Annotated in this window: 50 protein-coding genes (1 of these 50 only partly in view); 19 read left to right on the forward strand and 31 right to left on the reverse strand. The window is 64.1% G+C overall.

Annotated features, from left to right (window positions below; genetic code table 11):
* The 3 genes from J4D28_RS22815 to J4D28_RS22825 all read right to left on the reverse strand — a co-directional run.
* A partial coding sequence (locus J4D28_RS22815) for an SPOR domain-containing protein (protein ID WP_207246457.1) occupies nucleotides 1-719 on the reverse strand: 719 nt, incomplete at its 3' end.
* Between the two features lies 1 nt (nucleotide 720).
* Nucleotides 721-2457, reverse strand: a complete 1737-nt coding sequence (gene argS / locus J4D28_RS22820) for an arginine--tRNA ligase (RefSeq protein ID WP_038630412.1) — start codon at nucleotides 2455-2457, stop codon at nucleotides 721-723.
* A 181-nt stretch (nucleotides 2458-2638) separates the two neighbouring features.
* Complete coding sequence (locus tag J4D28_RS22825; RefSeq protein ID WP_103330912.1) at nucleotides 2639-4858, reverse strand: primosomal protein N'; 2220 nt, start codon at nucleotides 4856-4858, stop codon at nucleotides 2639-2641.
* 169 nt (nucleotides 4859-5027) lie between these two features.
* Here J4D28_RS22825 and rpmE point away from each other — a divergent pair, with 169 nt between their 5' ends.
* The 3 genes from rpmE to J4D28_RS22840 all read left to right on the forward strand — a co-directional run bounded on the left by rpmE (nucleotide 5028) and on the right by J4D28_RS22840 (nucleotide 7523).
* A complete protein-coding gene (gene rpmE, locus J4D28_RS22830; RefSeq protein ID WP_009046593.1) occupies nucleotides 5028-5246 on the forward strand; it encodes a 50S ribosomal protein L31 in 219 nt (72 codons plus the stop codon).
* Between the two features lie 41 nt (nucleotides 5247-5287).
* A complete protein-coding gene (locus J4D28_RS22835; RefSeq protein ID WP_009046594.1) occupies nucleotides 5288-6070 on the forward strand; it encodes a thermonuclease family protein in 783 nt (260 codons plus the stop codon).
* 184 nt (nucleotides 6071-6254) lie between these two features.
* Nucleotides 6255-7523, forward strand: coding sequence for a malic enzyme-like NAD(P)-binding protein (locus J4D28_RS22840; RefSeq protein ID WP_009046595.1), 1269 nt, complete (start codon nucleotides 6255-6257; stop codon nucleotides 7521-7523).
* A 127-nt stretch (nucleotides 7524-7650) separates the two neighbouring features.
* On the opposite strand, the gene J4D28_RS22845 is transcribed toward J4D28_RS22840, so the two are convergent.
* Nucleotides 7651-10086 carry a penicillin-binding protein 1A gene (locus tag J4D28_RS22845; protein ID WP_164485209.1) on the reverse strand — a complete coding sequence of 812 codons (2436 nt, stop codon included), beginning with the start codon at nucleotides 10084-10086 and terminating at the stop codon, nucleotides 7651-7653.
* A 216-nt stretch (nucleotides 10087-10302) separates the two neighbouring features.
* Here J4D28_RS22845 and J4D28_RS22850 point away from each other — a divergent pair, with 216 nt between their 5' ends.
* The 12 genes from J4D28_RS22850 (at nucleotide 10303) to J4D28_RS22905 (ending at nucleotide 26589) form a co-directional block, all read left to right on the forward strand.
* On the forward strand, nucleotides 10303-11355 hold the full coding sequence (locus J4D28_RS22850; RefSeq protein ID WP_009046597.1) for a pilus assembly protein PilM: 1053 nt from the start codon (nucleotides 10303-10305) through the stop codon (nucleotides 11353-11355).
* Nucleotides 11355-11921, forward strand: a complete 567-nt coding sequence (locus J4D28_RS22855; protein ID WP_009046598.1) for a PilN domain-containing protein — start codon at nucleotides 11355-11357, stop codon at nucleotides 11919-11921. Before J4D28_RS22850 ends, J4D28_RS22855 begins: the two co-directional genes overlap by 1 nt.
* Nucleotides 11918-12535: a type 4a pilus biogenesis protein PilO gene (locus J4D28_RS22860; protein WP_009046599.1), complete on the forward strand. Its 618-nt coding sequence runs from the start codon at nucleotides 11918-11920 to the stop codon at nucleotides 12533-12535. The genes J4D28_RS22855 and J4D28_RS22860 overlap by 4 nt, the downstream gene beginning before the upstream one ends.
* Nucleotides 12532-13059, forward strand: a complete 528-nt coding sequence (locus tag J4D28_RS22865; RefSeq protein ID WP_103330911.1) for a pilus assembly protein PilP — start codon at nucleotides 12532-12534, stop codon at nucleotides 13057-13059. The genes J4D28_RS22860 and J4D28_RS22865 overlap by 4 nt, the downstream gene beginning before the upstream one ends.
* 13 nt (nucleotides 13060-13072) lie before the next feature.
* A complete protein-coding gene (pilQ, locus tag J4D28_RS22870; protein ID WP_103330910.1) occupies nucleotides 13073-15145 on the forward strand; it encodes a type IV pilus secretin PilQ in 2073 nt (690 codons plus the stop codon).
* A 4-nt stretch (nucleotides 15146-15149) separates the two neighbouring features.
* Entirely contained in the window at nucleotides 15150-15668 is a 519-nt protein-coding gene (gene aroK, locus J4D28_RS22875) for a shikimate kinase AroK (protein WP_009041824.1), read from the forward strand.
* A gap of 147 nt (nucleotides 15669-15815) precedes the next feature.
* Nucleotides 15816-16916: a 3-dehydroquinate synthase gene (aroB, locus tag J4D28_RS22880; protein WP_016704447.1), complete on the forward strand. Its 1101-nt coding sequence runs from the start codon at nucleotides 15816-15818 to the stop codon at nucleotides 16914-16916.
* 10 nt (nucleotides 16917-16926) lie between these two features.
* Entirely contained in the window at nucleotides 16927-18516 is a 1590-nt protein-coding gene (locus J4D28_RS22885; RefSeq protein ID WP_016704448.1) for an SPOR domain-containing protein, read from the forward strand.
* Between the two features lie 350 nt (nucleotides 18517-18866).
* Nucleotides 18867-23312: a glutamate synthase large subunit gene (gltB, locus tag J4D28_RS22890; RefSeq protein ID WP_009046604.1), complete on the forward strand. Its 4446-nt coding sequence runs from the start codon at nucleotides 18867-18869 to the stop codon at nucleotides 23310-23312.
* 124 nt (nucleotides 23313-23436) lie between these two features.
* Nucleotides 23437-24855 (forward strand): FAD-dependent oxidoreductase, encoded by a 1419-nt coding sequence (locus J4D28_RS22895; RefSeq protein WP_007925837.1) that lies wholly within the window; start codon nucleotides 23437-23439, stop codon nucleotides 24853-24855.
* Between the two features lie 188 nt (nucleotides 24856-25043).
* Complete coding sequence (hemE, locus tag J4D28_RS22900; protein WP_009046605.1) at nucleotides 25044-26111, forward strand: uroporphyrinogen decarboxylase; 1068 nt, start codon at nucleotides 25044-25046, stop codon at nucleotides 26109-26111.
* Between the two features lie 130 nt (nucleotides 26112-26241).
* Nucleotides 26242-26589 (forward strand): YgiW/YdeI family stress tolerance OB fold protein, encoded by a 348-nt coding sequence (locus J4D28_RS22905; RefSeq protein ID WP_009046606.1) that lies wholly within the window; start codon nucleotides 26242-26244, stop codon nucleotides 26587-26589.
* An 85-nt stretch (nucleotides 26590-26674) separates the two neighbouring features.
* On the opposite strand, the gene J4D28_RS22910 is transcribed toward J4D28_RS22905, so the two are convergent.
* Nucleotides 26675-27943 carry an MFS transporter gene (locus J4D28_RS22910; RefSeq protein ID WP_009046607.1) on the reverse strand — a complete coding sequence of 423 codons (1269 nt, stop codon included), beginning with the start codon at nucleotides 27941-27943 and terminating at the stop codon, nucleotides 26675-26677.
* Nucleotides 27944-28062: 119 nt separating this feature from the next.
* Between J4D28_RS22910 and J4D28_RS22915 the strand changes: the two genes are divergently transcribed.
* Nucleotides 28063-28956 carry a LysR family transcriptional regulator gene (locus tag J4D28_RS22915; protein WP_009046608.1) on the forward strand — a complete coding sequence of 298 codons (894 nt, stop codon included), beginning with the start codon at nucleotides 28063-28065 and terminating at the stop codon, nucleotides 28954-28956.
* Nucleotides 28957-29375: 419 nt separating this feature from the next.
* Here the strand turns inward: J4D28_RS22915 and J4D28_RS22920 are convergent, their stop codons facing one another.
* The 22 genes from J4D28_RS22920 to J4D28_RS23025 form a co-directional block, all read right to left on the reverse strand.
* Nucleotides 29376-29822: a hypothetical protein gene (locus tag J4D28_RS22920; RefSeq protein WP_009046609.1), complete on the reverse strand. Its 447-nt coding sequence runs from the start codon at nucleotides 29820-29822 to the stop codon at nucleotides 29376-29378.
* Between the two features lie 40 nt (nucleotides 29823-29862).
* On the reverse strand, nucleotides 29863-30309 hold the full coding sequence (locus J4D28_RS22925) for a hypothetical protein (protein WP_009046610.1): 447 nt from the start codon (nucleotides 30307-30309) through the stop codon (nucleotides 29863-29865).
* Nucleotides 30310-30332: 23 nt separating this feature from the next.
* Entirely contained in the window at nucleotides 30333-31562 is a 1230-nt protein-coding gene (locus J4D28_RS22930) for a beta-ketoacyl-ACP synthase (protein WP_009046611.1), read from the reverse strand.
* Nucleotides 31562-32290 (reverse strand): 3-oxoacyl-ACP reductase FabG, encoded by a 729-nt coding sequence (gene fabG / locus J4D28_RS22935; protein WP_009046612.1) that lies wholly within the window; start codon nucleotides 32288-32290, stop codon nucleotides 31562-31564. The genes J4D28_RS22930 and fabG overlap by 1 nt, the downstream gene beginning before the upstream one ends.
* Nucleotides 32287-32760, reverse strand: coding sequence for a hotdog family protein (locus J4D28_RS22940; protein WP_009046613.1), 474 nt, complete (start codon nucleotides 32758-32760; stop codon nucleotides 32287-32289). Before J4D28_RS22940 ends, fabG begins: the two co-directional genes overlap by 4 nt.
* Entirely contained in the window at nucleotides 32757-33953 is a 1197-nt protein-coding gene (locus tag J4D28_RS22945) for a beta-ketoacyl-[acyl-carrier-protein] synthase family protein (RefSeq protein WP_009046614.1), read from the reverse strand. Before J4D28_RS22945 ends, J4D28_RS22940 begins: the two co-directional genes overlap by 4 nt.
* Nucleotides 33950-34435, reverse strand: coding sequence for a DUF3261 domain-containing protein (locus tag J4D28_RS22950; RefSeq protein WP_009046615.1), 486 nt, complete (start codon nucleotides 34433-34435; stop codon nucleotides 33950-33952). The genes J4D28_RS22945 and J4D28_RS22950 overlap by 4 nt, the downstream gene beginning before the upstream one ends.
* Nucleotides 34432-35178, reverse strand: coding sequence for a class I SAM-dependent methyltransferase (locus J4D28_RS22955; RefSeq protein WP_038630417.1), 747 nt, complete (start codon nucleotides 35176-35178; stop codon nucleotides 34432-34434). The genes J4D28_RS22950 and J4D28_RS22955 overlap by 4 nt, the downstream gene beginning before the upstream one ends.
* On the reverse strand, nucleotides 35175-36422 hold the full coding sequence (locus J4D28_RS22960) for an NAD(P)/FAD-dependent oxidoreductase (protein WP_103330909.1): 1248 nt from the start codon (nucleotides 36420-36422) through the stop codon (nucleotides 35175-35177). The genes J4D28_RS22955 and J4D28_RS22960 overlap by 4 nt, the downstream gene beginning before the upstream one ends.
* The gene (locus J4D28_RS22965; protein WP_103330908.1) at nucleotides 36409-37584 is read right to left on the reverse strand and encodes a sodium:proton antiporter; all 1176 of its coding nucleotides are present in this window, start codon (nucleotides 37582-37584) and stop codon (nucleotides 36409-36411) included. Before J4D28_RS22965 ends, J4D28_RS22960 begins: the two co-directional genes overlap by 14 nt.
* Nucleotides 37581-39920: an MMPL family transporter gene (locus J4D28_RS22970; RefSeq protein WP_103330907.1), complete on the reverse strand. Its 2340-nt coding sequence runs from the start codon at nucleotides 39918-39920 to the stop codon at nucleotides 37581-37583. The genes J4D28_RS22965 and J4D28_RS22970 overlap by 4 nt, the downstream gene beginning before the upstream one ends.
* A complete protein-coding gene (locus J4D28_RS22975) occupies nucleotides 39904-40596 on the reverse strand; it encodes an outer membrane lipoprotein carrier protein LolA (protein ID WP_103330906.1) in 693 nt (230 codons plus the stop codon). Before J4D28_RS22975 ends, J4D28_RS22970 begins: the two co-directional genes overlap by 17 nt.
* On the reverse strand, nucleotides 40593-41018 hold the full coding sequence (locus J4D28_RS22980; protein WP_016704462.1) for a thioesterase family protein: 426 nt from the start codon (nucleotides 41016-41018) through the stop codon (nucleotides 40593-40595). The genes J4D28_RS22975 and J4D28_RS22980 overlap by 4 nt, the downstream gene beginning before the upstream one ends.
* Nucleotides 41011-42555, reverse strand: coding sequence for a histidine ammonia-lyase (hutH, locus tag J4D28_RS22985; RefSeq protein ID WP_038630423.1), 1545 nt, complete (start codon nucleotides 42553-42555; stop codon nucleotides 41011-41013). The genes J4D28_RS22980 and hutH overlap by 8 nt, the downstream gene beginning before the upstream one ends.
* Complete coding sequence (locus tag J4D28_RS22990; protein WP_103330905.1) at nucleotides 42536-43501, reverse strand: glycosyl transferase; 966 nt, start codon at nucleotides 43499-43501, stop codon at nucleotides 42536-42538. Before J4D28_RS22990 ends, hutH begins: the two co-directional genes overlap by 20 nt.
* Nucleotides 43498-44232 carry a glycosyltransferase family 2 protein gene (locus J4D28_RS22995; protein ID WP_016704465.1) on the reverse strand — a complete coding sequence of 245 codons (735 nt, stop codon included), beginning with the start codon at nucleotides 44230-44232 and terminating at the stop codon, nucleotides 43498-43500. Before J4D28_RS22995 ends, J4D28_RS22990 begins: the two co-directional genes overlap by 4 nt.
* Nucleotides 44233-44345: 113 nt before the next feature.
* On the reverse strand, nucleotides 44346-46025 hold the full coding sequence (locus J4D28_RS23000; protein WP_103330904.1) for an acyl-CoA synthetase family protein: 1680 nt from the start codon (nucleotides 46023-46025) through the stop codon (nucleotides 44346-44348).
* Nucleotides 46022-46567, reverse strand: coding sequence for a hypothetical protein (locus tag J4D28_RS23005; RefSeq protein WP_103330903.1), 546 nt, complete (start codon nucleotides 46565-46567; stop codon nucleotides 46022-46024). Before J4D28_RS23005 ends, J4D28_RS23000 begins: the two co-directional genes overlap by 4 nt.
* On the reverse strand, nucleotides 46564-46818 hold the full coding sequence (locus tag J4D28_RS23010) for an acyl carrier protein (RefSeq protein WP_007926835.1): 255 nt from the start codon (nucleotides 46816-46818) through the stop codon (nucleotides 46564-46566). The genes J4D28_RS23005 and J4D28_RS23010 overlap by 4 nt, the downstream gene beginning before the upstream one ends.
* A gap of 9 nt (nucleotides 46819-46827) precedes the next feature.
* Nucleotides 46828-47088, reverse strand: coding sequence for a phosphopantetheine-binding protein (locus J4D28_RS23015; protein ID WP_007926834.1), 261 nt, complete (start codon nucleotides 47086-47088; stop codon nucleotides 46828-46830).
* Nucleotides 47063-47878 carry a 1-acyl-sn-glycerol-3-phosphate acyltransferase gene (locus J4D28_RS23020; RefSeq protein ID WP_016704468.1) on the reverse strand — a complete coding sequence of 272 codons (816 nt, stop codon included), beginning with the start codon at nucleotides 47876-47878 and terminating at the stop codon, nucleotides 47063-47065. Before J4D28_RS23020 ends, J4D28_RS23015 begins: the two co-directional genes overlap by 26 nt.
* Complete coding sequence (locus tag J4D28_RS23025) at nucleotides 47854-48585, reverse strand: beta-ketoacyl synthase chain length factor (RefSeq protein WP_041985527.1); 732 nt, start codon at nucleotides 48583-48585, stop codon at nucleotides 47854-47856. Before J4D28_RS23025 ends, J4D28_RS23020 begins: the two co-directional genes overlap by 25 nt.
* A gap of 333 nt (nucleotides 48586-48918) precedes the next feature.
* Here J4D28_RS23025 and J4D28_RS23030 point away from each other — a divergent pair, with 333 nt between their 5' ends.
* A complete protein-coding gene (locus J4D28_RS23030; RefSeq protein WP_007926828.1) occupies nucleotides 48919-49689 on the forward strand; it encodes a ParA family protein in 771 nt (256 codons plus the stop codon).
* Between the two features lie 125 nt (nucleotides 49690-49814).
* Here the strand turns inward: J4D28_RS23030 and trxC are convergent, their stop codons facing one another.
* The gene (gene trxC / locus J4D28_RS23035; RefSeq protein ID WP_016704469.1) at nucleotides 49815-50249 is read right to left on the reverse strand and encodes a thioredoxin TrxC; all 435 of its coding nucleotides are present in this window, start codon (nucleotides 50247-50249) and stop codon (nucleotides 49815-49817) included.
* Nucleotides 50250-50487: 238 nt separating this feature from the next.
* Between trxC and J4D28_RS23040 the strand changes: the two genes are divergently transcribed.
* Both J4D28_RS23040 and J4D28_RS23045 read left to right on the forward strand, forming a co-directional pair.
* Nucleotides 50488-50784 carry a type II toxin-antitoxin system HigB family toxin gene (locus tag J4D28_RS23040; RefSeq protein ID WP_103330902.1) on the forward strand — a complete coding sequence of 99 codons (297 nt, stop codon included), beginning with the start codon at nucleotides 50488-50490 and terminating at the stop codon, nucleotides 50782-50784.
* On the forward strand, nucleotides 50781-51182 hold the full coding sequence (locus tag J4D28_RS23045) for a type II toxin-antitoxin system HigA family antitoxin (RefSeq protein ID WP_009046631.1): 402 nt from the start codon (nucleotides 50781-50783) through the stop codon (nucleotides 51180-51182). Before J4D28_RS23040 ends, J4D28_RS23045 begins: the two co-directional genes overlap by 4 nt.
* Before the next feature lie 3 nt (nucleotides 51183-51185).
* Here J4D28_RS23045 and selO read toward each other — a convergent pair whose 3' ends face one another.
* The 3 genes in view from selO to J4D28_RS23060 are tightly spaced (at most 48 nt apart) and all read right to left on the reverse strand, a layout consistent with a single transcriptional unit that may run on beyond the window.
* Nucleotides 51186-52649, reverse strand: coding sequence for a protein adenylyltransferase SelO (selO, locus tag J4D28_RS23050; RefSeq protein ID WP_103330901.1), 1464 nt, complete (start codon nucleotides 52647-52649; stop codon nucleotides 51186-51188).
* 48 nt (nucleotides 52650-52697) lie between these two features.
* Nucleotides 52698-56048: a mechanosensitive channel MscK gene (gene mscK / locus J4D28_RS23055; protein ID WP_103330900.1), complete on the reverse strand. Its 3351-nt coding sequence runs from the start codon at nucleotides 56046-56048 to the stop codon at nucleotides 52698-52700.
* 35 nt (nucleotides 56049-56083) lie between these two features.
* Nucleotides 56084-57321, reverse strand: the 3' portion of a protein-coding gene (locus J4D28_RS23060; RefSeq protein ID WP_038630427.1) for a potassium/proton antiporter. 505 nt of this gene lie beyond the right edge of the window; only the last 1238 of its 1743 coding nucleotides appear in the window; the start codon falls outside the window, past its right edge; the stop codon is at nucleotides 56084-56086.

Genomic DNA, 57321 nt, shown 5'->3' on the forward strand with positions numbered 1-57321 from the left:
CTCTGGCGCTGTTGTAACAGCAGGTTGCTGAAGCCGGCGCCAGACAGTTGCTTCTGCGCGGTGGTCAGCTGTTCGCGGTTGCTGAACGGGCCCACCAGTACGCGGTACCAGGTCTCGTCCTTGACGGTGCCGGACTCGACGGACACCGATTGCCCCAGCAGGATGATCTGCGCGCGGACCTTGTCGGCATCGGTCTGCTTGCGGAACGAGCCGGCCTGCAGGAAGAACTTGGTCACCGGTGCGGCCTTCGCCACCTGTGGCTGTGCCACCGGTGGTGCGGGCGGCGGGGTGATGCCGGCCAAGGCGGCCTGGGCACGCGCGGTGTCGATCTTCGCCGCTTCCGCCGGGGTCACCGGGGTGGTCGGAACCACTGGCGCGGTCTGCGGCGTCGGCAGGGTTTTTTCCGGTACGGCTTCCGGCGGCACTATCACCTCCGATTCCGGCAGCAGGGTATAGAAGTCGTACTTCGGCTTCACCGGTTGCTGCGGGCTCGGCGGGGTCTTGTTGGCCTCGGCGATCTTGGTGGTTTTCTGTTGCTCCAGCCGCTCGCGCTTGACGCTGTCACCACCCTTGCCTGGCTCCAGCTTCATCAGGAACACGATGAAGGCGCCCACGGCCAGGCCGATGGCCATCCACAACCAGCCCGGGATCGGTTGCTTTGCAGGAGCTTGGTAACGGCTGGCGCCACGCTTGGGTGCAGGTTTTTTCTTGGCAGCCAACTTACATTTGCTCCAGAACTTTCAGGCCCAGCAACTCCAGGCCTTGCTTGAGGGTACGACGGGTCAGCTCGGTGAGGCGCAAGCGACTCTGCATCTGCGTCGGCGATTCGGCACTGAGGATAGGGCAGTTCTCGTAGAAGCTGGAGAACAGCCCGGCCACGTCGTACAGGTAGGTGCACAGGATGTGCGGCGTACCCTTGTCGGCCACGCCGTTCAGCACTTCGCCGAACTGTGCCAGCTTGGCCGCCAGCTCCAGTTCCTGGGCGGCTTCCAGGGTGATCTGGCCCTGTACTTCGCTGAAGTCCTTGCCCAGCTTGCGGAACACGCCGGCGGCGCGGGTGTAGGCGTACAGCAGGTAAGGCGCGGTGTTGCCTTCGAAGTTCAGCATCAGGTCGAAGTTGAAGCTGTAGTCGCTGGTGCGGTGCTTGGACAGGTCGGCGTATTTCACCGAGTCGATGCCGACCACCTTGGCGATATTGCGCAGATCGGCCTCGGCCAGCTCCGGGTTCTTTTCCTTGACCAGGCTGTAGGCGCGCTCTTCGGCTTCGGTCAGCAGGTCGATCAGCTTCACGGTGCCACCGTCGCGGGTCTTGAATGGACGGCCGTCAGCGCCGTTCATGGTGCCGAAGCCCATGTGCTCCATTTCCATCGGGTGGGTCACGAAGCCGGCCTTGCGGGCCACCGCGAACACTTGCTGGAAGTGCAGGGCCTGGCGCTGGTCGACGAAGTACAGCGCGCGGTCGGCCTTGAGCTTGCCGCTGCGGTAGCGCACGGCCGCCAGGTCGGTGGTGGCGTACAGGTAGCCGCCGTCGGCCTTGACGATGATCACCGGCAGCGGCTCGCCTTCGGCGTTCTTGAACTCGTCGAGGAACACGCACTGGGCGCCGTTGCTCTCGACCAGCATGCCCTTGGCCTTGAGATCGTTGACCACGTTGATCAGGTCGTCGTTGTAGGCGCTTTCGCCCATCACGTCGGCCATGGTCAGTTTGACGTTCAGCAGTTCGTAGATCTTCTGGCAGTGGGACAGGGAGATGTCCTTGAACTTGGTCCACAGCTCCAGGCAGTCCGCGTCACCGGCCTGCAGCTTGACCACCAGGCCGCGGGCACGGTCGGCGAACTCTTCGGATTCGTCGAAGCGCTGCTTGGCGGCGCGGTAGAAGTTCTCCAGGTCCGACAGCTCATCGCTGGTGATCGGGTTTTCCTGCAGGTAGGCCATCAGCATGCCGAACTGGGTGCCCCAGTCGCCCACGTGGTTCTGGCGGATCACGGTATCGCCGAGGAACTCCAGGACCCGTGCCACGCCATCGCCAATGATGGTCGAGCGCAGGTGGCCGACGTGCATCTCCTTGGCCAGGTTCGGGGCCGACAGGTCGACCACGGTGCGTTGCAACGCGCCGGCCTTGCGCACGCCAAGGTGGGCGTCGGCCAGGGCGGCGTCCAGGCGGGTAGCCAGGGCCTGGGTGTTCTGGAAAAAGTTGATGAAACCGGGGCCGGCGATCTCGGCCTTGCTGACCTGCTCGTCGGCGGGCAGGGCGGCGATGATCTTTTCCGCGAGGTCGCGTGGTTTCATGCCGGCCGGCTTGGCCAGCATCATGGCGATGTTGCTGGCGAAGTCGCCGTGGGTCTTGTCGCGGGAGTTTTCTACCTGGATCGCCGGCGTCAGGCCTTCTGGCAACACACCTTCGGTGACGAGTTGGGTGATGGCTTGCTGGATGAGCTGGCGAATGGTGTCTTTCATGGTCTTCTCTTTCAACCGCTGGCGCGGCGGCGCTTCGATGCGCAGGTGGAAAAACTGGGCATTATCCGTTGCGAAGACGGGCTTGCCAACTATAGCCGGCTGTGCGGTGGCTATTCGGGCCTTATCACGGGCAAGCCTCGCTCCTACAGAAGCGTGCTGGCCTGAGATGGCGGTTTTTCTATCAATACAGGTCTACAGGGTCAACATCCAGCGACCAGCGTACCTGGCGCCCGCTGGGCATCTGTTCCAGGACCAGCAGCCAGTGACTCAGCAGTTTGTGCAGTGGCGCCCGGGCATTGGCCTGTAATAACAGTTGCGCGCGATAACGCCCGGCCCGGCGCTCCATGGGCGCCGGTACCGGCCCCAGCAGCTCGATGCCGCCCAGGTTCATCTCTGCCAGCAAACGCTCGGCCTCGCTGCAGGCTTCGTCGAGGAAACCTTCGGCCTGCCCCGGCTTGTGGGCCTCGGCGCGCAGCAGCGCCAGATGGGCGAATGGTGGCAGGCCGGCGGCGCGGCGTTCGCTCAAGGCCTGTTCGGCAAAGGCGAAGTAACCCTGTTCGGTCAGTTGCACCAGCAGCGGGTGGTCGGCCAGGTGGGTCTGGATGATCACCTTGCCCGGCTCCTCGGCCCGGCCAGCCCGGCCGGCGACCTGGACGATCAGTTGCGCCATGCGTTCGCTGGCGCGGAAGTCGCCGGAGAACAGGCCGCCGTCGGCATCGAGGATCGAGACCAGGGTCACCCGCGGAAAATGGTGCCCCTTGGCGAGCATCTGGGTGCCGACGAGGATGCAGGGCTGGCCCTTCTGGATAGTGGCGAACAACTGGTTCATCGCGTCCTTGCGCGAGGTGCTGTCGCGGTCGACCCGCAGGACCGGGTAGTCCGGGAACAGGATCGCCAGCCGCTCTTCGGCGCGCTCGGTGCCGGCGCCGACCGGGCGCAGGTCGACCTTGCCGCATTTCGGGCAATGCCGCGGCACGCGCTCGGAGTGGCCGCAATGGTGGCAGCGCAGCTCGCCGTAGCGCTGGTGTACGGTCATTCGCGCGTCGCAGCGTTCGCACTCGGACATCCAGCCGCAGTCGTGGCACAGCAGGGTCGGCGCGAAGCCGCGGCGGTTGAGGAACACCAGCACCTGCTGGCCTGCTGCCAGGGTCTGGCCGATGGCTTGTTGCATGGGGCCGGAAATGCCGCTGTCCAGCGGCCGGCTCTTCACGTCCAGGCGCAGGAAGCGCGGCTGCTTAGCGCCGCCAGCCCGCTCGTTCAGGCGCAACAGGCCATAGCGGCCGGTGTAGGCGTTGTGCAGGCTTTCCATCGATGGAGTGGCGGAGCCCAGCACAATAGGGATGTTTTCCTGGCGGGCGCGGACCAGGGCCAGATCGCGGGCGTGGTAGCGCAGGCCTTCCTGCTGTTTATAGGAGCCGTCGTGCTCTTCATCGATGATGATCAGCCCGGGGTTCTTCATCGGCGTGAACAGCGCCGAGCGGGTGCCGATAATAATGTCGGCCTCTCCGTCGCGGGCCGCCAGCCAGGCGTCCAGGCGCTCGCGGTCGTTGACCGCCGAGTGCAGCAGGGCGATGCGCGCGTTGAAGCGTTGCTCGAAGCGCGCCAGGGTCTGTGGCCCGAGGTTGATTTCCGGGATCAGCACCAGCGCCTGCTTGCCGGCTTCCAGGGTTTCGCGGATCAGCTGCAGATAGACTTCGGTCTTGCCGCTGCCGGTGACCCCGGCCAGCAGGAAGGCGTGATAGCTGTCGAAACCGGAGCGGATGGCCTCACAGGCAGCGCGCTGTTCGCTGTTGAGCGGCAGTTCCAGCTGGGCCAGCCAATGTTCGTGGCGTTCGCCCGGGGCGTGCCGGCGGACTTCCACCTGCACCAGGTCCTTGGCCAGCAACAGGTCCAGGCTGTCCTTGCTCAGCATCAGCTTGCTCAGCAATTGGTGGGCGACGCCGTGCGGGTGCTGGGCCAGCGTTGCCAGGGCTTCGCGCTGGCGCGGGGCGCGGGCGATGCGTGGGTCGTCGAGGCTGGCGCCGGGGCTGACCGACCAGAAGCGTTCCTGCCGGGCCTCGGCCGGCTCGCCCTGGCGCAGCAGGACCGGCAGCGCCCAGCTCAGGGTGTCGCCGAGGCTGTGCTGGTAATACTGCGCGGTCCACAGGCACAGCTTGAACAGCGCGGGCGGCAGCGGTGGGGTGGCGTCCAGCAGGGCCAAGGCCGGCTTGAGTTTCTCGGCGGGGACTTCGCTACTGTCCGTGACCTCGACCAGGATGCCGATCATCTCCCGGCGACCGAACGGCACTCGCAGGCGCATGCCGGGATGCAACTGGGTACGCAGTACGCCGGCAGGGGCCCGGTAATCGAACAGGCGGCGCAGGGGCGAAGGCAGGGCGAGGCGCAAAATGGCGTCGGGCACGCGGGGAAATCTCAGTGAACGGGCGGTGAAGAAGGCCCGGAGCCTAGCAGACGGTCGGTGCGAGGGACAGCTTGCGTGATCGCAAAGGTCTGGTAGAATCCGCGGCCTAATTACGTGCGGTATTCAACAATAGTGTTGGGTGGCGGCACGCTAGCCTGAGGAAGACACCATGAAAGCCGATATCCATCCAGAATACCCAGCAGTTGCCGTGACCTGCAGCTGCGGCAACAAGTTCGAAACTCGTTCGACCTACGCTAAGCCGCTGGCGATCGACGTTTGCAACGAGTGCCACCCGTTCTACACCGGTAAGCAGAAGACTCTGGATACCGGCGGCCGCGTTCAGAAGTTCGCCGACCGTTTCGGCGCTTTCGGCGCGAAAAAGGCCTAAGGCTGATCGGTCTGGAAAGCTGTTTCAGCTTTTCCTCGCTGATGAAAAAGGCGTCCCTTGCGGGCGCCTTTTTTATGTCCGCGATTTGGCTCTCCAGCGCCCAGGCGTTCTGCCCGGCGCCGGTTGGGTTGGCCTCCGTGCAGGTCCAGCGGGTGGTCGATGGCGACACCTTGCGCCTCACCGATGGGCGCAGCGTGCGCATGATCGGCCTCAATGCGCCGGAGCTGGGCAAAAAAGGCCGCACCGACGAGCCCTTCGCGGTTGCCGCCCGCCAGCGCCTGCAGGCGTTGGTGAAGGCCAGCAACGGCCGGGTCGGCCTGCTTCCCGGTCGGGAAAGCAAAGATCACTATGGGCGGACCCTGGCCCATGTCTATGGCGCCGATGGCGCCAACCTTGAAGCGCAATTGCTTGCCGAAGGCCTGGGATACCAGGTGGCGGTAGCGCCGAACGTCGATTTGTTCGGCTGCCAGCAAGCCGCCGAGCGCAGTGCTCGCCAGTCCCGGCTGGGGCTGTGGCGGCAGTCGTCTGTACTGAAAGCGGATCAGATAAAGGCCCCCGGTTTTGCGCTGCTCAGTGGCCGGGTGAGCAAGGTGCAACGCAATCGGGGCGGCATCTGGATCGAATTGCAGGATTCGGTTGTATTGCGCATTGCACCCAATCTGCTTGGCCAATTCGATGTCGCGCAGTTGGATCGCCTGCCGGGACAGCGGATCGAGGCGCGCGGCTGGGTGCTTGACCGTTCGCGCAAGGGTGGCTTGAAATCGGGTCAGGCGCGCTGGATGTTACCGCTGACCCATCCCGGAATGTTCCAGCTGGTTCAATAAATAAAAAATTGTAGACATTTTTTATTTCGATTGTGAACAGTCTATCCCTTGTGTTCCGTGGCTCTTGGCCCAAAGTCGTAGCCTGCGGGCCTTGACAGGGGTGACTGACCAGTCTTGTAGGGACTTTGCGACACGCGTATCCTCGGCGGTCCGTCTGTCCAACAGTAAAAAGCGGAATGCCCACATGTCTGATCTGAAAACTGCCGCTCTCGAATATCACGCCAACCCCCGTCCAGGGAAACTGAGTGTCGAGCTCACCAAGGCCACCGCTACCGCCCGCGACCTGTCGCTGGCCTACAGCCCCGGCGTAGCCGAACCAGTACGCGAAATCGCCCGCGACCCTGAACTGGCCTACAAATACACCGGCAAGGGCAACCTGGTTGCAGTCATTTCCGATGGCACCGCGATTCTCGGCCTGGGTAACCTCGGCCCACTGGCTTCCAAGCCGGTGATGGAAGGCAAGGGCGTGCTGTTCAAGCGCTTCGCCGGCATCGACGTATTCGACATCGAAGTCGACTCCGAAAGCCCGCAAGCCTTCATCGACACCGTCAAGCGCATCTCCATCACCTTCGGTGGCATCAACCTGGAAGACATCAAGGCGCCAGAGTGCTTCGAGATCGAGCGCGCCCTGATCGAGCAGTGCGACATTCCGGTATTCCACGATGACCAGCACGGCACCGCTATCGTGACCGCGGCCGGCATGATCAACGCCCTGGAAATCGCTGGCAAAACCCTGCCGGACGCGAAGATCGTCTGCCTGGGCGCCGGTGCCGCCGCCATCTCCTGCATGAAGCTGCTGGTGAGCATGGGCGCCCAGATCGAAAACATCTTCATGGTCGACCGTACCGGCGTGATCCACTCCGAGCGCGACGACCTGAACCAGTACAAGGCGGTCTTCGCCCACACGACCGACAAGCGCACCCTGGCTGACGCCCTGAAAGGTGCCGACGTGTTCGTTGGCCTGTCCGGCCCGAACCTGCTGAGCGCCGAAGGCCTGAGCTCCATGGCTGCCAACCCGATCGTGTTCGCCTGCTCGAACCCTGATCCGGAAATCGCCCCGGAGCTGGCGCACGCCACCCGCAGCGACGTGATCATGGCCACTGGTCGTTCGGACTACCCGAACCAGGTCAACAACGTGCTGGGCTTCCCGTTCATCTTCCGCGGTGCCCTGGACGTTCGCGCCAAGCGCATCAACGAAGAAATGAAAGTGGCCGCGGCCAACGCCCTGCGCGAACTGGCCAAGCTGCCGGTGCCTCAGGAAGTGTGCGACGCCTACGGCGGCATCAAGCTGGAATTCGGTCGTGAGTACATCATTCCGAAGCCAATGGATGCCCGCCTGATCACCGTGATCTCCGACGCCGTGGCCAAGGCCGCGATCGAGACCGGCGTGGCGACCCTGCCGTATCCGAAGAACTACCCGCTGAAAAGCGTGGATGACGTGTTCAACGGTTAATAGCAGTCCATAAAAAACCCGGCCTTCGAGCCGGGTTTTTTTATGGGGAAGTTTCAAGCCTCAAGCTGCAAGAGGAGGCAGTGTCGCTCCTCCTTGCCGCTTGAAGCTCGCAGCTTGTAGCTGCTCTTTAGAACAGGTCGATCGGCGCCGACTCGTCCGCCGGCAGCGGGCTGCCAGGGGCGTAGCCATTGCCCAGTTCGTTGACCGAAGGCGGTGTGTCTTCGCTCTTGAACAGTTCGAAGTAGGCGTTCGGCGTGCCCGGTGTCGCGGCGCGGCCGCTGACCGGATCGACCCGCAGGCTGAGAATGCCTTCCGGCTCGGACTGGGTATGGGCCGGCTTGTCCTTGAGGGCGGCGCCCATGTAGTTCATCCAGATCGGCAGGGCCACGGTGCCGCCGTATTCGCGGCGGCCCAGGCTTTCCGGCTGGTCGAAACCGGTCCAGACCGTGGTCACGTAGTCGGCGTTGTAGCCGGAGAACCAGGCGTCCTTGGATTCGTTGGTGGTCCCGGTCTTGCCGGCCAGGTCGGTGCGGCCCAGGGCCAGGGCGCGTCGCCCGGTGCCGAGCTTGATCACGTCTTCCAGCATGCTGTTGAGGATGTAGGTGGTACGCCCGTCGATGATGCGTTCGGCCACCGCCGGCGCCTGTACAGGAGCCTGGCTCGGGGTTTCGCCCGGGACGTTGTTCACCGTGAAGCTCTGTTCTGTCGGTGCCGCGATCCCGCTGCTGGCCGTGTCGCCAGTCGGTACGCTCGGCGGGTTGGCGGTGAACAGGGTTTCGCCATTACGGCTTTCGATCTTGTCGATGATGTACGGCGTGACCTTGTAGCCGCCGTTGGCGAACACGCTCCAGCCGGTGGCGATTTCCATCGGGGTCAGGGTCGCGGTGCCCAGGGCCAGCGACAGGTTGCGCGGCAGGTCCTGTTTGTTGAAGCCGAACTTGCTGATGTAGTCGATGGTGCGGTCCACGCCCAGGCTTTGCAGGAGGCGGATCGAAACCAGGTTACGCGACTTGTACAGCGCCTCGCGCATGCGGATCGGGCCGAGGAAGGTGTTGGTGTCGTTTTTCGGGCGCCAGACCTTGTCCAGGTACTCGTCGACAAAGACGATCGGTGCATCGTTCACCAGGCTGGCGGCGGTGTAGCCATTGTCCAGCGCGGCGCTATAGACGAACGGCTTGAAGCTGGAACCGGGTTGGCGCTTGGCCTGCAGTGCCCGGTTGTAGTTGCTCTGCTCGAAGGCGAAACCGCCCACCAGCGAGCGAATGGCGCCGTTTTGCGGGTCGAGGGACACCAGCGCGCCCTGAACGACCGGGATCTGGCGGAACTTGAGCGAGTTGTCCGCCTGGCGCTGCACGCGAATCAGGTCGCCGACCTGGGCGACATCGCTCGGCTGCTTGGGCGCTGGGCCCATGCTGTTGGTGTTCAGGAACGGACGCGCCCATTTCATGCTGTCCCAGCCCACGTGCTCTTCGCCGGTGCGGGTCAGTACCTGCAGGCCGTTCTTGTCGACCTGGGTGACGATCGCCGGCTCCAGGCCGCTGATGCTGCGTTGCTTGGTCAGTTCCTGGGCCCAGGCGGCGTGGGTCTTGCCGGGCAGGCGCGATTCGGGGCCGCGATAGCCATGGCGCTGGTCGTAGGTGATCAGGCCTTCATGGACGGCGGTGTTGGCCAGTTCCTGCAGGTCGCTCGGTACCGTGGTGGTGACGCGGAAACCTTCGGTGTAGGCGTCGCTGCCATAACGACCGACCATCTCGGCGCGGGCCATCTCGGCGACGTACGGTGCGTTCACTTCCGGCGTCGGTACGTGGTAGCTGGCGTTCAGCGGCTCGGCCACGGCGGCCTGGTAATCGGCCTCGCTGATCTTGCCGAGCTTGTACATGCGCCCCAGGATCCAGTCGCGGCGCTCCTTGCTGCGCGCCGGGTTGGCCAGCGGGTTGAAGCGCGACGGTGCCTTGGGCAGGCCGGCGATCATGGCCATCTGCGCCAGGCTGACATCGCGAATCGACTTGCCGTAGTACACCTGCGCGGCGGCTTCGATGCCGTAGGCGCGGTTACCCAGGTAGATCTTGTTGACGTACAGCTCGAGGATCTCGTCCTTGGTCAGTTGGCGCTCGATTTGCAGGGCCAGGAGGATCTCGGTGGTCTTGCGCGAGAAGCTGCGTTCGCTGCTCAGGAAGAAGTTCTTCGCCACCTGCATGGTGATGGTGCTGCCGCCGGACTGGATGTGCCCGCTCTTGATCAGTTGGGTCGCGGCGCGCATCAGGCTGCTGGGATCGACGCCGTAGTGGTTGGCGAAATTGTCGTCTTCAGCACTTAGTAACGCATTAATGAAGTTGGGGGGAATGTCGGCGAAACGGATCGGAGTGCGGCGCATTTCACCGAATTCTGCGATCAACTTGCCGTCGCTGCTGTACACCCGCAGGGGAATCTGCAACTGGATACTTCTGAGCGCCTCTACCGACGGTAACCCAGGACTAAGATAGAGAAACGCGCCGGAGAGAGCGAGGAGCAGCCCGCAGAACACAGCGACGATGGACCACCCGAAAAACTTCAGCAGACGAATCAAGGCTTTTGGATTTCCAGAGAAAGGAATGAATTAGGCGTCAGGTATTCACAGTCAGGAATCGGCTCACGCAGCAGATAAATCGCGGAAAAATCGCTGGGCATTATAAGCATTTTTCCGTAGAGGGCGTCATTTGCCCGTCTGTCAAGACGGGGTGATTGAACGCAATGGACATTCCAGAGTCCGTAAGTCACGGATAGTCATAGGGAATTGGTAGTGCTAGGACTCTTCAGTAAAAAGGCGAGTTCCCTTCTGGGGATCGATATCAGCTCCACCTCGGTCAAGCTTCTTGAGTTGAGCCGGGTCGGCGGCCGTTTTCGGGTCGAGGCCTATGGGGTGGAACCGTTGCCGGCCAACGCCGTGGTCGAAAAAAACATCGTCGAGCCCGAAGGGGTGGGGCATGCCTTGTCTCGCCTGCTGGCCAGGGCCCGGCCGGGAGCGAAGCACGCAGCGCTGGCGATGGCCGGCTCGGCGGTGATCAGCAAGGTTATCGAGATGGAGGCCGGGCTTTGCGATGACGATCGGGAGAGCCAGCTCAAGGTCGACGCCGACCAGTACATCCCCTATCCGCTGGATGAGGCCGCCATCGATTTCGACGTCCTCGGCTATTCGGCGCGCAATCCCGAACGCGTCGATGTGCTGTTGGCGGCTTGTCGCAAGGAACACATCGAAGTTCGCGAGGCGGCGCTGGAGCTCGCCGGGCTGACGGCGCGGGTGGTGGACCTGGAGGTCTGCGCGCTGGAGCGCTCGTTCGCCCTGGCGGCCGGGGCGTCGGTTGCCCGGACTGTGGCGCTGGTCGATATCGGAGCCACCCTGACCGCCCTGAGCGTTGTGCATGAAGGGCAGATCATCTATTCCCGCGAGCAGTTGTTTGGTGGGCACCAACTGACCGAGCACATCCAGCGTCGTTACGGGCTGTCGAAAGAAGAGGCCAGCCTGGCGAAAAAGCAGGGCGGCCTGCCGGACGATTACGCCAGTGAGGTGCTGCAACCCTTTCAGGAGGCGGTGGTGCAGCAGGTTTCGCGCTCGTTGCAGTTTTTTCAGGCCTCCGGCCCGCAGCGCCAGGTCGACTCTATCCTGTTGGCGGGCGGCAGCGCCTCGGTTCCGGGACTTGCGCCGTTGATCGAGCAGCGCCTGGGCTTGCCTGTGCTGATCGCCAACCCCTTCGCTGGCATGAGCATCGGCGGCAAGGTCGACGCCGCGGCCCTGGCCAGCGAGGCTCCATCCTTGATGATCGCCTGTGGGCTGGCCTTGCGGAGTTTCGACTGATGGCGCGGATCAATCTTCTTCCCTGGCGCGAGGCGCGGCGTGAACAACGGCGTCGCCACTTTCTCCTGGGCCTGGCAGCGGCTGCGGCGGTGGCCCTGGGTGCGCTGTTCGCGGGCGACAGGATCATCGACCGGGCGATCGACAGGCAGCTGGCGCGCAACAATCATGTAGGCGCTCAAATAACCTTGCTCGATCAGCGGATCGCCAAGATCGGCGAGCTGAAGCTGCATCGCGAGCAGTTGGTGGAACGGATGAAGATCATCCAGGACCTGCAAGGCAATCGCTCCACCAGCGCGCGGGTATTCGACCAGTTGGCCCGCACCCTGCCGGACGGGGTGTATTTCACCGATGTCAGGATGAGCGGGCAGACCCTCTCCATCACCGGGGCGGCCGAATCGAACCATCGTGTTTCGGACCTGATGCGCAATCTGGACGCCTCCGACTGGTTCGACGCGCCGAGCCTGACGGAGGTCAAGGCCGCCGGGGCGGACAACGCCGACCAGGCCAATGTGTTTCAGCTGACCGTCCATCAGACCCGGCCCGCCATGGGCGAGGGTGGGCAATGAGCCTTTCCGGCGGGTGGGCGCAGATGCGCCGGATCGATCTCGGCGAGCTGGACATGAGCAACATGGGGGGCTGGCCCGCGCTGGTCAAAGGCGTGGTCTCGGCGCTGGTCATGCTGCTGGTGCTGGCCCTTGGTTACAACCTGTACCTCAAGGATCTGTTGCTGCAACTCGACCAGCGCCGGGCGGACGAGGCCGTGCTGAAACAGCAGTTCGCCAGCAAGGCGCGCCTGGTGGCCAACCTGGGGCCTTACACCGAACAGATGAAGGCCATGGAAACCGCCTTTGACCTCATGCTGCGCCAGCTTCCCAGTGATACCGAAGTGCCGGGGCTGTTGGAAGATATCAGTCGCACCGGGCTTGGCAGCGGGCTGGAGTTCGAAGAGATCAAGCTGTTGCCTGAGGTGGTCCAGCCATTCTACGTCGAATTGCCGATCCAGATCACGGTCACCGGTGGGTACCACGAACTGGCAACTTTCGTCAGCGGCGTGGCCGGCTTGCCGCGAATCGTCACCCTGCATGATTTCGAGATCAAACCGGTCACGCCGGAAGTCGGCTCGAAGCTGCGCATGAACATTCTGGCCAGGACTTACCGCTACAAGGTGCCCCGTCCATGAAGCGCGTTCGCGGCTTGTTGCTCGTGCTGGCATTTGTCGGGCTGGCCGGTTGTGGCGGCAATGACGACTTCAGCGATCTGGATGCCTACATGAACGAGGCGCGGCTACGGCCGCCCGGTGAGATTGAACCAATGCCGGCATTCGGGTCTTACCCAACGTTCACCTACAACGCCGCACCCTTGCGCAGCCCGTTTCAGCCTGCGGTTCGGGTGGACCTGGCGGCACGCCGGGCAGGCTCGCCCGCGGTCAGGCCGGATCCGAGCCGCAGCAAGCAGTATCTCGAGGGCTTCAGCATCGAGCAGTTCGAGATGGTGGGCACCCTTTCCAATGCCTCTGGTGTCTTTGCGCTGTTGCGCGGTGCCGGTGGTGTGCATCGGCTGAAGGTCGGCGACTACCTGGGGCGTAACGATGGGCGGATTGTCGCGATCAGCGATTCACAGGTCGACGTGGTCGAGATTGTTCCCGATGGAGCGGGAGCGTGGCTGGAGCGACCACGGACCATTCCATTAAAAGAACACTCATAGTGGAACTCGCATCATGAACAGGATCTTTTCAGCCTTCGGTATTGCGCTATGGATGGCGCTGCTTTCACCGATGGCCATGGCGGCCAGCCTCAAGGCCCTGGATGTCGCGGCGCTGCCGGGGGATCGCCTGGAGTTGAAACTCACCTTCGATGGGCCGGTGCCCGAGCCGCGGGGTTATACCACCGACCAGCCGGCGCGGATCGCCCTCGATCTGCCGGGTGTCGTCAGCCAACTGGCGAACAAGAGCCGCGATCTGGGCAATGGCAATGCGCGCAGCGTGACGGTGGTCGAATCGGGGCCGCGTACCCGGGTGGTGGTCAATCTGGTCGCGCTGGCGCCCTACAGCACTCGAGTCGCCGGCAATCAGCTGTTTGTGGTGATCGGCCAGGGGGCGACGGTGGTGCAGAGTGCACCGGGGCAGCCGGCTGTCGCGTCCGGGCGGGCCAAGGCCACGGCTTTGGCGGGGCGGTCGATTCGCAGCGTGGATTTCCAGCGCGGCGAGCAGGGTGAAGGCAATGTACTGATCGACCTCTCCGACTCGGGAATGAGCCCGGATATCCAGGAGCGCGACGGCAAGCTCGTCCTTACCTTCGCCAAGGCCCGTCTGCCAGAACCCCTGCGGGTCAGGCTGGACGTCAAGGACTTCGCCACTCCCGTGCAATTCGTCAGCGCCCGGGCGGAGTCCGGCAAGGCCATCGTCACCATCGAGCCCGGCGGCACCTTCGATTACTCGACCTACCAGACGGACAACAAACTCACGGTAAGTGTCAGGCCGATGACTTCGGGCGATCTGCAGAAACGCAACACCGAGCGCTCGGCCTATAACGGCGAAAAGCTCTCGCTGAACTTCCAGGACATCGAGGTCCGCTCGGTGCTGCAACTGATCGCCGACTTCACCAACCTCAATCTGGTGGCCAGCGATACGGTGCAGGGCGGCATTACCTTGCGCCTGCAAAATGTGCCGTGGGACCAGGCTCTCGATCTGGTGCTCAAGACCAAGGGGCTGGACAAGCGCAAGGTGGGCAATGTGTTGCTGGTGGCGCCAGCCGATGAAATCGCGGCCCGCGAACGCCAGGAGCTGGAGTCGCAGAAGCAGATCGCCGATCTCGAGCCGCTGCGGCGTGAACTGCTGCAGGTCAACTATGCCAAGGCGGCGGAGATCGCCAAGCTGTTCCAGTCGGTCACCCGCGCTGAGGACAAGTCTGACGAGCGTGGTTCGATCACGGTCGATGAGCGGACCAACAACATCATTGCCTACCAGACCCGGGAGCGTCTGGACGAGCTGCGGCGGATTGTCAGCCAGCTGGATATCCCGGTGCGCCAGGTGATGATCGAGGCGCGGATCGTCGAGGCCAACGTCGACTACGACAAAAGCCTGGGCGTGCGCTGGGGTGGCTCGATCCAGAACCAGGGCAACTGGAATGCCTCGGGGGTCAGCAACGGCACCAACGCCTCTTCCACCATAGGCACGCCAGGCAGTACCAGCAGCAACTCACCGTTCGTCGACCTGGGCACCACCGCCAATACCTCCGGCCTGGGTATCGCCTTCATCACCGACAACGTGTTGCTGGACCTTGAGCTGACAGCCATGGAAAAGACCGGTAACGGTGAAATCGTCTCCCAGCCCAAGGTGGTCACCTCCGACAAGGAGACGGCGAAGATCCTCAAGGGTACGGAAATCCCCTATCAGGAAGCCGCCTCCAGCGGGGCGACTTCGGTGTCGTTCAAGGAGGCTTCGCTGTCCCTGGAGGTGACGCCGCAGATCACCCCGGATAACCGCATCATCATGGAGGTCAAGGTCACCAAGGACGAGCCGGACTACCTGAACAAGGTCCAGGACGTGCCGCCGATCAAGAAGAACGAGGTCAACGCCAAGGTCCTGATCAACGACGGAGAAACCATCGTTATCGGTGGGGTTTTCTCCAATACGCAAAGCAAGGTTGTAGATAAGGTGCCATTTCTAGGCGATGTGCCGTATCTTGGCCGCCTTTTCAGGCGTGACGTGGTGTCGGAGAAAAAATCCGAGCTGCTGGTATTTCTCACTCCGCGTATCATGAACAACCAGGCGATTGCTGTGAGTCGTTGATTCTGTGCGAAATTTGATTCTTGTTGGGCCAATGGGGGCTGGCAAAAGCACCATTGGTCGCTTGCTGGCCAAAGAGCTGCGCCTGCCATTCAAAGATTCCGATAAGGAAATTGAGTTGCGCACGGGCGCCAATATCCCGTGGATCTTCGATAAGGAAGGCGAACCGGGCTTTCGTGATCGGGAACAGGCCATGATCGCCGAGCTGTGCTCCGCCGATGGCGTGGTCCTGGCGACCGGCGGCGGCGCGGTGATGCGTGAAGCCAATCGCCTGGCGCTGCATGCCGGGGGGCGTGTGGTCTATCTGCATGCCTCGGTGGAGCAGCAGGTCGGTCGTACCGCCCGGGATCGCAATCGACCGCTGCTGCGCACGGCCGATCCGGCGAAGACCCTGCGGGACCTGTTGGCGATTCGCGATCCGCTTTATCGGGAAATCGCCGACCTGGTGGTTGAAACCGATGAGCGGCCACCGCGCATGGTGGTGCTGGACATACTGGACCGCCTGCAGCAACTGCCTCCCCGTTAATGCGCAGCGTGAAATGCGCTATCCTCGGCGCCTTGCCGTGATCGCTTGCGGTTGTGGCGCATGGCTATTGCGCGGCGTCAGAAAACCAGGTGATGCCCGTCGTTAATGTAAGGCAGGACACCAGCTTCCATTTCACTGTGGGGACACATGCAGACACTTAAGGTCGATCTAGGCGAGCGCAGCTACCCGATTCATATTGGCGAAGGTTTGTTGGACCGGCCCGAGTTGCTGGCTCCGCACATCGCCGGGCGGCAAGTGGCGATCGTTTCCAATGAAACCGTAGCGCCGCTGTACCTTGAGCGTCTGAAACGCAGCCTTGCGCAGTTCTCGGTGATCTCGGTGGTTCTGCCCGACGGCGAAGCATTCAAGAACTGGGAAACCCTGCAGCTTATTTTCGATGGCCTGCTGACCGCACGGCACGACCGCCGCACCACGATCATCGCCCTCGGCGGCGGGGTGATCGGCGACATGGCCGGCTTTGCCGCTGCCTGCTACCAGCGCGGCGTCGATTTCATCCAGATTCCTACCACCTTGCTGTCCCAGGTCGATTCGTCGGTGGGCGGCAAGACCGGTATCAACCATCCGCTGGGCAAGAACATGGTCGGCGCCTTCTATCAGCCGAACGTGGTGCTGATCGATACCGCCTCGCTCAATACCCTGCCGGCCCGCGAGCTGTCGGCTGGCCTGGCGGAAGTCATCAAGTACGGTCTGATCTGCGACGAGCCCTTCCTGACCTGGCTCGAAGACAACGTCGACCGCTTGCGAGCCCTGGACCAGCAGGCGCTGACCTATGCCATCGAACGCTCCTGCGCGGCCAAGGCGGCCGTGGTCGGTGCCGACGAGCGTGAGTCCGGCGTGCGCGCCACGCTGAACCTGGGGCATACCTTCGGCCACGCCATCGAAACCCACATGGGCTATGGTGTCTGGCTGCATGGTGAAGCGGTCGCTGCTGGCACCGTAATGGCGCTGGAGATGTCCGCACGCCTCGGCTGGATCACCGCCGAGGAGCGTGACCGCGGTATTCGCCTGTTCCAGCGCGCGGGCTTGCCGGTCATTCCGCCGGAGGAAATGACCGAAGCGGATTTTCTCGAACACATGGCAATTGACAAGAAAGTGATCGATGGTCGTTTGCGTCTGGTGCTGTTGCGCCGCATGGGCGAAGCCGTAGTGACCGACGATTATCCGAAAGAGGTTTTACAGGCCACGCTGGGAGCGGATTACCGCGCCCTGGCTCAGCTTAAAGGTTAATAAGATCCCCATGACTAGTTTGCATGCCGACGAGGCTTTCCTCGGCCACTATCAGTTGAGCCATGACCCTTTTGCTCCACGGGTGCCTGGCTTCAAGTTTTTCCCCGCCCAGCGCAAGCCGGTGCTGGGGCAGTTGCACCATCTGGCGCGCTACAGCCAACTGCTGCTGGTGGTGACCGGCCCGCAGGGCAGCGGCAAGACGCTGCTGCGTCAGGCGCTGGTCGCCAGCACCAACAAGCAATCGGTACAGAGCGTGGTGGTTTCCGCCCGTGGTGCCGGCGACGCGGCAGGCGTGCTGCGCCAGGTGGCCCAGGCGCTGAACGTCGAGCAGGCCGAGATTGGCCCGATCCTGGCGCAAGTGGTGCAGCTGGCGCTGACCGGCCAGGAAGTCTATCTGCTGGTGGATGACGCCGAGCAGCTCGACGAATCGGCGCTCGAGGCGCTGCTGGCGCTCGCCGCCGGTGCGCCGGAAGGTCGTCCGCATGTGTTCCTGTTCGGCGAGTCGTCGCTGATTGCCGGCCTGGAGCTGCTGAGCGCGGAAGAAGAGCGCTTCCATGTCATCGAACTGCAGCCCTACACCGAAGAAGAAACCCGTGAATACCTGGCGCAGCGTCTCGAAGGCGCAGGGCGCGGTATCGAACTTTTCTCCGCGGATCAGATCAGTGATATTCACGAAGGCTCCGATGGCTGGCCTGGCAACATCAACCAGGTCGCCCGGGATGCAATGATCGAAGCCATGATTGCCAGCCGCTCAGCGGTCAAGCGTCCAAGTATGGGGTTCAATATGCCGAAGAAACACGTATTGGCGATATCCGCAGTCGTAGTGGTAGCCGTTGCCGCTGCCTGGCTGATGCCGGGTCGCAGCAAGGCACCAAGCACTGCTGGTGCGCCAGCCAACGAACAGGCGCAGCTGCCGCTGGGCCAGACACCGCAACCGAACAGCAATGGCAGCCCGGCTGTCGAGTTCAACGGCTCTTCCCAGCCCATGCCGCTGCCATTGGTCGGCCAGTCGCAACCGGTGATGCGCGGTCCTCTGGCCGAAGCCGCAGGCGGGATCACCGAGGGTGACGATGGCGTGCCGGTGGAAGGCTCCAGCGCCACGCCGCCGACCGTGACCACCATTGCACCGCCAGCCGGCGTGCCGGCCGGTCCGGCGCCGACGCCTGAAGTTCGTCCGACCCCGGCGCCGACCCAGGTCGCCGCCGCCAAGCCGGCTCCGGTGGTCAAGCCTGCTCCTGCTCCAGTCAGCAAACCGGCCGCACCGGCCGCCAAGCCAGCCGAGAAGCCTGTCACCGTGGCCAAGGCCGCTACCGGCGGTAGCTGGTACGCCGGCCAGGCGCCAGGCAACTACGTCGTGCAGATCCTTGGCACCAGTTCCGAAGCCACCGCGCAGAACTTCGTCAAGGAACAGGGCGCCCAGTACCGTTATTTCAAGAAAGTCCTCAACGGCAAACCGCTGTATGTGATCACTTACGGCAGCTTCAGCAGCCGTGATGCAGCCGTTACCGCTATCAAGGCCTTGCCAGCGAAGGTTCAGGCTGGTAAACCTTGGCCTCGCACTGTCGCCAGCGTCCAACAGGAACTGGCAGCAACTCGCTGAAGATTCGGCGGTCTTACCCAGGCCGCCTCTCCCAGCACCTCAAAAAAATCCGCATGCGCATGCTGCCTTCAAGGCCGCGTGCCTTGTGGTGTCTGCGTCACAGTAGCTTTTGAGTCGTCGCGGTCCGAACTAAAAAAGTTTTGACTAGCACAGCATATCGCTTTAAACCTTTCATAAATGCGACATAGATTTGCGACATTTCGTCGCCAAATTTGTGAGCGTCTGTGTCGGTGTGTACAATGACCTCCCTTTTGCCCCCGCAAAGCCGGCGTACGTTCGGCGTGGATGGTAACTGGTTGAATTGAAAAGAAATTTGTCTCGATAAGAGGCAGCCTGGTGAGAAAGTGTCTATGAAAGCAGGTCTGTACCAACCAGATGAATTCAAGGATAACTGCGGTTTCGGCCTGATAGCCCATATGCAGGGCGAACCCAGTCATACCCTTTTGCAAACGGCCATCGAGGCCCTGACCTGCATGACCCACCGCGGTGGGATCAACGCGGACGGCAAGACCGGCGACGGTTGCGGTCTGCTGATTCAGAAGCCTGACGCGTTCCTGCGAGCCATTGCCCAGGAAACCTTCAGTGTCGAATTGCCCAAGCAATATGCCGTGGGCATGGTCTTCTTCAACCAGGATCCGGCCAAGGCCGAAGCCGCTCGCGAGAACATGAACCGCGAGATCCTGGCCGAAGGCCTGCAACTGATCGGCTGGCGCAAAGTGCCGATCGATACCAGCGTTCTCGGCCGCCTGGCCCTGGAGCGCCTGCCGCAGATCGAACAGATCTACATCGGCGGTGAAGGTCTGAGCGACCAGGACATGGCGGTCAAGCTGTTCAGCGCCCGTCGTCGCTCGTCGGTGGCCAACGCCGCCGATACCGACCACTACATCTGCAGCTTTTCCCACAAGACCATCATCTATAAAGGCCTGATGATGCCGGCCGACCTGGCCGCCTTCTATCCGGACCTGGGTGACCCGCGCCTGCAGACCGCGATCTGCGTGTTCCACCAGCGCTTCTCCACCAACACCCTGCCGAAATGGCCGCTGGCGCAGCCGTTCCGCTTCCTCGCCCACAACGGCGAGATCAACACCATCACCGGCAACCGCAACTGGGCCCAGGCCCGGCGCACCAAGTTCACCAATGACCTGATGGATCTGGAAGAGCTCGGCCCGCTGGTCAACCGCGTGGGTTCCGACTCCTCGAGCATGGACAACATGCTGGAGCTGATGGTCACCGGTGGCATCGACCTGTTCCGTGGCGTGCGGATGATCATTCCGCCAGCGTGGCAGAACGTCGAGACCATGGACGCCGACCTGCGCGCGTTCTACGAATACAACTCCATGCACATGGAACCGTGGGACGGCCCCGCGGGCGTGGTCATGACCGACGGCCGCTACGCCGTCTGCCTGCTCGACCGTAACGGCCTGCGCCCGGCGCGCTGGGTCACCACCAAGAACGGTTTCATCACCCTGGCTTCGGAAATCGGTGTCTGGAACTACCAGCCCGAAGACGTGATCGCCAAGGGCCGGGTCGGCCCGGGCCAGATCTTCGCCGTGGACACCGAAACCGGGCAGATCCTCGACACCGACGCCATCGACAACCGCCTGAAGTCCCGTCATCCGTACAAGCAATGGCTGCGCAAGAATGCCCTGCGCATCCAGGCGACCATGGAAGACAATGACCACGGTTCGGCGTTCTACGACGTCGACCAGCTCAAGCAGTACATGAAGATGTACCAGGTCACCTTCGAGGAGCGTGATCAGGTGCTGCGTCCTCTGGGCGAGCAAGGCTACGAGGCGGTCGGCTCCATGGGCGACGACACGCCGATGGCCGTGCTGTCCCAGCGTGTGCGCACGCCGTACGACTACTTCCGCCAGCAGTTCGCCCAGGTCACCAACCCGCCGATCGACCCGCTGCGCGAAGCCATCGTCATGTCGCTGGAGATCTGCCTCGGTGCCGAGCGCAACATCTTCCAGGAATCGCCTGAGCACGCTTCCCGCGTGATCCTCAGCTCGCCGGTGATCTCGCCCGCCAAGTGGCGCTCGCTGATGAACCTCGACCGTCCGGGCTTCGAGCGTCAGGTCATCGACCTGAACTACGAGGAAAGCTTCGGCCTGGAAGCAGCGATCCGCAACGTGGCCGACCAGGCCGAAGAAGCCGTGCGCGCCGGTCGCACCCAGATCGTGCTCAGCGACCGCCATATCGCCCCGGGCAAGTTGCCGATCCACGCATCCCTGGCCACCGGCGCGGTGCACCACCGCCTGACCGAGAAGGGCCTGCGCTGCGACTCCAACATCCTGGTGGAAACCGCCACCGCGCGCGATCCGCATCACTTCGCGGTGCTGATCGGTTTCGGTGCCTCGGCGGTCTATCCGTTCCTGGCCTACGAAGTGCTGGGCGACCTGATCCGTACCGGTGAAGTGCTGGGCGACCTCTACGAGGTGTTCAAGAACTACCGCAAGGGCATCACCAAGGGCCTGCTGAAGATCCTGTCGAAGATGGGTATCTCGACCATCGCGTCCTACCGCGGCGCGCAGCTGTTCGAGGCCATCGGCCTGTCCGAGGAAGTCTGCGAGCTGAGCTTCCGTGGCGTGCCGAGCCGCATCAAGGGCGCGCGTTTCGTCGACATCGAAGCCGAGCAGAAAGCCCTGGCTGCCGAAGCCTGGAGCCCGCGCAAGCCGATCCAGCAAGGCGGCCTGCTGAAGTTCGTCCACGGTGGCGAATACCACGCCTACAACCCGGACGTGGTCAACACCCTGCAAGCCGCCGTGCAGCAGGGCGACTACGCCAAGTTCAAGGAATACACCGCGCTGGTGGATAACCGCCCGGTGTCGATGATCCGCGACCTGTTCAAGGTGAAGACCCTGGACACGCCGATGGACATCAGCGAAGTCGAGCCGCTGGAATCGATCCTCAAGCGTTTCGACTCCGCCGGTATTTCCCTGGGCGCGTTGTCGCCGGAAGCCCACGAAGCCCTGGCCGAAGCCATGAACCGCCTGGGCGCGCGTTCCAACTCCGGCGAAGGCGGCGAAGACCCGGCGCGCTACGGCACCATCAAGAGCTCGAAGATCAAGCAGGTGGCCACCGGCCGTTTCGGCGTGACCCCGGAATACCTGGTCAACGCCGAAGTGCTGCAGATCAAGGTGGCCCAGGGTGCCAAGCCCGGTGAAGGCGGCCAGCTGCCTGGCGGCAAGGTCAACGGCCTGATCGCCAAGCTGCGTTACGCGGTACCCGGCGTGACCCTGATTTCGCCACCGCCGCACCACGACATCTACTCCATCGAAGACTTGTCGCAGCTGATCTTCGACCTGAAACAGGTCAATCCGCAGGCGCTGGTCTCGGTGAAACTGGTGGCGGAGGCCGGCGTCGGCACCATCGCCGCTGGCGTGGCCAAGGCCTATGCCGACCTGATCACCATCTCCGGCTACGACGGTGGCACCGGCGCCTCGCCGCTGACTTCGATCAAGTACGCCGGTGCGCCGTGGGAACTGGGCCTGGCGGAAACCCACCAGACCCTGCGCGGCAACGACTTGCGCGGCAAGGTCCGGGTGCAGACCGACGGCGGCCTGAAAACCGGCCTTGACGTGATCAAGGCGGCAATCCTCGGCGCCGAAAGCTTCGGCTTCGGCACCGCGCCGATGATCGCCCTGGGTTGCAAGTACCTGCGTATCTGCCACCTGAACAACTGCGCCACTGGTGTCGCGACTCAGAATGAGAAGCTGCGCAAGGACCACTACATCGGTACCGTCGAGATGGTGGTGAACTTCTTCACCTACGTCGCCGAGGAAACCCGTGAGTGGCTGGCCAAGCTGGGCGTGCGCTCGCTGGAAGAGCTGATCGGTCGCACCGATCTGCTGGAAATCCTCGAAGGCCAGACCGCCAAGCAGCACCACCTGGACCTGACCCCGTTGCTGGGCAGCGACCATATCCCGGCGGACAAGCCGCAGTTCTGCCAGGTCGATCGCAACCCGCCGTTCGACCAGGGCCTGCTGGCCGAGAAAATGGTCGCCATGGCCAAGCCTGCGATCAACGACCTCAGCGGTGCCGAGTTCGCGCTCGACATCTGCAACTGCGATCGTTCCATCGGTGCGCGGATCTCCGGTGAAATTGCCAAGGTCCACGGCAACCAGGGCATGGCCAAGGCGCCGATCACCTTCCGCTTCAAGGGCACTGCCGGTCAGAGCTTCGGCGTGTGGAACGCCGGCGGCCTGAACCTCTACCTCGAAGGCGACGCCAACGACTACGTGGGCAAGGGCATGACCGGCGGCAAACTGGTGATCGTTCCGCCGAAAGGCAGCGCCTACAAGACTCAGGACAGCGCGATTATCGGCAACACCTGCCTGTACGGCGCCACCGGCGGCAAGCTGTTCGCCGCCGGCACCGCGGGCGAGCGTTTCGCCGTGCGCAACTCCGGTGCCCACACCGTGGTGGAAGGCACTGGCGATCACTGCTGCGAATACATGACCGGTGGTTTCGTCTGCGTGCTGGGCAAGACCGGTTACAACTTCGGCTCAGGCATGACCGGCGGTTTCGCCTACGTGCTCGACCAGGACAACACCTTCGTTGACCGGGTCAACCACGAGCTGGTGGAAATCCAGCGGATCAGCGGCGAAGCGATGGAAGCCTATCGCAGTCACCTGCAGCGCGTGCTGGACGAATACGTCGAGGAAACCGGTAGCGAGTGGGGCCGTAACCTGGCCGAGAACCTCGATGACTACCTGCGTCGTTTCTGGCTAGTCAAACCTAAGGCGGCGAGCTTGAAATCTCTGCTTTCCAGTACTCGTGCGAATCCGCAATAACGACGCAGCTGCAAGCGGCAAGCTTCAAGCCGCAAGTTAACGGCAGTGCGCGATATGCCTGCACACGTGATTGTCTTGCAGCTTGAAGCTTGTAGCTTCGAGCTGCTGTTAAGAGGTTTTGATAATGGCTGAACGTCTGAATAATGACTTCCAGTTTATCGAGGTCGGGCGCAAGGATCCGAAGAAGAAACTGTTGCGTCAACGCAAGAAAGAGTTCGTGGAGATCTACGAACCCTTCAAACCCCAGCAGTCGGCCGACCAGGCCCACCGCTGCCTGGGTTGCGGTAACCCGTACTGCGAATGGAAGTGCCCGGTGCACAACTTCATTCCCAACTGGCTCAAGCTGGTGGCCGAGGGCAACATCCTCGCCGCCGCCGAGCTGTCGCACCAGACCAACACCCTGCCGGAAGTCTGCGGCCGGGTGTGCCCGCAGGACCGTCTGTGCGAGGGGGCCTGCACCCTCAACGACGGTTTCGGCGCGGTGACCATCGGTTCGGTGGAGAAGTACATCACCGACACCGCCTTCGCCATGGGCTGGCGTCCGGACATGTCCAAGGTCAAGCCGACCGGCAAGCGTGTCGCGGTGATCGGCGCGGGCCCGGCGGGCCTGGGCTGTGCCGACGTGCTGGTACGCGGCGGCGTGACCCCGGTGGTGTTCGACAAGAACCCGGAAATCGGCGGCCTTCTGACCTTCGGTATCCCCGAGTTCAAGCTGGAAAAGACCGTGCTGAGCAATCGTCGCGAAGTCTTCAGCGGCATGGGCATCGAGTTCCGCCTCAACACCGAGGTGGGCAAGGACGTGACCATGGAGCAACTGCTCGAAGAATACGATGCCGTGTTCATGGGCATGGGCACCTACACCTACATGAAGGGCGGCTTTGCCGGTGAAGACCTGCCGGGCGTGCACGACGCGCTGGACTTCCTGATCGCCAACGTCAACCGCAACCTGGGCTTTGAAAAGTCGCCGGAAGATTTCGTCGACATGAAGGGCAAGAAGGTCGTGGTCCTCGGTGGTGGCGACACGGCGATGGACTGCAACCGCACGTCGATCCGCCAGGGCGCCAAGGCGGTGACCTGTGCCTATCGTCGCGACGAAGCGAACATGCCGGGCTCGCGCAAAGAGGTGAAGAACGCCAAGGAAGAAGGCGTGAAGTTCCTCTACAACCGCCAGCCGATCGCCATTGTCGGTGAAGACAAGGTCGAAGGCGTGAAGGTGGTCGAGACCCGTCTCGGCGAGCCGGACGCCCGTGGCCGTCGCAGCCCCGAGCCGATCCCGGGTTCCGAAGAGGTCATTCCGGCCGACGCCGTGGTCATCGCCTTCGGTTTCCGCCCGAGCCCGGCGCCGTGGTTCGAGCAGTTCAGCATCCAGACCGACAGCCAGGGCCGCGTCGTGGCGCCGGAGCAGGGCCAGTACAAGCACCAGACCAGCAACCCGAAGATCTTCGCCGGTGGCGACATGGTGCGCGGTTCCGACCTGGTGGTGACGGCGATCTTCGAAGGCCGTAACGCCGCCGAAGGCATCCTCGACTACCTGGGCGTCTGACAACGCCAGCGACAAGCTTCAAGCTATTAGCTGCAAGCTCAAAGCCACGGCGCTTGGGGCTTGCAGCTTGAAACTTGGCGCTGCTCTCCCTGCGACCAATTGACCCGATAGATAAAAGGCACGGCTCTCGCCGTGCCTTTTGCGTCGCGCTCTGAGAAAATGCCCGCACTTTTTTTCCGGATGCCGACATGACTGCCCTGAAGAACGACCGTTTCCTTCGTGCCCTGCTCAAGCAACCCGTAGACGTCACCCCGGTGTGGATGATGCGTCAGGCTGGGCGCTACCTGCCTGAATACCGCGCCAGCCGTGCCAACGCCGGTGACTTCATGAGCCTGTGCATGAACCCGGAGTTCGCCTGCGAAGTCACCCTGCAACCGTTGGACCGTTATCCACAGCTGGATGCGGCCATCCTTTTCTCCGACATCCTGACCATCCCCGACGCCATGGGCCAGGGCCTGTACTTCGAAACCGGCGAAGGCCCGCGTTTCAAGAAGGTCATCAGCACCCTGGCCGACATCGAGGCCCTGCCGATCCCGGATCCGCACAAGGACCTGGGCTACGTGATGGACGCGGTCAGCACCATCCGCCGCGAGCTCAACGGCCGCGTGCCGCTGATCGGCTTCTCCGGCAGCCCCTGGACCCTGGCCACCTACATGGTCGAGGGCGGCTCGTCGAAGGACTTCCGCAAGATCAAGGCGATGCTCTACGACAACCCGCAAGCCATGCACCTGCTGCTGGACAAGCTGGCGCAGTCGGTCACCAGCTACCTCAACGGCCAGATCAAGGCCGGCGCGCAAGCGGTGCAGATCTTCGACACCTGGGGCGGCAACCTGTCGGCGGCGGCCTACCAGGAGTTCTCCCTGGCCTATATGCGCAAGATCGTCAGCGGCCTGATCCGCGAACACGAAGGGCGCAAGGTGCCGGTGATCCTGTTCACCAAGAACGGCGGCCTGTGGCTGGAAAGCATTGCCGACGCCGGTGCCGACGCCCTGGGCCTGGACTGGACCTGCGACCTCGGCGAAGCGCGCCAACGGGTCGGCAACAAGGTCGCGCTGCAAGGCAACATGGACCCGACCGTGCTCTACGCCAAGCCGGAAGCGATCCGTTCCGAAGTCGGGCGCATCCTCGCCAGCTATGGCAAGGGCAGCGGCCATGTGTTCAACCTCGGCCACGGCATCACCCCGGAAGTCGACCCGGAGCACGCCGGCGCCTTCCTGCGCGCGGTGCACGAACTGTCGGCGCAGTATCACCAGTGATCGCGGCCTGATAAGCGAGCCCGGCATTTGCCGGGCTTTTTTTGCCTTCAGGAAAGGGCCGGCGGATTAAGTTTCAATTCAGCCTGGCTGGTTAATCTGGCTTTATCGAAACCCACATTGGATCACTGCCATGAAAACCCGTTACCTCGTTCTGTTGCTCGCCCCGCTGTTCAGCACCGCCGCCCTGGCTGTCGGCTACACCGGTCCTGGCGCCCAGGCCGTCACCACCGTCGCGGCGGCCAACGATGCCTCGGACGATACGCCGGTGGTGTTGCAGGGCCATGTGGTCAAGAAGCTGAACAACGACGACAAGTACGAATTCAAGGATGCCAGCGGCACCATCACCGTTGAGATCGACGACGAAGACCTGCCGCCGGTGGCATTCAACGAGAAGACCCAGGTCAGGCTGACCGGCGAGGTCGAGAAGGGGTTGATGAAGCGCGAGATCGACGTCGACCTGGTAGAAATCGTCAAGTAAGCCGATCGACAGATATCGCCCATGCCGGCGACCGGACCCCGCATATGGATCGCGGGGGTTGGTCGCCGGCATGTTGGTTTAGCGGCTACTGAGTGGCCAGCGGCGGCAGCTTGGCCAGCTTCAACGCTACCAGCAGCGCCACCACCAGCAGGGCGCTGATGAACAGGCCGATGCCGTTCCACCCGGCCATGTGCCAGAACACCCCGCCCGCCGTCCCGGCGATGCTCGATCCGGCGTAATAGCTGAACAGGTACAGCGATGAAGCCTGGCCCTTGGCCTTGAGGGCGCGCCGGCCGATCCAGCTGCTGGCGACCGAATGGGCGCCAAAGAAGCCGAACGTGAAGATCAGCATACCGATGATCACCACCGACAACGGGCTGAGCATGGTCAGGGCGAGGCCGGCGAGCATCAGCGAAATGATGGCCCAGAGCATTTTGCGTCGCCCCAGGCGGTCGGCCAGGGCGCCGATTTTCGCCGAGCTGTAGATCCCCGACAGGTACACCACCGACAGCAGGCCGACGAAGGCCTGATCCATGTGATACGGCTCGGCCAGCAGGCGATAGCCGATGTAGTTGAACAGCGTGACGAACGCGCCCATCAGCACGAAGGCTTCAAGGAACAGCAGCGGCAGGCCGGCATCGCGAAAGTGCATGGTGAAACCGTCCAGCAGGCTGCGCGGGTGCAGCGAGCGGGCGCGGAAGTTGCGCGATTCGGGGAGGATTTTCCAGAACACCGCCGCGGCGATCAGCGCCAGGCCACCGATCACCAACATCGCCGTGTGCCAGCTGACGAAGTCGATCAGCACCCCGGTGATCAGGCGGCCGCTCATGCCACCAATGGCGTTGCCGCCGATGTACAGGCCCATGGCCAGGCCGATGTGCTGCGGGTGGATCTCCTCGCTCAGGTAAGTCATCGCCACCGCCGCCAGGCCGCTCAGGGACAGCCCCACCAGCGCGCGCATCAGCAGCACGCCGTGCCAGCTCGGCATCAGGGCGCTGGCAATGGTGCACAGCGCGGCGGCGAACAGGGCGGCCACCATCACCGGCTTGCGGCCGATGCGGTCGGAAATCGGCCCGGTGACCAGCAAACCGATGGCCAGCAGGCCGGTGGCGACCGAGAGGATCAGGCTGCTCTGCGCCGCGTTGATGGAAAACTCCCGGGACAGCAGCGGCATCATCGGTTGCACGCAGTAGAGCAGGGCGAAGGTGGCGAAACCGCCGGAGAACAGCGCCAGCACCGTGCGCATGAACATCGGCGTGCCTTTTTCGATGTAGGCCTCGTTCAGTTGCGCGACGACCTCATCGAGGGCGGTGGGAGAGAGTTCGTGGGCGAGTGGAGCGACAGCGGTTTTCACGGGAGACCTCGGGGAGCGCAGCCGGTCAGGCAATGGAAAAAAGCATATAGCTGGCTAATGTTTCTTTCCAATATATTGTTCGACCTGATTGATATGTTTTACGACCTAATGAGGCGATCATGGAATTGCGTCACCTGCGTTACTTCATCGCGGTGGCCGAAGAGCTGCATTTCGGCCGCGCCGCCCAGGTTTTGGGCATCTCCCAACCGCCCTTGAGCCAGCAGATCCAGGTGCTGGAGCAGGAGGTCGGCGCGCGCCTGTTCGAGCGCACCAATCGTCGGGTCGAACTCAGCGAGGCCGGCAGGCTGTTCCTCGATGAGGCGCGACAGGTGCTGGCCCAGGTCGACAAGGCGGCGGATGTGGCCCGGCGGGCGCAACGGGGGGAGCTGGGTGAGCTGAAAATCGGCTTCACCTCGTCGGCGCCTTTCAACTCGAGCATTCCCCAGGCGATCTTCACCTTTCGCCAGCGCTTTCCCGACGTGCACCTGAAGCTGCGGGAGATGAGCAGCACTCAGGTGGCCGAGGCGCTGCTGGACGAGTCGATCCAGGTCGGCATCATGCGGCCGTTGCCGCTGCCGGACTCCCTGAGCGTGGTGGAGTTGCTGCGCGAACCGCTGGTGGCGGTGCTTAGCTCCAAGCACCCGCTGGTGGCCGGCAGCGAAGCCGGCCTGGCGCTGTCGGCCCTGGCCCACGAACCCTTCGTGTTCTTCCCGCGCAGCTACGGCAGCGGCCTGTATGCGCAGTTGCTGACCCTGGCCCGGGATGTCGGTTTCACCCCGCATTTCGCCCAGGAAGCGGGCGAGGCCATGACCATCATCGGCCTGGTGGCGGCGGGGCTGGGGGTCTCGGTGTTGCCGGCGTCCTACCAGCGCATGCGTATCGACGGCGTGGTCTATCGACCGCTGCTCGACCCCGAGGCAGTCTCGGCGGTGTGGCTGGCGCAGCGCACCGACCAGCGCTCGCCAATGGCCAAGGCCTTTGTCGAGCTGCTGACCCGCAAGGCTGAGTTGTAACGGTCTGCTGGGCAAAGTGCGACATGCTTGCCACGGTCGGCTTGCCGCGACTCGATCGGATCAGGCGCAAAGACCGTCATGGCCGACGAGTTTACGAAGTCTTGCAACTTACAGACGAAGAGCTCGCTGCCGTCAAAGCCGCTGTACGCAAGGCTTTGGGGCTCTGATACCGACTTTCCTGTGGAAAACGGCAATTGGCCACGGTTGCCGGGCGGCAGGCTTCGAGCGACACTGCGCGCGTACCCGAAAGGGACTTGTGAGACTCTGAGGATCCTGGGCAACCAGCCATCGCAGAGCCAGACAGGCAGAGCGCGATGACAAGCCAGCCTGTTTGTGAAAGGGCGCCGAAAGGCGCCCTTTGTCGTTTCCGGGGGATGGAAACTGTGGATCAGGTCATGCCGATTTCATCGGCAGGCGCCTTATTGCACCTTCGCCAGATCGCCGCGCAGCGCGACGCCTGCCATCAGGGCGCCCGCGTGGCATTCGTAGGTTTTCGCGTCCTTGCGCTCGTTGCTCTTGTAGAAGCTGGCAATGTCGGTCACCGCATTGGCGCCGACTTTCTTGGCGGCCTGGTGCAGGGTGATCAGCGCCGATTGCAGGACCCATTCGCAGGCCACTTCGTCGCTCTTGTTGAAGGCGTTGGTCTTCTTGTTGGTGACCGCGCCCGCGCTGATCACCGTGACCTTGCCGGCGGGCTGGTTGCCGGCCAGGTAGAACTTCACGCTGCCGTCGATCTTGCCGGTGCTGATGGCTTCGGCGACCACCTTGTCGAACGGCAGGTACAGTGCGGTATCACGGGCCTGGCTGACGCCGGGCAGGGTGCAGAGCAGCAGGGTGGCGGCAGCGGCCAGGGTCTTCAATTGCATGGTGGTCTCCTTGACGTAGAAAGCGGGTAGCGGCTGGCGCTCAATTAGGCGCGGCAATCGCCTGGGCCGAGCTGGACAGCTGTTGCGCGGTCCGTTCGTTCTGGTTGTCCTTCAGCTCGCGCAGGATGCCCTTGTCCAGCAGGCGCACCCAGCGGATGTAGTTCTTGTGGATCTTGCCGTCCGCGTAGCCCATGCCACGGCTGTCGCGGTAGAGGATCTTGTAGTGGGTCGGCGCGTACTGGATGTCGATTTCCACGTGGTATTGCTCGCGCACGGTGATCTCGGCCTGGATCAGCTCCGGGCTGATGCGTTGCACGGTCCACTTGCGGGCGACCAGGTTTTTCAGGATCGCCTGTTTCATTTCCTCATGGTCGGCCTTGAGGGTGGCCGGCAGGACCCGGTCCGGGGTGTACATGCGCTTGCTGGTGCACGAGACGCAGGTCAGCAGGGCCAGCACGATCAGGCAGGCGCGAAGCAGGGAGGGCATTCCATTTTCTCCAGGGGGTAACGTCATTGAGGCCGGCGGCGGAAGATCAGCGAAGTGTTGACGCCGCCAAAGGCAAAGTTGTTGTTCATCACGTACTCGCAGCTCATCTGCCGGAATTCGCCGCGCAGGTAATCCAGCTCGCCGCAGCGCGGGTCGACCGTGTCGAGGTTGAGGGTGTGCACGTAGAGGTCGCGGTTGAGCATCTCGATGCTGAACCAGGACTCCAGCGCGCCACAGGCCCCCAGGGTGTGGCCGAGGAAACTCTTCTGCGAACTGATGGGCATCCGGCTGCCGAACAGGCTGCTGGTGGCCAGTGTTTCGGCAATGTCGCCCTGTTCTGTAGCGGTGCCGTGGCCATTGACGTAACCGATGGCCGAAGGCTCGAGGCCGGCGTCTTCCAGGGCCAGCTCCATGGCCCGGCGCATGGTGGCCTGCTCCGGACGGGTGGTGTGCTGGCCGTCGGCGTTGCTGCCGAAGCCGACGATCTCGGCATGGATATGCGCGCCGCGGGCCAGGGCGTGTTCCAGCTCTTCGAGCACCAGCATGCCGCCGCCCTCGCCGATCACCAGGCCGTCGCGGTCACTGTCGTAGGGCCGCGGGCTGGTGTGCGGGGCATCGTTTTTCAAGCTGGTGGCGTAGAGCGCGTCGAACACCATGGCTTCGGTCGGGCACAGCTCTTCGGCGCCGCCGGCGAGCATCAGCGGCAGGCGGCCGAACTTGATCGCCTCGTAGGCGTAGCCGATGCCCTGGCTGCCGCTGGTGCAGGCGCTGGACGTCGGGATCAGCCGCCCGGTGAGGCCGAAGAAAATGCTGATATTGGCCGCGGTGGTGTGCGGCATCATGCGCACGTAGGAATTGGCGTTGAGGCCTTCGGCGACCGAGTTCAGCAGCATGTTGCCGAACGCCTTGATCTCGTCGGTGCTGCCGGTGGACGAGCCACAGGCCACGCCCATGCGCCCGTCCTTGATCGACTCGTCACCCAGCAGGCCGGCATCGGCCAGGGCCTGCTCGGCAGCCCCCACGGCGAGCCGCGACACCCGGCCCATGCTGCGCAGCTGCTTGCGGGTCCAGTGGTCCGGTACCTTGAAGTCGTCCACGGGGCCGGCCAGGCGGGTATTGAGTTCGCTGAAGCGATCCCATTCGTCCATCCGGCGAATGCCGCTGCGGTTGGCGCCGAAGTTGGCGGCGATGGTGTCCCAGTCGCTGCCCAGCGAAGTGATGCCGGCCATGCCGGTGACGACCACACGTTTCATCAGACCAGGCCTCCGTTCACCGCCAGCACCTGGCGGGTGATGTAGGCGGCCTCGGCGGACATCAGGAAGTTCACCGCGCCGGCGACTTCTTCCGGGGTGCCCATGCGCTGGGCCGGGATCATCTTCAGCAATTCGTCCACCGGCACGTTCTCGTCGAGCATGGCAGTGTCGATCAGGCCTGGCGCCACGCAGTTGACGGTGATCTTGCGTTTGCCCAGCTCGATGGCCAGGGCCTTGGCGGCGCCGATCAGGCCGGCCTTGGACGCGCTGTAGTTGACCTGGCCACGGTTGCCGACCTGTCCGGACACCGAGGCGATGCAGACGATACGCCCGGCGGTGCGGCGCCGGATCATCGGCATCATCACCGGGTGCAGGACATTGTAGAAACCGTCGAGGTTGGTGCGCAGCACGGTGTCCCAGTCGTCTTCGCTCAGGGCCGGGAAGGCGCCGTCGCGGGTCAGGCCGGCGTTGAGCACCACACCGTAGTAGGCGCCGTGGGCTTCCACGTCGGCTTCGAGAACGGCCTTGCAGCTGGCGCGGTCGGTCACATCGAATTGCAGGATGCGCGCCTGGCGCCCCAGGGCCTCGACTTCGGCCTGCACGGCCTCGGCTTCGCTGCGGCCACTGCGGCAATGCAGGATCAGGTCATAGCCGCCCTGGGCCAGGCGCAGGGCGATGGCGCGGCCGATACCACGGCTGGAGCCGGTGACCAATATGGATTCAGTCATGGCTGGACTCCTGTTGATAAAGCGGGTGATTCGTTCAGGTAGCTGTCCGCCTGGGGCGGACAGAACACGTTGAGGCGGGCGACGGCCTGAATGCCGGGGGCAGTCAGGTGGCATTCGAATACGCCCATGCCGTTGTCGTCTTGCAGGGAGCGCAAGGCGTGAATCTGCAGTTCGCTGCCGGCCGGGAAGTGTTCCACATTGCATTCGAACTTGCGGGTGCCGAGCAGGAACCCCAGCTCGACGGCCTGGCCTTTCTGGCGCGCATGGCAACCGGCGTAGGCGGCGATGCTCTGGGCCATTATTTCAATGCCGACCCAGGCCGGCAGGCTGCCGTCGGCCCGGCTGAACAGGCCACCGGGTTTGACGGTGAGGCGGGTGCGGATCTGCTCTTCATCGAACGCCAGGACCTGATCGATCAGGATCATGTCGCCCGCGTGGGGCAGCAGTTCGGCGAGCGGCCAGTCAATCATGGGGCGTCTCCGATAATCAGGCTGACGTTGTTGCCGCCGAAGGCAAAGGAGTTGCTCATCAGGCCGCGCGGAGCGTTCTGCTCCAGACGTGTGGTGGCGGTGACCCAATGCAGTGGCGGCAGTTGCGGGTCGGCCTGGGCGTCCCAGACATGGGGCGGCAGGGCGTGCGCGCTGTTCGCGGCGGACAGGCTCAGCCAGCAGAACGCCGCTTCCAGGGCGCCGGCGGCGCCCAGGGTATGGCCGCTCATGGGTTTGGTCGACGAGCAGGGCACGCCGGCCGGGAACAACTGGTCGACCGCCAGGCTTTCCATGGCGTCGTTGTGCTGGGTGGCCGTGCCGTGCAGGTTCAGGTAGCCGATCTGTGCGGCCTGCAGGCCGGCGTTGTGCAAGGCCTTCTGCATGGCTTGCAGGGCGCCGCGCCCGCTGGGTTCGGGCGCGGAAATATGGTGCGCGTCGGAGCTGGCGCCGGCGCCGAGCAAGGCGATCGGTTGTGCGCCGAGGGTTTCCTTGCTCATCAGGAACAGCACGGCGGCTTCACCGATATTGATGCCATCGCGGTTGACCGAGAACGGATTGCAGCGCTGGTCGGACACTGCTTCCAGGGCCGAGAAGCCGTTGAGGGTCAGCTTGCACAGGCTGTCGACGCCACCGCACAGCACCGCGTCGCACAGGCCCAGGTCGAGCAGGCGGCGGGCGCTCATCAGCGCGCGGGCGCTGGAGGTGCAGGCGGTGGAGATCACGTAGGCCGGGCCGCTGAGGTCGAGCCAGTCGGCGAGAAAGTTCGCCGGCGCGCCGAGCTCCTGCTGCCGGTAGTCGTAGTCGGCCGGGAAATGCCGGTCGCGCAGGTAGTGGGCGATGCCGCGGCTGGCTTCGTCGATGCCCGAGGTGCTGGTGCCGAGGACGATGCCGATGCGGCTGTGGCCGTAGCGGGCGATGGCCTGGTCGATGTCGCCACGGATCTGCAGGGCGGCCTCCAGCAGCAGCTGGTTGTTGCGGCTGCTCTGCTGTCCCAGCTCCGGCGGAATGCTCGCTAGCGGCCCCTGGACGGCGGCCACCGGCACGCTGCGCTCCGGCACCCAGCCGGCTGCGGCGCGCATGCCGGAGCAGTCGCCGGCAAACAGGCTGCGGGCCACTTGCTGCTTGTCGCGCCCAAGGGCACAGATCACCCCGAGGGCATTCAGGTAGGCCGTCATGAGGCGTTCTCGGCGGTCAGCGGGCTGATGTGGTAGTACAAGCCCTGGGGCAGCTCCAGGCGAAAATCCAGGGCCTGGCGATAGCGGACCTGCCAGTGCGGGGCGAGGTCGCGCTGCGCGCCGTGCTGCCGGGCGGCTGGATAATTATCTCGCAGTTCGCCCGCGGGCGTCAGGGCGAATAGCAGGGCGGCGAACAGTTCGCGGGCCTCCGGGTTCGGCGGCAGCAGGCCATCGGCCTGCCAGCGACCGTCGATCAGTTGCTGGCGCGCCAGGGGAATGCCCAGCGGGTCGAGCAGCGACCAGCGGATGCCCGGCCCTTCGGCCTGGATCACCAGCAGCCAGTCCTGGCGCTGCCCGGCCTGTTGCCGCTCGATATGCAGTTGCAGCGGCAGGGCCAGGCTCGGGGTTTTCTCGGGCAGCGGCGGCTGGCTGGCGCAGGCGCTCAGCAACAGCAGGCAGCCGACGAGCAGGGCACGGATCATCCGGCGGCACCTTCGTGCAAGGGTTTGCGGGCGACCACATTGACCAGGGTTTCTTCCCGTTGGCCAAAGGGTTTCGGGCGGCGCAGGCCGAAGCGTTCGAGCAGCCCGAAATCCTTGGCACGGCTCCACCACAGATAGGGATAAGACACATTGCGCGGGGTAAATTCAAAACCCTGTCGTCGGATCATTTCCAGATACTGCGCCGCGCTTTTCTGTACATGCATCGGGTGGCGGAACAGCCAGCGGATCACCCAGGTGTCGATGTAGGCCTCGGTGGATTCGGCGAACAGCAGGTAACCGCCCGGCTTGAGCACGCGATAGAACTCGGCCAGGGCTTTTTCCTGTTCCACCAGGTGGTGAAAGGTCTGGTGGCAGAACAGCAGGTCGACGCTGGCATCGGCCACGTCCAGGGTCGCGCAGTCGCTGCCGATCAGCTCGACCTGCAGGCCCTGGCGCGCCGCCTCTTCGCTGCTGAGCCTGAGGCTGTGCGGGTCGGCGTCCAGGCCGATCAGGCGCCGCGGGGCGAACACCTGGCGCAGGTACTGGAACGACTTGCCCTGGCCGCAACCGGCATCCAGCAGCACCGGGTTGGCCGGTGGCTGGTTGTCGAACAGGCGGCGCAGGTCGTTGATCGCCACCCGCAGCACATGGTGCTGCCAGGTGTGGCTGCGCAGGAACCAGAAGCCGAAGCGGGTTTCCTCGACGTAGCTGGCGCTCAGGTATTGCGGCTGGGTGTCGTTCATGGAGCCTCCATGGCGCAGATTTCCGAGAGCATGCGCAGCCGGCGCTTGGGTTCGCTGACGAACGGGTTGCGTTCGTCCCAGGCATAGCCGGCGAGGATCGAACTGATCATCCGGCGAATCTCCGGCGAGCTGCCCGGGTGGTAGATCACGTCCTGGAAGGTGCCGGCGTACCAGCCTTCGACGTAGCAACGGAAGGTGTCGACACCGCGCTTGAGGGGGATGGCGAACTCTGTTTCCCAATCCACGCTTTCGCCCTGCAACTGCCGATGCAGCACGGCGGCGGCCATGCTCGCCGAACGCATGGCGATGGTCACGCCGGAGGAGAACACCGGGTCGAGGAACTCCGCGGCGTTGCCCAGCAGCGCGAAGCCCGGGCCGTGCAGGGTCTTGACGTTGGCCGAGTAGCCGCCGATTGCCCGCGCCGGGGTGTCCCAGACGGCGTTGTGCAGGACCTTGGCCAGGCTCGGGGTCTCATCGATGAAACCGCGCAGGCACTGGTCCAGGTCGCCGTCACGACCGTCGAAGTGCTCCTTGGCCGCCACCACGCCGATCGAGCAGCGGCCGTTGCTGAACGGGATGGTCCAGAACCACACATCGCGTTTGCTGGGGTGAGTGGTGATGAGGATCTTTTCCCGCTCGAAAGCCGGGCTGTCGATGTGGTCTTCGATATGGGTGAACACCGCCTGGCGGACCGGGAAGTTCGAGGGTGCTTCCAGGTCCAGCAGGCGTGGCAGCACACGGCCGTAGCCGCTGGCGTCGAGGACGAAACCGGCCTCCACGCGGTACTCGCTGCCGTCTTCGCGCAGCACCTGCAGCTGTGGCCTGGCCAGGTTGAAGTCGGCGCTGACGATGGCCTCGCCATAACGCACTTCAACGCCTTGCAGGGCGGCCTGATCGGCCAGCAGCTTGTCGAAATCGGCGCGTTGCACCTGAAAGGTGGTGGGCTTGCCCTCGCTGAAGGTGTCGCCAAAATCGAAGGCGCTGTAACGCTCGCCCCAGGCGAACGCGGCGCCGTTCTTCAGCTGGAAGCCCGCCGCCTTGACTGCCTCGAGCATGCCGGCCTCTTCGACGAAATCCAGGCAGTGGGACAGCAGGCTTTCACCGATCGAAAAGCGTGGGAAATGCTGGCGCTCGACGATCAGCACGTCGTGGCCTTTGCCCTTGAGCAGCGCGGCGGCGATAGCGCCCGATGGGCCGGCGCCGATCACCACAATCTGGCGGCGTTCCATTTCAACTGTTGGCACTGGGGCTCCTTGCCGGTTCGGCGATGTTCGGGTTCAAAGGGACCAAAGGTGTTCGGTGCAGCCCGGCCAGGGCCGGCATCAGGGTGGCGACCAGGCCCATGAGCATCAGCGCGAAATACAGCGCCGGGCTGATCAGCTGTTGTTGCAGCAGCAGGTTGAGAAAAACGATCTCGCTCAGTCCGCGAATGTTCAGCAGCAGGCTTTCCCGCCAGCGGCTGGCGCCCTTGAAGGAGGCGCCGGCCCAGCCCAGGCCGAGCCAGTTGCCGAGCAACTTGCTGGCAATCGGCAACAGCAGCAACGCCCCCAATTGCACCCAGCCGAGGCTGTCCATGGCGCTGTGCACATTGATCTGCACGATGCCGAACGTGAGGATCAGCGGGATGGCGATAAAGGTCTGCAAACGGTTTATCCAGGCTGCCTTTAACGGCAGCGCCAGCGGCACCTTGAGAGCGGCCATGCACAGCAGGTAGCCGATGCCGAAAATCAGTGCATTGAGCTTGTAGTGCTCGGCCACCACCAGCAGGCCGAAGAAGCCCAGGCTGTGCAGCAGCGGCTGGCGCAGGCCGAGGCCGCGCAGGAGCAGCGGCAGGCAGGCACCAGCCAGCGGCAGCAGCAGGCTGCTCAGATGCAGGCTGCCCTGGGCGACGCCGAACAGGGTCCAGCAGCCGAGGTCGATGAGGATCGCGGTCTGCACCAGGCGCCGGGTGGCCAGCGGCGGGTAGTCGATGTGCCGCAGGTACAGGTACAACACCGGAATTGCGGTAATGGCGAACAGCAGGCCGACCGCCAGGGAACTCAGCCAGGGTTGCGCCGGCAACAGCCAGACCGCCGTGGCCAGGCCGCAGGCGAAGGGAATGGCGAAGCTCGGCAGGGCGATCTTCAGGCTCTGGCGGTCCAGGCGCAGGTCGATCACGTCGCTGAGGATATGCCCCAGCAGCAGGGCGAAACTCAAGCCGTACAGGTTCTTCAGCCAGACCGGCGCGACCAGCTGGGCGCCACTCAACTGCCAGTGCGGTTCGATCCAGAACAGCATCAGCAGCGGCAGGCCGAAGGTCGCCAGCAGCAACTGGCTGACGATCGGGATCAGGCCGAAACGGCTGCCGATGCGGGTGGCGAGCGCGAACAGCAGCAGCGCCATGAGCCAGAACAGGGCAATCATCACAGGGCTGGCTCCGTAACGGTCTGGCGATGGCGCTGGCGACCGGCCCAGGGCGCCAGGATAAAGCTGAAGGCCAGGCCCAGGCTCACCGACAGGCCGAAGTTGCTGACCGCCGGGGTGCTGGAAATCGCCAGCAGGCCGAACGACAGCCAGGTGGTCAGCGCTGCAAGCAAGGTGCCGAGCAGGCTCACGGCGGCGCCGCCGACCTGTTCACGCATGAGGATGGCGTAGTCGACGCTGATGGCGGTCACCAGCAACAGGCCGAACAGGCTGAACAGGGTCAGCGGTTGCCCCAGCCAGCCCAGGCTGGCGAGGCTGCACAGGGCCGCCAGCAGCGGCAGGGCGACCAGGCGCAGGGCGCCGCCGAGGCCGAACGGCAGGATCAGCAGCAAGACGATCAGCACGCAGGAGGCGAGTTTGAGCTCGGCGGCGCTGACCTGGGTGGCGGCGAACACTTGGTTCAGCTCGCCCAGGCGATCCACCAGTTGCACCCCCGGCAGATCCTGCGCCTGGATCCGCAGCAGCTGTGGGTTATTCAGCCCCTGCAGGCTGACCATGGCCGCCACGCCGTTGTCGGCGGGGCCCAGCCACAGGGTGCGGTAAGGCTCGGCCAGCGGGCCTTGCAGGGCCGCGTCGATGTCTTCGTCGGGCAGTGCCCGCAGTTGCGTGAGTTCCGCGTTCAGGGCTGCCACCGGGACCCCGAGATCCAGCAGCGGCTGCCAGTGCCGCGGTAGCGCGTCCAGGGCCTGGCGCAGGCGCTGTTGCTCGCTGGGCAGGCTTACCAGCTGGTTGAGCGACAGGTAGCCCTGGAGTTTCTCCAGGTTGACCAGTTGCTCCAGGCGCTCGCTCAGGGCGCCGAGGCGTTCGAGCAGTTGTTGCTGATCGGCGCCGCGCACCAGGAAGAACTGGCTGGTGGGCTGGTAGCCGGTGATCCGCGCGATGGCCTGGGCTTCGTTGAGCAGTTGTGGCGGCGCGCCGATCCACTGGCGAATATCGTTTTTGCTGTCGAGCTGCCACAGGCCACCGGCGCAGAAGGCGATCACCAGCGCCAGCAGCCAGGGGCTGGACACGCGCTTGAGCAACTGGGTGCGCAGGTTCAGCAGCCATTCGGCCACGCGCAGCGGCCATTGCGCCGGTTGCAGCTCGACGCCGCGCAGCAGCGCCGGCAGCAGGCACACTGCGCTCAGGTAAGCACCCAGCAAGCCGGCGGCGGAGAACACTGCGATCTGGGTCAGGGCCGGGAACGGTGTCCAGGCCAGCGCCAGGTAGCCGATGCAACTGGTGGCCAGGCTCAGGCTCAGCCCCGGCAGGGTCAGGCGCAGCGCCGGCCAGCTGTGCCAGGGGCGCAGGCTCCAGCTCTTGGACAGGTAGTGCAGGGGGTAGTCGACGGCGACGCCGATCAGGCTCGAACCCAGCACCAGGGTCATCACGTGCATATGGCCGAAGAAGGCCACGCAGGCCACTGCGCCGAACAGCATGCCCACCAGCACCGGTACGAACGCCAGCAACACCCGCCAGCGACGGAAGGCCAGCAACAGCAGCAGGAGGATGCCGACGGTGGCGCCGCCGCCGACCCAGGTGATCTCGCGGGAGGCTTGCTGCTGGCCGTTGGCGGCGTAGAGCAGACCACTGGCGGCCAGCAGCTGGACGTCGGCCTGGGCGGCCTGTTCGCGGCTGTGCTGGAGCAAGGCCGCCACCTGCAGCGGTAGCTGCATGTCGAAGGCGTTGCCGGTGGTGCGCGCCCGCAGCAGCACCCAGCTCTTGCCGTCGGCATCGGCGATCAGGGTGCCGCTGCCGATGTCCAGTTGCACCGCGCCGCGTTGCGGCTGGCTGTTCTGGATGCGCCCGGTCAGGCCCAGCCAGTCGTCCTGGCTCGGGACCAGGCTGAAACCGCTGAAGGGGTCGAACAGCGCCTGTACGCGCTGCTGGATAAAGGCCTCGGGGTGCTCGATCAACTGCTGGCGGTCGGCAGCAGCAAGCATCGCCAGGCGGCCTTGCAGCAATTGCGTGCGCAGCGCCGGCAGGTCGGCCTGCAGGTTCCACTGGACCTTCTCGAACAGCCCGCTGGCCTGCCATTGCTCACCCAGGCGCTGGGCCATGGCGATGGCCTGCTGGCGTTCGGCGTGGCCCACCAGCACCAGCATTTCGCGGTTCAGCGGCTCCTGCATGCGCTGCTCGGCCTTGAGCTCCAGGGCATCGGGGTCGGTGCCCGGCACCAGCTCCATGAGGTTGGCCGACAGCGGCGCGCCATGGCGCCATTGCCAGCCGGCCAGGGCCAGCACGGCCACCAGCAGGAGCAGGAACAGGCGCGGCCACCAGCGTTCACTCGGCAAAGTCATGCTGCTCCGCGTCGCTCAAGGGCTGGTTGCTGATGCTGTCGTGCATCTCCAGCACGGTGCTGTCGCCCTGGGTTTCCAGTAGCTCGATGCGCTGCACCAGTTCGCCACCGTCGATGTTGATCTGGTTGAACACCTGCTTGAGCAGCAGCGAACGTGGGGTCAGGGTCAGTTTCCAGGCCTTGGCGTCGCCGGCCAGGGCCAGCTCGAAGTCCCGTTGCAGGCCGCTGCTGTCGCCTTGCAGCACGGCGAGGAACAGGCGGTTCTGTTCGGCCCCGGCGCTCTTGTTCGGCAGCATTTGCCAGCCGCTGCCATCCCGGCGGGCGATGCCTTTGCCGGTGATGCGGTAGTCCTGTTGCAGCGGTGTTTTCAGCAGCCACAGCAGGCCATGGTTCTTCGCCAGGACGAAGCTGCCCTTACTGGTCAGCGGCTGGGGCAGGGCGCGCAGGTGTTTCTCCTGGACGAAGCTGCCGTGGATCACCTCGGGTCTGGCCAACTGGTCGCTGAGCTGTTGCAGGTCGAAGGCATTGGCCAAGCCTGGAGTGCCCAACAGTACGAGCACAGTAGGAGCGAGCTTGCTCGCGAAAAACCGCAGAACGCCGTGACGTGTCAGGTAGCTCGCGCAATCGTTGACGATTTTCGCGAGCAAGCTCGCTCCTGCAGGAAGCGGTCGGCTCATGGCAGAAGCCTCTCGACGGCATCGGTGAACACCTTGGGCGAGGCCAGTTGCATCTCGCGGCTGGCGATCTCCACCGCCACCTGCACCGAGCTGGCGCGGGTCAGGCGTTCGCCGGTTTCCAGGTCGCTGATCAGGTAGTTGATCTTCAGGCGGTTTTCCCACTCCACCAGGCTGGCGCGGACCTTGAGCTTCTGGCCGAATACCGCGCCGCGCACATAGCGCAGTTGCAGGTCGATCACCGGCCAGGCGTAGCCGGACTCGAGCATCTGGTTGTAGTTGTGGCCGAGCTTGTCGAGCAGGGCGCAGCGGGCCACTTCCAGGTACTTCACGTAATGCCCGTGCCAGACCACGTGCATGGTGTCGACGTCGAAAAACGGCACCTGGATCTCGGTGTCCGCGTGCAGCACGCCCCGACTACGCATGCAGCCTCCAGTGTTGCTCGGCAATGCGTTGCAGGCACAGGCGCAGTTCGCCTTCCAGGGCGCGGTCCTCGATCACCGGCGGGAAGTCCTTGGCCAGCTCTTGGTGCATGGCGGCCAGGGCTGGCGGCAATGGCCGTGCATCCTCGGCTCGGCCGCGCAGCCAGACGCCCTGGTTGGCGGCCAGCAGGGTGGCGGCGGCGACCTGTTCGGTCAGCTCCAGCACGCGGATCGCATCGCGGGCGGCGATGGTGCCCATGCTCACCTTGTCCTGGTTGTGGCATTCGGTGGAGCGCGAGAACACGCTGGCCGGCATGGTGTTTTTCAGCGCTTCAGCGGTCCAGGCGCTGGTGCCGATCTGTACCGCCTTGAAGCCGTGGTTGATCATGGCGCGGTCCGCCGGGGCGCCGGACAGGTTGCTCGGCAGGCCGTGGTTGTAGCGCTCGTCCACCAGCAGCGCGAGCTGACGGTCCAAGAGGTCGGCGACGTTGGCCACCAGGTTCTTCAGGCTGTCCATGGCGAAGGCGATGTGCCCGCCGTAGAAGTGCCCGCCGTGCAGCACGCGTTCGGCCTCGGCATCGATGATCGGGTTGTCGTTGGCGCTGTTCAGCTCGGTTTCGATGAAGCCGCGCAGCCAGCCCAGGCTGTCGGCCAGCACGCCCAGCACATGGGGCGCGCAACGCAGCGAGTAGCGGTCCTGCAGGCGGTGCAGCGGCGCGGTCGGTGCGTCGATGGCCAGGTCCTGGCGCAGCCAGGCGGCGACCTGCATCTGCCCCGGGTGCGGCTTGGCGGCGAACAGGCGCTCGTCGAAGTGTTCCGGGTTGCCCTGCAAGGCGACCACGTTCAGCGCGGTGATGCGCGTGGCCAGTTGCAGCAGGTAGTCGGCGCGGGCGAAGGCCAGGCAGGCCAGGCCGGTCATCACCGCGGTGCCGTTCATCAGCGCCAGGGCTTCCTTGGGCCGCAGCACCAGCGGCTCCCAGCCCAGCTCGCGGTGCACCTCGGCCGAGGTCCGGCGCTCGCCGCGGAACATCACCTCACGCTCGCCGGACAGGGTCGCGGCCACGTAGGACAGCGGCGTCAGGTCGCCGCTGGCGCCTACCGAACCCTCTTCGGGAATCAGCGGCAGGATGTCGTGTTCGAGGAACGCCTGCAGGCGCTCCAGCAGTTCCACGCGCACCCCGGACACGCCGTGGCAAAGCGACTGCAAGCGCGCCGCCAGCACCGCGCGGGTGGCTTGCGCGTCCAGCAGCTTGCCCAGGCCGCAGCCGTGGAAGGTGTACAGATGACGGGGCAACGCCTCGACGTGCTGCAGCGGCACCGCGACCACGCAGGAGTCGCCGTAGCCGGTGGTCACGCCGTAGATCACGCCTTCCTTGTCCAGCAGCGAATCGAGGAATTGCGCGCCCTTGGCGATGCGCTGGCGGAATGCGCTGTCGTCCTGCAGCCGGGTCGGCGCCTGACGGTTGGCCAGGGCCAGCACGTCTTCGATGCGCAAAGGGAGTTCGCCGAAGGTTACCGGCTCAAGCGGATGCGTCGTCATCGGTCTTCCAGAAAGGGTAAAAGTTGAACCATTGTTGGGGCGCTTCGAGGCAGTACTGGCCCAGACGCTCGGCGTAGCGGGCAGTCCACTGGGCGATGACCTGCTCGCGGTCGCTGCGTTTCCACGCCACGGCCTCGGTGAAGGGTTCGAGGAACACTCGATAGCGACCATTGTTTTTCAGGCACAGCAGCAGGTTGACCGGGCATTTCAGCAGGCCCGCCAGCAGCCACGGCCCCTGGGGAAAGGGCGCCGGATGGCCGAGGAAATCCACCCGCACGTTGCGCCCGCCGTGCAGCGGTACACGGTCGCCGGCAATCGCCAGCCACTCGCCGCGATCCAGGCGCTGGCTCAGTTGCAGCATGACCGCCGGATCCAGCTCGCTGACCTGGATCAGCCGCAGGTTGGTGGCCCCGGCCTCGCCCAGCAGGCGATTGAAACGTTCGGCGTGCTTGGTGTGCACCAGCACGTTCATGGTGACCTTCTCGCCCAGCTCGGCCAGGGCGCGGCAGACTTCGAGGTTACCCAGGTGCGCGCCCACCAGCATCTGTCCGCGGGTGCCGCGCAACTGGTCGCGCAGCCGGGCCGGGTCGACGATCTCGATCTGTTCCAGGCGCAGCTTGCCGTTCCACACGTCGAGCTTGTCCAGCAGGGAGTCGGCGAACGCCATGAATTGGCCGAAGACCCGCCAGTGGCTGGGACGCAGCTCGGCCTTGCCGCTCCAGTCGGCCAGGCGCCGCTGGTACAACCAGGCGCTGCGGCGGGCACCGCGGCCGAACAGGAAAAAGTAGAAAACGATGACATACAGCACCGGGCTCAACACCCGGCGCCCGAGCACCCGCACGCTCAAGGCGGTGAGCTTCATCAGCCAGAAGCTGCCGCGCTCCTTGTGCTCGGCCCAATGTTGCTTGTCCGGCTGTTTGTCCTGTTTGTCTGGTAGCGCCGTCATGCTTGCCACCGTCGCCAGAGGATCAACGGCGCGCGCAGCAACATGCCGAAGAACAGCCGGGCGTGCATGCTGGAAATCAGCAGGTTGTCGTGGAACAGGCGAAAGTGCGACAGGCCATCCACCGGGTAACGGACCTGGGTCGGCAACCAGCGCATCGGCTGGTTGCGCCAGGACAGGCGCACCAGAATGTCGGTGTCGAAATCCATGCGCCGGCCGATCTTCACCGAGTCGATCAGCGCCAGGACTGGCGGCAGGGGGTAGACCCGGAAGCCGCACATGGAGTCGGGTATCTGCAACGACAGGGTATTGATCCAGACCCAGACGTGGGTCAGGTAGCGCGCGTAAAAACGGCCCTTGGGCACGCTGGCGTCGTACTGTGGATAACCGCAGACCAGCGCTTCGGGGTGGGTGCGGGAGGTGGCGATAAAGTTATCCACATCGCGCAGGTCGTGCTGGCCGTCGGCGTCCACTTGCAGGGCGTGGCTGAAGCCCAGGCGCGAGGCTTCGCGCAGCCCGGCCATGACCGCGCCGCCCTTGCCCTGGTTGACCGCGAGCTTGACCAGGAACACCTGTTCGCGCTCGGCCAGCTGTTCCAGCACGGCGGCGCAGGCCGGGCTGCTGGCGTCGTCCACCAGCACGCAGGACAGGCCGCTGGCGAGCAGGGCATCGACCACCGTCGGCACGGCGGCTTCATGGTTGTAGACCGGGATCACGGCGCAGGGGTTATGCATGGGGGCTGTCTCCCAGGCGTCCGCTGCGCGGCCGATCGCAGCCTTCGGCAGCGGCTACAAAAGCCCGCAACGCTGGCAGCAGCAGGGGGCTGCGCTTGCCTGGGGCCAATAACTTATCCACAGGCGTTCTCCAGCAGGATGCGGCCGCTGGAGCAGGCGGCGGTGTCATTGCGGTAGGCAAAGTAGAGTTTGCCGCGCTCATGATCGAAGCGCAGGTGCAATTGCACCTGGTCTCCGGGGCGCACCAGTTGCTGGAACTTCAGTACTTCCATGCCGGCAAAGCGGCCCGGCAGATCGAGCAACTGCTGGCCCAGGGCCAATGCCCAGTCCACCTGGACCACGCCCGGCAGCACCGGGGTCTGGGGGAAGTGGCCGCTGAAGTAGGCCAGGTCCGGCGGGATCGCCAGTTGCAGGCTCCATTCGCCGTCGGCCTCGAGTTGTTCCAGCACTTCCGGCGCCCGTGGGCGCGGGGCCAGCAGCAGGGCTTCGACATCGGCCTGGGGCAGCTTGCCCTGGCTGTTCAGGGGCAACTGGCGCAGCAGGCGCCAGCGGCGTGGCAGCGCCAGGGCCTCGCAATGCTGGCTCAGGTGCTGGCGCAGCGTTTGCGTGAGCGTCCGACGCCCCTGATTGCGCAAGGCGTGCAGGCCTTGTTCGCTGAGGACCAGCAGCGCGCCGAGGGAGGCGCGGTTTTCCCGGACCACCCCAAGGCGCGCTTCGGCGACCCAGGCATGCCCGGCCAGGGCCTGTTCCAGCATCGGCAGGGAAATGCGTTTTTCTTCCAGCTTGACGATCCGGTCCAGGCGCCCGAGCAGCTCGAAACGCCCATCGGCGGCGATGCGCGCGGCATCGGCGGTGTGTTCGATATGTCCGGCCGGCAGGTAGGGCGAGGCGATCAGCAGGGCGCCGTCGCTGTCCTGGCTCAGCTCGACCCCGGCGAAGGCTTGCCACAGGCTGTCGCCCTGGCGCCAGGCGATGCCGCCGGTTTCCGAGCTGCCGAGGATCTCCGTTGGCCATTGTCGCAGGCGCTGGTGCAGGCCTTGCGCGGCGTCGGCGGGCAGCGCGCCGCCGGAGGAAAACACCCGGCGCACCGGGCTCAGGGCCGGCCAGTCGAGGTTGTCGCCCATGCGCTTGAGCAACGCCGGGCTGGCGACCCAGGCAAAGGCCGGGTGTTCGCGGCTGGCGCGCTGCAGGTCTTCCGGGAACGGCAGTTGCCTACGGACGAAGGTGCGCCCGGCGCAGAGCGGCCAGAGCACACGGAACAGCAGGCCGTAGATATGTTGGGTGGCGACGCTGCCGATGATGCAGGCCTGGCCCAATCCTTCGCCCCACAGTTGCTCCAGGGCCTCGACTTCGTTGGCCAGCTGGCGCAGGGATTTGTCGATGCGCTTGGGTTCGCCGCTGGAACCGGAGGTGCACAGGCTCAGGCGGCAGGTGTCGAGGTCGAGTTCGGCGGCGGGCAATGGCGGCTGGTCGAAGTCGGCCAAGTGGGCATCGCCGGGCTGGTCGGTCAGCCACAGGTCGACCTGGGTCGACCAGCGTTGCCGGGTCTGCGATTGCAGGTCGGCGGGCAGCAGCACGCTGACCCCGGCGCGCCAGGCGCCGAGCAGGGCGATGGCCAACTCGGCGGCATCTTCCAGGTGCAGGGCCAGGCGCTGTACGCCCCTGGCCCGCAAGCCCGCGGCCAGGCTCAGGGCCTGGTGCTGCAGCTTGCTGTGATCGAGTGCCGGTTCGAGCGTGACGGCCCGTTCCGGCAACGACTTGAGCAGCAGGTGCTCAAGTTTTATCCAATTCATGCGCGGCCTCGTACGCGTTGTCGTAACAGCCATTCAATGGCAAACAGCAAACCCATCAACCCGTAGGCGATCAGGCCGTTGTACAACGTCCACCAGCTCAGCGGCGCCCACAGGGTCAGGGCGGCGGCGAGCAATCCGTTACAGAGGAAAAATACACTCCAGGCGACAGTCACCTGGTGGGTGTAGCGAATCGCTTTTTCCGGCAGTTCCGGCTCGCTGAGGCGGGCCAGGCGTTCGGCCACCGGCGGACCGAATTTCAGGCTCAGGCCGAACAGCGTGAGCATGAAGCCGCTGACCAGCACCGGGTACCAGCGCAATAACGATGGGCTGTCGAACAGCGCCAGCAACACGCAGAAGACCAGGGCCGCGCCCGCCATCAACAGGCTGCCGGGACGCCGTTCGCCGGTCAGGGCCCGGGCCAGCCACAGGCTGCCGAGCAACAGGCCGAACTGCCATGGCGCGAAATGCTCCATGCCGAAATACACCGCAAAGGGATACAACAGGCCCGCCAGCAGCAGGCCAAGGCCGATCAGCCGGCTCATGCGGCCGGCTGGACCAGACGGTATACCGCCTCGACCACGTCATTGACGGTACGCACCGACTTGAATTCCTCGGCGGCGATTTTCTTGCCGGTCTTGCGCTTGATGTGATCGATCAGGTCGACGGCGTCGATGCTGTCGATTTCCAGGTCTTGATACAGGTTGGATTCCAGGCTTACGCGTTCCGGTTCCAGTTCGAAGAGTTCCACCAGGGCATCACGCAAGGTGTTGAAGATGTCGTCGCGAGTTTGCATGGTCCGGTCTCAAGCTGCCTGTTTTGCAGTGACGAACGCCGCAAGGCTCGCCACGTTGGTGAAGTGGTTGCGGGTGTCCTTGGCGTCGGCGTCGATCTTGATGCCGTAGCGTTTCTGGATCGCCAGGCCCAGCTCCAGGGCGTCGACCGAGTCCAGGCCCAGGCCTTCACCGAAGAGCGTCTGCTCGTTGCCGATGTCTTGCACGCTGATGTCTTCGAGGCCCAGGGCATCGATGATCAGCATTTTAATTTCCTGGTGCAGATCGCTCATCTTCGGCGAGCTCCTTAATGAAGTAGTGATGCAAATAATCGTTGAGCTTGCGCGAGGCCTGCGGTGCGGGGCCTTGGGCGGCAAAGGCATACGGGTCTATATCGGCTCCGACGCGAAAACTGAAGTGCACGCGGCGCATCGGGATGCGATACCAGGGTTCGGCCTTGGTCAGGGTGGTCGGGCTGACCTTGATGACCACCGGGGTGATGATTCTCGCACCCCGCAAGGCGATTGCCGCGCCCCCCCGATGAAAGGCCGGCGCCTGGCCCGGCGGGGTGCGGGTGCCCTCGGGGAAGATCACCAGGGTCTGGCCGTTGCGCAGGGCTTCGCCGGCGGCGTCGAGCATGTCCATGCTGCCGTCGTTGCTGATGTATTCGGCTTCGCGTATCGGGCCGCGAGTGAACGGGTTCTGCCACAGGCTCTGCTTGACCACACAGTTGGCGTTGCGCACCAGGCCGATGAGGAACACCACGTCGATCAGCGATGGATGGTTGGCGATGATCATTTGTCCGGGGCGGCCGAGCTTTTCCGCGCCTTCGACGTCATAGGTCAGCACGCCGCTGCGGGCCATGAACCGAATGAACAGCCAGAACAGCCGGCCAATGGTGCGTCGTGCGCGCTGGCGATGCGCTTCGGCGTCGCCGGGCAGGCAGGCGAGCAGCGGGAAAATCACCAGGCGCAGGCACAGGCCACCGAGGCCGAACAAGGCAAAGCTGGCCGCGGTGGCGACCAGGCGCCAGTAGTAGGCGTCGCGGGGTTTTGTGTTTACAGGTTGCGTTGCCAGTTCCATACACGGTTCTTCCAGGCATGTTGGCAGGAGGTCTGCTCGCCGAGCAGGGTACGCAAGAGATTCAGGGCATGGGGCCACTCGGCGCGCGGCGCTTCCTCGGTGGCGGTACCGAGCGTCAGTTGCCACTCTTTGCCGGGAGTCAGCAACAGGCCCACCGCATAGGGAAAAGGCACGTCGTCGATCCAGGTGGCATAGGCGGCGGGCGGCTGCTCTTCGGTGACCACCAGCAGCACTGCCGGGGCGCCTTCCTCGAGCAGCGCCGCGGCCTCTAGCATGCCGTGTTCAAGGCCGTCGCCGGCAGCGGCGAGGGCGGTCATTTCGCTGGTTTCGCCACGCATGATCGACCACAGGCCGATCACCGCGTTGTGCACCGAGAGGCTGAACTGGGTCGGGGACAATGGCTGGTCGGCCGCCAGGTCGCTGAGGATGTCGAAGGTTCGCGGCGTTTCGCCATGCCGGGAAATAAAGACCAACGGTAGTTGTTCCAGGCCTTCGGCCAGCGGCCAGCCCACGCTGAAGGCCATGCGCGCCAGACGGCTGAGGCGCCGGCGTTGCATGGCCGGTAGAAACGACACGTCGGGGGCGGCATCGCTGCTCTCGAGCACGACTGGTTGTCGGCTCCAGGCCTGCCAATCGTCCACGCTTTCGAGCCCAGGGGCCCACGCGCGCCATTGAGCGATGTTGAAGTTGATCACTTGAAAATTCATCCCGCCCCTGCGGGCTTACTTGACGTGGTCAGGCGTTTCGATCGAAGACTCACCTGGCACGGAGCTACAGCCGAGTGGCGCGCATTATCCCGGTGTGACTGGCTGGTAGCAAACATTGGTTATGTTTCACTCAGTGAAAACGGCCCATTCGACAGAAGAAAAGTGTCATTTGGCCATTATTGAGCGGCACCGGGCGGGAGGTGCGCAGACTTTCAGAAAGTCTAGGCCGATTCCGGTCATTGCAACGGGCTTGGCGCTCTGCCGTCAGCGAGGTAGCGAAGCAGCGCTGCTCGCTACTACACTCGGTGATCTTTGATGCAGGGAGGTTCTGACATGCGGCGCGTGGTGTTCAATCAGAAAGGGGGAGTCGGCAAGTCGAGCATTGCCTGCAATCTGGCGGCTGTGAGCGCCAGCGAAGGGTATCGCACGCTGCTGGTGGACCTGGATGCCCAGGCCAACTCCACTCAATACCTCACCGGCCTGACCGGCGACGACATTCCCATGGGGATCGCCGACTTCTTCAAGCAGACCCTGTCTTCCGGACCGTTCTCGAAGAAGAACCAGGTCGATATCTACGAAACGCCGTTCGACAACCTGCATGTGGTGACGGCCACCGCCGAGCTGGCGGATCTGCAGCCCAAGCTTGAGGCGAAGCACAAGATCAACAAGCTGCGCAAACTGCTGGACGAATTGGCCGAGGACTACGACCGGATCTACCTCGACACCCCGCCGGCCCTGAACTTCTACGCGGTTTCGGCGCTGATTGCCGCTGATCGCGTATTGATTCCCTTCGACTGCGACAGCTTTTCCCGCCAGGCGCTGTACGGCCTGCTGGCTGAAATCGAAGAGCTCAAGGACGACCACAACGAGGACTTGCAGGTCGAAGGCATCGTGGTCAACCAGTTCCAGGCCCGCGCCAGCCTGCCCCAGCAGATGCTCGATGAGCTGATCGCCGAAGGCCTGCCGGTCTTGCCGGTGTACCTGGCCAGTTCGGTGCGCATGCGCGAATCCCACCAGGCCAGCCTGCCGCTGATCCACCTTGACCCCCGGCACAAGCTGACCCAGCAATTCGTCGACCTGCACAACCTGCTGGAAAGCGCCTGACGCTCTTCTGTAGGAGCGAGGCTTGCCCGCGATAACGGTCTGACAACCGACGACGATGTTGAATGTCAGGCACTCATCGCGGGCAAGCCTCGCTCCTACGGTTCAAGGTGCTTTTGAAATAGCGGTCAGAGGCCCTGGCTGCGCAACCAGCTCATCAACTGCGGTAACGGGAAGGCGCCACTCTGACGTGCCACTTCCCGTCCGTTCTTGAACAGAATCAGGCTCGGAATCGAGCGAATTCCCAACTGCGCCGACAATTGCTGGTTGGCCTCGCTGTCGAGCTTGGCCAGCCGGCATTTGCCCGCCAATTGCGCCGCCGCCTGCTCGAATACCGGCGCGAAGGATTTGCACGGCCCGCACCAATCCGCCCAGACATCCACCAGCAACGGCAGGTCGCCCTTGATCTGGCTGGCGTAGTCGCCTTGTTTCAGTTCGAAAGGCTGGCTCAGCAACACCTGGCCTTTGCAGCGCCCGCATTTGGGCTGGTCGCCCAGGCGCTCGGCGGGGATGCGGTTCAAACCGTTGCAATGGGGGCAGGGGATCAGCAATGGATCGGACATGAGGGGGGCTCCGGGATAAGTGGGCGATGGGCGTTATCTGGAGTCTGGCGCAAGGTTTATCAAGCGAGGGGCGGGTCTGTTGCATTCCTTCATACATCTTTGAGATGCGTGGCGGCTGGTGAATCTAGGCTGAAACGGAGCCATGGGTTTATGCCGTTGGTCTGTTCAAGCGCATAGCAACTTGCTATGGCGCGCTTCCGACACTACCGTCTATAGCAATATGCGATAGGGACATTGCATGCATATCATCACCGCCAAACGAATCTGGGAGGCCAAGAGCCGCTGGCCACAATCGGCCAATGCGCTGGAGACCTGGTACAGAAAAGTCAAAAGCCTCAATCCGGCCGATTTTGTAGCCATCAAGGCAGTATTTCCGGCCACCGACAAAGTGGGGGCGTTTCACGTCTTCGATATTGGCGGCAACAAGTTACGAATCATCACCGTGGTGCGTTATGAGGTGCGACGTCTCTATATCAGGCACGTGCTGGACCATCACGAATACGACAAGGGCAGGTGGAAGGAGGAGACCGGATGAACGTTCTGGTGAAGCAGGCGGCGGATCATTGGCATTTCGTGGCCCCTGTGTTGCGTAAACCCAATACTGAAGCCGATTACGATGCATTGGTCGCGGCGCTGGATGAACTGCTGGATCTCATGGGAGAGGACGAGAACCATCCAGTGACTTCGCTGGTGGACATCATCGGCGATTGGATCGAAGCCTACGACGAAGAGCATCGACCGATGCCGATAGCCAGTGGCGTTGACGTCTTGCGCTCCCTGATGCGCGAACACGGCCTGACCCAGAGTGATCTGCCAGGCGTGGGTGCGCAGTCGGTGGTTTCGGAAGTACTGAGCGGCAAGCGCCAGCTCAACCTGCGACAGATCCGCTGGCTGGCCGAGCGCTTCGGTGTTTCGGCCGAGGTATTTATCTGAGGCTCAGGACGAGCAACTGATTTCCAGGTGCTTGCCCCATTCGGGCGGTCGTTCGGCGTAGCTGTCCATGCCGGCCTGTTGTTCGAACGGCTTGCTCAGCACCGCATGCAGGCGGCGCACCTCGGAGTAATCCCCTTGCTCGGCGGCATCGATGGCCTTCTGCGCCAGGTAATTGCGCAGGATGTACAGCGGGTTGACCGCATGCATGCGCGCGCGGCGCTGTTCTTGAGTGTCGTCTTGTTCGCGGGCGACCCGGGCCTTGTACAGATCAGCCCAGGCATCGAAGCCCTGGCGGTCGACGAAGTCGTCGCGCAGCCGGGCCACGGCCAGTTCAGCTGATTCATCCCCCAGGCGGCGGAAGAACAGGCTGTAGTCCACGCTGCTGCCCTGCATCAGTTGCAGCAGGCGCTCCACCAGCTTCTGATCCTCTTCTTCGGCGCTGGTCAGGCCGAGGCGGCGGCGCATCAGGTCCAGGTAATGGGTCTGGAACAACGGCAGGAACAGGCCGAGGGTTTCCCGCAGGGCCTCGACGCTGATGAAGGGCGTCAGGGCCTGGGCCAGGGCACTGAGGTTCCACTGGCCGATCGGCACCTGGTTGCTGAACGAGTAGCGCCCCTGGTCGTCGGAATGGTTGCAGATGAAATGCGCATCGAAGTCGTCGAGGAAGGCGAACGGCCCGAAGTCGAAGGTCACGCCGAGGATCGACATGTTGTCGGTGTTCATCACCCCGTGGCAGAAACCGTAGGCCTGCCATTTGGCGATCAGTTCGGCATTGCGCTCGACTACTTCGCGGAACATCGCCAGGTAGGGTTCCGGCTGTTCCAGGCACTCGGGAAAGTGCATGGCCAGCACGTGCTCGCCCAGCTGTTTCTGCTGCTCGGGGCGTTTTGTGTAATAGAAGTATTCGAAGTGGCCGAAGCGGACATGGCTGGGCGACATGCGCAGCAACATTGCTGCGCGCTCCTGTTTCTCGCGCCAGACCGGGGTGTCGGAGCCGATCACGCACAGCGCCCGGGTGGTCGGAATACCCAGGGCGTGCAGCGCTTCGGAGGCGAGGAATTCACGGATCGACGAACGCAGTACGGCGCGGCCATCGCCCATGCGCGAGTAGGGGGTCTGGCCGGCACCCTTGAGGTGCAGGTCCCAGTGTTCGCCGGCGGCGTTGTACACCTCGCCCAGCAGCAAGCCGCGACCATCGCCTAGCTGGGGGTTGTAGGAGCCGAACTGATGCCCGGAATAGACCATCGCCCGAGGCTCGGCTTCGGCCCATAGCTTGTGCCCGCCGAACAGCTCGGCGAACACCGGGCTTTCGGCGGCCTCGGGGTCCAGGTCCAGCAGCGCCATGGCCGCCGGGCTGGCCACCACCAGGCGTGGATGGTCGATCGGTTCGGGCAGCACATGGGTTGAGAACGCGTCGCCCAGGCGGGCGAAGCGATTGTCGAAGCTCAGTTCGTCGAGGGCTTTCAACGGCCATCTCCAGCAGAATGTCCGAGCATTCTGCTAGGGATAGCGCCCTTAGTCGAGCCTGCTGGAGGGCGGTTCCTGCTGCGGTTTGCCGTCGGGCAGCGGGACGATGGTCTTGGTCTCCGGCTCGATGGGCACCATCTTGTATTCCTGGCCATGGAGGTTCTTCAGGTAGACCTCCATCTGGCGGAACGAGATGTTGATGTGCTGCTTCTTGAACTCGCGGTTGATGAAGCGGTTGACCTCGTCGAGCACCGGGTTGCGGTCCCCCAGCTCGCGCACGTGCATGCGCAGTTCGTGGTCCAGGGTGCTTTCGCCGAAGTTGAGGAAGTACACATGCGGCTCGGGTTCTTTCAGTACCCGCGGGTTATCGCGGGCCGCCTTGAGCAGCAGCTCCTTGACCAGGTCCAGGTCCGAGCCGTAGTCGACGCCGAGCTTGAGGGTCACCCGGGTGACGGTGTCGGTCAGCGACCAGTTGATCAGTTGCCCGGTGATGAAGGTCTGGTTCGGGACGATGATGTCCTTGCGATCGAAGTCGGTGATGGTGGTGGCGCGGATGCGGATCTTGCTCACCGTGCCCGACAGGTTGCCGATGGTGATGGTGTCGCCGATGCGCACCGGCCGCTCGAACAGGATGATGATGCCGGAGATGAAGTTGGCGAAGATCGCCTGCATGCCGAAACCCAGGCCCACCGACAGCGCAGCCACCAGCCATTGCAACTTGTCCCAGCTGACGCCGAGGGTCGACAGGGTCGAGACGAAGCCGACGCCGGCAATCACATAGGACAGCAGCGTGGTGGTCGCGTAGGCGCTGCCCTGGGCCAGGTTCAGCCTGGACAGTACCAGCACCTCCAGCAGCCCAGGCAGGTTGCGCGCCAGGGCGAAGGTGATGCCGACGATGATCAGCGCGCCGAGCATGTCGCCGATGCTGATGGGCACCATGCTCATGTTGGCGCCGGTACCGCTGGTGTATTCGTAGAGGGTGATGTTGTCCAGGTAGGAGAACACGCTGATCAGGTCCGACCAGACCCAGTACAGCCCGGCGATGAAACCACCGAGCAGGGCCAGGCGGATCAGGCGCAGGGACTGTTCGTTGACCTTCTCGATGTCCAGGGTCGGCTCTTCGACCACCGCTTCGCCGTCGCCGGCTTCCTTGGCGGCCTGGCGTTTGGCCAGGGCCCGCTGGTAGGCCAGGCGCCGGGCGGCGACGCCCAGCCCGCGGACGAAAGTGGCTTCGATCACCAGCCAGAACATCAGCAGGTACAAGGTATTGATCAGGCGGTCGCTGAGCTTCAGCGCGGTGTAGTAGTAGCCGAAGCATACGGCGATGAACAAAGCGATCGGCAGCGCGGTGAACAGCACCGCCACCGCCTTGCGGAACAGCGAGGCGTTCTGGTGCGTCGGGCTGCTCAGCAGCAGGCGGCTGAGCAGCCAGGCCATCAGGGCGTAGCAGGTCAGGACCACGGCGATGCCGAGCACGTCATCGGCCAGCGCCGCCGGTTGATGTTCGGCCACGGCGACCACCGCCACCAGCGCCATGACCACCAGCCCGAGGCGACGGACCCAGCTCTGGAGGAATTCGACCTGGGGCTTTTCCCAGCGAAAGTGCAGTTCCGCCACGCCGCCGGGGGCGAGGATCCGGTAGGCGGTATAGAACACCAGCCAGGCCTGGGCCATCTGCAGCAGCGCCGCGCCGAGGTTGGCGTTCTGCCCGCGGGCGTCGATCTGCAAGGCCAGGCCGCACAGCGCCAGGCCGAGGGCGACCGGCATCGCCAGCAGGATGTTGACCAGGATCGCCTGCGGCGTGTGCCATTGGCTGTCGCGCTTGAAGTGACCGATGTCCTTGTGAACCTTGTTCAGGCGCAGGTACAGGTTCTTGCGCCGCCACAGCAGGGCCGCGATCAGCAACAGCAATGGCAGGAACAGCAGCGGCCGTTGCGCCAGGCCGTCGGCCAGCTCGCTCAGGCTGGACGACCAGGGCAGGGTGGTGACCTGTTTTGCCAGGCGCAGCGGTATGGTCTGCAGCCATTCGCTGTCCAGCGGCTTGTTGCTGGGAATCCAGAACATCTGTTCGTCGAGGGTTGCGCGCAGGCTTTGCGAGGTGCTCAGCAGTTGCTTCTGGTTGAGCTGCAGGGTGATGGATTCGTTGAGTAGCGCGCTCAGCTCGCGGCTCAGGCGTTCCAGCAGGTCGGCGCGGGTGATGGCCAGGTCCAGCAGGGTTTTGCGCAGCTGCGGGGTGACTTGTTCGGATGGCTGGGTAGCCAGCAGGTTGTCGACGTAACTGCTGGGGCTGCTGATCAGCTCGCGTTGCTGGTTGACCTCGAACTGGTACAGGCGGATGTCGGCGATCTGGTCGGCCAGGTCGCGGTCGAGCCGCAGGTGCGGCAGCGCCTGCTTCTGTTTATAGAGGATCTTTGACAGCAGCAGGCTGCCCTTGAGCACGCTGATCTGCTCGTCCAGCGCGGCATCGCTCTGGGTCACGCTGTCGAGCTGCTGCTTGGTCTGCAGGTTCTGCTGGGTCAACTCGTTGAGGCGGTCGGTGCTTTTGAGCAGGTAGTCGGAGAGCTTCAGGTTGGCCGCGCTTTCGGTGGCCAGGAGGCTGCTGCTGCCGGCCTTTTGCGCTTCGATCGATTGCTGGGTGACGGTTTCCTGGGACTGGGCCAGGCGCTTCTGGTTGATCAGGGTCTGCAGGTCCTGGATTTCCTGCTCCAGGCGCGCGGTCTTCTCCATCAGCAGGTCGTGCTGGCTGTTGCCCAGGTCCTGCAACTGGCTGTTGCCGGCCAGTTCCTGGCGGCGCAGCGGGATCAGCGCGTTGATCGCCGCCAGTTCGGCATTGAGCTGATTGCGCTGGTCGGCATTGATCGGCTTGCCGGCGTCCTTGCCGTTCTTGAGGATCGTATTGATCTGCTGGGTGCGGGTCTGGCTGCTGCTGATCTCGGCCTGGGCGCGCTCGGGGCGGGTCTGCGCGGTAATCGCCAGGCTGTTGGCCTCGGCCAGGGCTTTCTGCATGTCACCCTGCTGGGTGGTGCGCTCGGTCAGCAACTGTTCGAGCTGCGATACCGGCAGGTTGGCGTAACGTTGGGCCACCGGCACCACCTTGGTGGCTTTCAGGCGGGTCAGCTCACGCTGGTTTTCGCTGGTCTGGCGCGGGGCATTGCTTAGCTGCTGCTTGAGATCGTTCAGGCGCTGCTCGTAATCCTGCTTGTTCGACAGCTGGGTCAGCGTCTGTTGCAGCACCGCTTGCAGGGCCTTTTGATCGGCTTCCGGCAATTTGCGCTCGGCGATTTTATCCAGGCTCTGCTGGACGAACTCGGCACTGGGCGGCTCGGCCGCTTGCAATGGGCCGACAGAAAGGCTCAGGCCCAGCAGGGCAATGGCGAAAAGGGTACGCAGGATTGGCATAAAGACCGGTCAAGCTGGATGAGAAGTTAGGCAGTTTAGAGGAAGAGTCCGGGGCCCGGGCGACTTCCTTCGGGGAATCTGACGCCCACTTTGCTGATCTTGTTCCCGTCCATCACGGCAACGGTCCAGATGGTGTTGTTCCATTCCACCTGGTCGCCGACCACCGGAGCGCCCCCCACTTTCTGGGTGATGAAGCGGCTCAGCGGCATGTCCGGATCGAGCCCTTCGAGTTTCAGCCCGTACAGCGCCGAAACCGCGCCCAGCTGGGCGTCGCCTTCGAGAACGAAGTCGCCGAAGAAGCGCAGATCGAGGCCCCGTTGCGGTGCCTGGCTGAAGAGTTTTCCGAGGGCTGGCAGGTTGTGTTCATGGCCGATGACACAGAGCAGATCGTCGGCTTCCAGCACCGTACTACCCGACGGATGGAGCAGTTGCTGGTGGCGAAACAGGGCGGCGATACGGGTGCCTTCGGGCATTTTCAGCTCGCGCAACGCTGCGCCGATGCACCATTTTTCCGCGCCGAGGCGGTAGACGAACAGCTCCCATTCGCTGGTGACATGCACTTCCAGGGCGGCCCGGGAGATCGGCGCCGGTTCCGGTGGCACCGTGACCTTCAGCAACTTGGCGACCCACGGCAGGCTGGTGCCTTGCACCAGCAGGGACACCAGCACGATAAAGAAGGCCAGGTTGAAGTACAGCTGGGCTTCGGGCAGCCCGGCCATCAACGGGAACACCGCGAGAATGATCGGCACCGCGCCGCGCAGGCCGACCCAGGAAATAAAGGCTTTCTCGCGGCCATGGAAGGCCTTGAACGGCAACAGGCCGACCATCACCGACAGCGGGCGGGCGAACAGGATCATCCACAGCGCCAGGCCCAGCGCCGGCAGGGCGATGGGCAGCAGGTCGTGGGGCGTGACCAGCAGGCCGAGCACCAGGAACATGCCGATCTGCGACAGCCAGGCCATGCCGTCGAGCATATGCAGGATGCCGTGGCGGCTGCGCACCGGGCGGTTGCCGATCACCAGGCCGCACAGGTACACCGCGAGGAAGCCGCTGCCATGCAGGGCGTTGGTCAGGGCGAAGACCACCAGGCCGCCGGCGATCACCAGGATCGGGTACAGGCCGGTGGCCAGGTTGATCCGGTTCACCAGTTGCAGCATCAGCCAGCCGCCGCCCAGGCCGATCAGGCCGCCGATGCCGAATTCGCGCAGCAGATGCCCCAGCAGGCTCCAGTGCAGGCCGGTCTGGCCGCTGGCGAGCATGTCGATCAGGGTCA

It is taken from the genome of Pseudomonas sp. GW531-T4, from assembly GCF_017349615.1.
GTDB classification, from domain to species: Bacteria; Pseudomonadota; Gammaproteobacteria; order Pseudomonadales; family Pseudomonadaceae; genus Aquipseudomonas; species Aquipseudomonas chlororaphis_I.

Bases quoted from the DNA above. Each gene is read 5' to 3' on its own strand.
- mscK (WP_103330900.1), bottom strand. From the start codon at position 56,048: ATGCCAATCCTGCGTACCCTTTTCGCCATTGCCCTGCTGGGCCTGAGC.
- hutH (WP_038630423.1), bottom strand. From the start codon at position 42,555: ATGACGACGCATCCGCTTGAGCCGGTAACCTTCGGCGAACTCCCTTTG.
- J4D28_RS23025 (WP_041985527.1), bottom strand. From the start codon at position 48,585: ATGAATTTTCAAGTGATCAACTTCAACATCGCTCAATGGCGCGCGTGG.
- J4D28_RS23030 (WP_007926828.1), top strand. From the start codon at position 48,919: ATGCGGCGCGTGGTGTTCAATCAGAAAGGGGGAGTCGGCAAGTCGAGC.
- aroB (WP_016704447.1), top strand. From the start codon at position 15,816: ATGCAGACACTTAAGGTCGATCTAGGCGAGCGCAGCTACCCGATTCAT.
- J4D28_RS22930 (WP_009046611.1), bottom strand. From the start codon at position 31,562: ATGAAACGTGTGGTCGTCACCGGCATGGCCGGCATCACTTCGCTGGGC.
- J4D28_RS23020 (WP_016704468.1), bottom strand. From the start codon at position 47,878: ATGGAACTGGCAACGCAACCTGTAAACACAAAACCCCGCGACGCCTAC.
- J4D28_RS23000 (WP_103330904.1), bottom strand. From the start codon at position 46,025: ATGAATTGGATAAAACTTGAGCACCTGCTGCTCAAGTCGTTGCCGGAA.
- hemE (WP_009046605.1), top strand. From the start codon at position 25,044: ATGACTGCCCTGAAGAACGACCGTTTCCTTCGTGCCCTGCTCAAGCAA.
- pilQ (WP_103330910.1), top strand. From the start codon at position 13,073: ATGAACAGGATCTTTTCAGCCTTCGGTATTGCGCTATGGATGGCGCTG.
- gltB (WP_009046604.1), top strand. From the start codon at position 18,867: ATGAAAGCAGGTCTGTACCAACCAGATGAATTCAAGGATAACTGCGGT.
- J4D28_RS22895 (WP_007925837.1), top strand. From the start codon at position 23,437: ATGGCTGAACGTCTGAATAATGACTTCCAGTTTATCGAGGTCGGGCGC.
- J4D28_RS22950 (WP_009046615.1), bottom strand. From the start codon at position 34,435: ATGATCCGTGCCCTGCTCGTCGGCTGCCTGCTGTTGCTGAGCGCCTGC.
- J4D28_RS23040 (WP_103330902.1), top strand. From the start codon at position 50,488: ATGCATATCATCACCGCCAAACGAATCTGGGAGGCCAAGAGCCGCTGG.
- J4D28_RS22865 (WP_103330911.1), top strand. From the start codon at position 12,532: ATGAAGCGCGTTCGCGGCTTGTTGCTCGTGCTGGCATTTGTCGGGCTG.
- J4D28_RS23005 (WP_103330903.1), bottom strand. From the start codon at position 46,567: ATGAGCCGGCTGATCGGCCTTGGCCTGCTGCTGGCGGGCCTGTTGTAT.
- J4D28_RS23015 (WP_007926834.1), bottom strand. From the start codon at position 47,088: ATGAGCGATCTGCACCAGGAAATTAAAATGCTGATCATCGATGCCCTG.
- J4D28_RS22855 (WP_009046598.1), top strand. From the start codon at position 11,355: ATGGCGCGGATCAATCTTCTTCCCTGGCGCGAGGCGCGGCGTGAACAA.
- trxC (WP_016704469.1), bottom strand. From the start codon at position 50,249: ATGTCCGATCCATTGCTGATCCCCTGCCCCCATTGCAACGGTTTGAAC.
- J4D28_RS22980 (WP_016704462.1), bottom strand. From the start codon at position 41,018: ATGCGTAGTCGGGGCGTGCTGCACGCGGACACCGAGATCCAGGTGCCG.
- J4D28_RS22860 (WP_009046599.1), top strand. From the start codon at position 11,918: ATGAGCCTTTCCGGCGGGTGGGCGCAGATGCGCCGGATCGATCTCGGC.
- J4D28_RS22970 (WP_103330907.1), bottom strand. From the start codon at position 39,920: ATGACTTTGCCGAGTGAACGCTGGTGGCCGCGCCTGTTCCTGCTCCTG.
- J4D28_RS22835 (WP_009046594.1), top strand. From the start codon at position 5,288: ATGAAAAAGGCGTCCCTTGCGGGCGCCTTTTTTATGTCCGCGATTTGG.
- argS (WP_038630412.1), bottom strand. From the start codon at position 2,457: ATGAAAGACACCATTCGCCAGCTCATCCAGCAAGCCATCACCCAACTC.
- rpmE (WP_009046593.1), top strand. From the start codon at position 5,028: ATGAAAGCCGATATCCATCCAGAATACCCAGCAGTTGCCGTGACCTGC.
- J4D28_RS22840 (WP_009046595.1), top strand. From the start codon at position 6,255: ATGTCTGATCTGAAAACTGCCGCTCTCGAATATCACGCCAACCCCCGT.
- J4D28_RS22925 (WP_009046610.1), bottom strand. From the start codon at position 30,309: ATGCCCTCCCTGCTTCGCGCCTGCCTGATCGTGCTGGCCCTGCTGACC.
- J4D28_RS22920 (WP_009046609.1), bottom strand. From the start codon at position 29,822: ATGCAATTGAAGACCCTGGCCGCTGCCGCCACCCTGCTGCTCTGCACC.
- J4D28_RS22945 (WP_009046614.1), bottom strand. From the start codon at position 33,953: ATGACGGCCTACCTGAATGCCCTCGGGGTGATCTGTGCCCTTGGGCGC.
- J4D28_RS22990 (WP_103330905.1), bottom strand. From the start codon at position 43,501: ATGACGGCGCTACCAGACAAACAGGACAAACAGCCGGACAAGCAACAT.
- J4D28_RS22885 (WP_016704448.1), top strand. From the start codon at position 16,927: ATGACTAGTTTGCATGCCGACGAGGCTTTCCTCGGCCACTATCAGTTG.
- J4D28_RS22995 (WP_016704465.1), bottom strand. From the start codon at position 44,232: ATGCATAACCCCTGCGCCGTGATCCCGGTCTACAACCATGAAGCCGCC.
- J4D28_RS22905 (WP_009046606.1), top strand. From the start codon at position 26,242: ATGAAAACCCGTTACCTCGTTCTGTTGCTCGCCCCGCTGTTCAGCACC.
- J4D28_RS23045 (WP_009046631.1), top strand. From the start codon at position 50,781: ATGAACGTTCTGGTGAAGCAGGCGGCGGATCATTGGCATTTCGTGGCC.
- fabG (WP_009046612.1), bottom strand. From the start codon at position 32,290: ATGACTGAATCCATATTGGTCACCGGCTCCAGCCGTGGTATCGGCCGC.
- J4D28_RS23010 (WP_007926835.1), bottom strand. From the start codon at position 46,818: ATGCAAACTCGCGACGACATCTTCAACACCTTGCGTGATGCCCTGGTG.
- J4D28_RS22940 (WP_009046613.1), bottom strand. From the start codon at position 32,760: ATGATTGACTGGCCGCTCGCCGAACTGCTGCCCCACGCGGGCGACATG.
- J4D28_RS22915 (WP_009046608.1), top strand. From the start codon at position 28,063: ATGGAATTGCGTCACCTGCGTTACTTCATCGCGGTGGCCGAAGAGCTG.
- J4D28_RS22955 (WP_038630417.1), bottom strand. From the start codon at position 35,178: ATGAACGACACCCAGCCGCAATACCTGAGCGCCAGCTACGTCGAGGAA.
- J4D28_RS22975 (WP_103330906.1), bottom strand. From the start codon at position 40,596: ATGAGCCGACCGCTTCCTGCAGGAGCGAGCTTGCTCGCGAAAATCGTC.